Here is a 57,197-nt window from a genome sequence, read left to right on the forward strand (position 1 = left end):
CCACCCCGAACGGGCTGCGCCGGCAACAACGGTGCCAGCACAGCCCACTCGTGGTTCGTGAGATCACCTCGCGCCATACCAGGCTTAACGAGCGACACTCATGATCCGCAAGACAGAACCTAGCCGGGTGCGACCTCGCGCTCGGCCGCCTCCAGCCAGCGCCGGTACCAGCGGGCGAAGCCCAGCGGCGTCCCGTCGTCGTCGTACAGCGGCCGGAACCCGCCGCCCTCGGCGATGTCGTCCGCCCACATCTGCCCCCGGGCGGGACCGCTGACGACGAGTGCCTCCCGCAACGCGCAGCCGAGGTGGCACAGGTAGAGCAGGCCGACCGAGTTCTCCGGCGTGTAGACGACCTGCTCGTACCGCTCCCAGTGGGCGTCCTGCGCGGCGGTGAACGCCTCCGGCGAGTCGTAGTCGTCCTCCTCGGGTTCGGCGGGCAGGCCGTCGGCCGGGTTGAACGCCTCGACGTGGGCGAAGGGACGCCCGAGCGCCGCCAGTGTGGTGAGGTCCGCGCCGTCGCCCTCCCACTGCCACCGTCCGTCGCGCCGGCGCATCGGGAACAGCCCGTAGGCCGGCCCCGCGCCGCCCCGACCCGCCTCCCGCAGGAACGACAGGTACTCGGCGGGCAGCTCCACCCGCAACTGCTCCCCCACCTCGGCCAACTCCTCGGCGGTCAGTGGTGGTTCGAGCTCCCACCCGTGGTCGCCGGCACCGAACACCGCACCGGAGTCCGGCGTCGCGGCCAACCGGGCGAGCCGTCGACGGATGTCTGACCAGTCGGAGCGCGTCACGCCCGGGACGATACAAGCACGCGGGGAGGCGGCCACCCGACGGACCGGAGCCCGGCACGAGGTCCGCGCCCACAGGTACGCACCGCCACGCCGCCCGGACCGGGACACCCGGCCGCCCCGTCGCCGGTCAGAGCAGGCGGCCGGAGCGGTCGCGGGCGACGATGCCGTCGAGTCGTACGCCGGGGGTGAGGTCGACCGGATCGAACCAGAAGATCACCAGTTCCGGGTCGGTGCTCCACCGGGCCAGCCGGGCGTCGACCTGCCGGCCCCCGGCGGTGCCGACGATCCGGCTCGCCGGTCCGACGAAGTAGCCGAACGTCGGCACCGGCGGGCGGTCGTCCGAGGGGGTCGCGTCGTCGTACCCGATCTCGTGGAAGCCCGGTCGCCGGTCGCTGCCCCGCACGTCGTTGAGGACGATGTCGTCGGTCAGTTCGCCGGCGGGGGTGCGGCGGCCGGCCATCAACCCGATCCGCACCCGGGGCGTCTCGGGCACGTCGACCGCCACCAGGTAGTACACCCGCTGCTCGACGCCGTACCGGATGCCGGTGTCGACCACCTCGCCGATCGGCTTCCGGGGCGGCTCCCACCGGGTGGGTCCGGGGGTCGGCGACGCGGTCGCCGGGGGCGTCGCGTCGGGCACGGTGGCGGCGTGGGCGGGTGGGCGGTCCGGAGCCGGCGGCCCGGCCCACCGCACGCCGAGTCCGACGCCGCCGGCCACCAGCACGGTGGCCAGCGCCGTCGCGCCCGCGCCGACGAGCCGGCGGCGTCGGCGCAGCCGCCGGCCGTCCCGCATGATCACGGTCAGGTCGAGATCCTCGGGGTACGGTCGTTCGGTCGCCCGCATCGCCCGGCGCAACTGCTCCAGCTCGGTCATCGGCCGGTCCCCTGGGCCGCCGGGATCCCGGTGGCGCGCAGCTTCTGCAACGCCCGGGAACCGGTGCTCTTCACCGTGCCGAGCGATACGCCCAGTTCGCGGGCCACCTGCGCCTCCGGTAGGTCGAAGTAGTAGCGGAGCACCACGATGGCCCGCTCGCGGGCGCTGAGCGCGCCGAGGATGTCGAGCAGCCAGCGGCGGGTGGCCACGTCGTCGGCGACGTCGCCCCGCCGCTGCTCGGGCAGGTCGTCGGTGGGGTACTCCCGGATCGGCCGCCGCCACCCGTCGACGAGGTGGTTGACCAGCACCGTGCGGGCGTACCCGTAGGCGTCCTGGTCGCGGATCCGCGACCAGGACGCGTACGTGCGGACCAGGGCGGTCTGCGCGGCGTCCTCGGCCTGGTGGTGGTTGCCGGTCATCAGGAACGCGGCGTGTCTGAGCCGCCCGGAGGCGGACCGGGCGAACTCGACGAACTCGGCGTCACCCCGGGCCATGCCCGCTCTTCCCCATTGCCACGCCGGACAGGACGGACGGGGGCACCGAAAGGTTGAGTCCCGACGGGATCAACTGTTCCGGCGGGCCGCCCGTCCTTCCCGCTGCCCGACGCCGCCCGGCGGCGGGCGGAGGAGGCACCATGGCGACGAAGGGTAGCGCCCGGCGCGGACGGCCGGTGACGGCGCTGCTGATGGCGGCCTGGCTGAGCGGCTGCGGGATACCGGCGGCGGCACCGCCCTCCCCGGCCGGGTCGACGGCGACACCCGCCCCGGCGGGGTCCGACCGGGCGGACGGGTCCGCCCAACCGGTCGGACCGGTCGCCGGGACGCCCGCCCGGTCCGGGCCCGCCCCGGTCGGCTACCCGGCGGACGGGACCAACCGCTGGCAGGTCGCGGCCGGCGAACCGGCGGCACCCCGGGGCACCGGCCGGTTGCTGCGGTACCGGGTGGCGGTGGAGCGCGACATCCGGGGGCTGCCGGTGGCGGAGTTCGCGGCCGAGGTCAGCGCGACGTTGACCGCCCCGCAGGGGTGGACCACGGGCGGGGCGCTGCGGCTGTGGCGGGTCGGCCCCGGCGGGCCGGCCGACTTCACCGTCCACCTGGCCACCCCGGGCACCCGCGACGAGCTGTGCGGGGACGCGGCGGACGGGTACACCTCGTGCCGCAACGGCGACCGGGTGGTGATCAACGTGGCCCGCTGGGTGAAGGGGGTTCCGGGGTACGGCGCGGACCTGGCCGTCTACCGGCGGTACGTGGTCAACCACGAGGTCGGGCACCGGCTCGGCCACGGCCACGAGCGGTGCCCGGGGCGGGGCCGGCCGGCCCCGGTGATGCAGCAGCAGACGCTGGGCCTGCACGGGTGCACCGCCAACGCCTCGCCGTACCGGGACGGCAGGCGCTACTCCGGGCCGCCCGGCGCGTACGCCGACCGGGTCCCCCCACCCGAGCCGGGCCGCCGGGCCTGACGGCCGCCGGGCCGGGCCGGACCCCGCGGCTGTGCCAGGGCTGCGACGGACCCCGGGAGGCGTCGGAGCGAGGGCGCAGCGGCCGGACCGGCCGGGGGCGGCGGGGGCTGCGTACCATGCGGGACCGGGCATCCCCTCGTCCGGTGGAGGTAGCGACGGATGGCAGGCCAGCAGGACGGATACGCCCTCGGCGTCGACCTGGGCACGTCCAACACGGTGGCCGTGCTGCGCTGGCCGGACGGGCGGACCCGACCGCTGCTGGTCGACGGGCAGCCGATCCTCCCCTCCGGGGTCTACGCCGACACCGAGGGCCGGTTGCACGTCGGCCGGGACGCCCAGCGGCTGGCCCAGGCGGACCCGACCCGGTACGAGCCGAACCCGAAACGTCGGGTGGACGAGCCGACGGTCCTCCTCGGCGACCGGTCGTACGCCCCGGCGGAGCTGCTTGCCGCGACCCTGTGGACGGTCGCCGAACAGGCGGTGGCGACGGTGGGGTTCCTGCCCCCGGCGGTGCTCACCTATCCTGCCGCCTGGGAAGCTCCCCGACGGCAGGTGCTGCACGACGCGTTGGCGCTGGCCGGTTGGCCGTCGGCCGCCGAGCACACCATGTCCGGTCCGGTGCCGGTGGGCACCCGGCTGCTGCGGGAACCGGTGGCGGCGGCCCGCTACTACACGGAGGTGCTGCGGCGGCCGGTGCCGGTGGGCGAGTCGGTGGCGGTGTTCGACTTCGGCGGCGGCACCCTGGACGTGGCGGTCGTCCGTAACGAGGGCGCCGACCCGTGGGGCGACTCGGGTTTCACGGTGATCGCCACCGGCGGGATGGCCGACCTCGGCGGGCTGGACCTCGACGCGGCCCTGCTCGCCCGGGTCGGTGAGCTGGTCGGTGACGGGCAGGCGGCGCTCTGGGCCCGGCTGACCCGACCGGAGACGACCGGGCAGTGGCGGGACCGGCAGCAGCTCTGGGACAACGTGCGCGGCGCGAAGGAGATGCTGTCCCGGGTCGCCGTGGCCCCGGTCGCGGTGCCCGGCCTGGAGACCGCCGTCCCGCTCGGCCGGGCCGAGCTGGAGCAGCTCGCCACTCCCCTGCTGACCCGGGCGGTCGCCCGGACCCGGGAGGTGGTCGCCGAGGCGGGCCTCACCCCGGACCGGCTGGCCGGGTTGTTCCTCGTCGGCGGCTCGTCCCGGGTGCCGCTGGTGGCCCGGCTGCTGCACGCCGAGCTGGGGGTCGCGCCGACCGTGCTGGAGCAACCCGAGCTGCCGGTGGCCGAGGGGGCGCTCACCGACCTGCCGCTGCCCCGGCCGGGCCGGCGTCCCGGGTCGGCCGGCGCGGCCGGGCCCGCCCCGGCACAGCCGTCGCCCGCCCCGGCACAGGCGTCGGCCGAACTGGCACAGGCGTCGACCGCCCCGGCGCAGGCGTCGGCCACTGCGGCACAGGTGTCGGCCGCTGCGACGCACTACGCCGCGCCGGGGGCACCCGACGCCGCGTCCGCCCCGGTCGGTCCGGGTGACGGCCGAGCTGCCAACGCGGCCGCCACCCTGCCGGGGGGCGCAGCGCCCGCCGGCCCGGGCCACACCCTCCCGCAGGAACCGAACGCGACCCTGCCGGCGGGACCCGGCGCGACCCTGGTGGCCGGGGCGGGCACTGCGTTCGGTGGGACACCGGTGGTCGGATCAGGCGCGACGCCGGTGCCGACCCCGGGTGGGATGCCGCCGGACGGGACCGTGCCGGGCGGCGTACCGGCCCAGGGCGGGTATCCGACGGGCTGGCCGGGCGTACCACCGGGGGCGGTGCCACCACCGGGGACCGGTGCCGGCCCCTCGACGCCGGTGCGGCGCGGGCGTCGCCGGCTGTGGATCGGGCTCGGTGCGGGGCTGGCGCTGCTCGGCGTGCTCGGCGCGGCGGCCCTCTGGTTCACCCGGGACCGCTACCCGGCGTTGGAGTTCCACACGCTCGCCGAGGTGGCCCGGCCCGCCGCCGGTGGGGACCGGCCGACGGCGATGTTCACCGCCGTGCTCGGTGACCGCGCCTACCTGGCCTACGAGCTTTCCGACGACCGGTTGACCGTGGTGGCGGTCGACGCCGGCACCGGGAAGCAGGCATGGCGGAACACGATCACAGCGGGTAGTGAGCAGTGGAAGGGGGTCCGGGCGGTGCCGGGGGCGGTGCTGGTCGTCGCGGACGCGGCCGGCGACAGCACCCCCCGCGACGTGGTGGTGCTCGACGCCGGCGACGGCAGGGAACGGTGGCGGTTGCCGGTGCAGGGCGACGATGCGGTGCACGTCACCCCGGAGCGGCTGGTCTGGGTGGACCGCGCCGGCAGCCGCCTGGTCGGGCTGCGGCTGCGCGACGGCCGGCAGGAGTGGACCCTGGACAACCCCCGCAGCGAGTACGGCGACACCCGCACCACGGTGCTGCGGGTGGGCACCGCGCAGAGCGTGGTCGGTCCCGCCGGGTTCGACGGCACGTCCGACACCCCCTGGCTCGGCGACGCCGACCGGCTGGTGCAGGTGGGTGCCGACCGGTCGGTGCGGGTGCTCGACATGGACAGCGGCGAGGTGGTGCGTCGTCGCGACGGGGTCGCCGACGTCAGCGACCGGATGGTCGCGTCCGGCGACCGGTTGTACGTGGTGGCGGAGGACCGGGGATACAAGCTGCTCGGTTACGACCTGGGCAGCTTCGCCGAGCCGACGGTGCTCTACAGCGCCGGTGAGCAGCGGCGGGTCACCGCGCTGGTGGCCTGCGGCGAGCACCGGGCCTGCCTGCTGGAGGTGCCGGAGGGCGACGCCGACCGCACGGAGGTGGTCGCGGCCACCGAGGGCAAGGGCAGTCGCCGCTGGGCGGCGCCCGGCGGACAGGGCCTGGTGCCGGTGGGTGAGCACCTGCTCGTACGGCGGGAGCTGCCGAAGACCTCGGTGAGCCTGTTCGACCCGGCCGGGAAGGCGGTGCTGACCGACCGCAAGGGCGTCGCGGCCCGGGTCGACGCCGGCAACCTGCTGGTCTTCGCCGAGACGCCGAGCAGCGTCGAGGACGACCGGAGCCTGGCCGGGGTGTCGAAGTCCGGCGGGCTGACCGAGATGGGGCAGCTGCAGGGCGTCCGCAGCGAGTCGTGCGCGTGGAACACGTCGGTGATCGTCTGCGGGGCGGAGCGGGACTTCGTGCTGTACCGGTTCGCCGGGGACGGCTGAGGGCCGGGGACGGCTGAACGGCCGGACACCACTGCGCCACCGGCTGCCACGGGGGCGGTCGGTGGCGCAGCGGCCCGGGGGGCGGTCGGTGGGTCAGCCGCCGAGGCTGGCGGCGGCCGAGGCGATCGATGCGGCGAACGTGCTGACCTGGGTGTAGACGCCGGGGGCGTTGGGCCGGGCGCAGCCGTCGCCCCAGCTGACGATGCCGACCTGGATCCAGGCGTTGGCGGCGTCGCGGCGGAACATCGGGCCGCCGGAGTCACCCTGGCAGGTGTCGGTGCCACCGCTGGCGTAGCCGGCGCAGATCTCCTCGGCGGGGATCAGCTCGCCGGGGTAGGAGGACGAGCAGCTGGCGTCGCTGACGAACGGCACGGTGGCCTTGAGCAGGTACCGCTGCTGCGCGCCACCCTCCCGGGCGGCACCCCAGCCGGCGACGGTGAAGGTGCCGTTGTCGTACGCGGTGGTGGTGGCGATGGGCAGGGTGGCCTGCGAGGTGACGGGGGTGGCGAGCCGGATGAGCGCCCAGTCCTTGCCGCTGCCGTTGTAGCCGGGGGCCCGGTAGACGTAGTTGGACTTGACCTGGATACGGCTGCTCGACTGGAGGTCGACCGCGCCGAGGGTCGCGGTGATGCTGGTGTTCGTGCCGGTGCGGTTCACGCAGTGGGCGGCGGTGAGCACCAGCCGGGGGCTGTAGAGCGCCCCGCCGCAGCCCATGGAGAGCCGGACCATGAACGGGAACTCGCCCTGCGCGGCCCGGGTGCCGCCGACGACGGACGGGGCTGCGTCGGGGGTGGGCGCGGCGGTGGCCGGGGCGGTCAGGACGAGCGACCCGGCGGTGATCGCCACGATCGTGGCGGCCATCCGGCCGGTGAGACTGCGCCAACGGTTCACGGGGGCCTCCAACCCTCGGCGGCGCGCCTCGTGGGGGCGCCGGTTCGATGGCGGGAGCCTAGAGCGGCGAATTCACGTGCATCAACATCCTGTTGGGGTCATACGATCGCGGCCCGGCGGTGCGGCGCGGCGCGCGGGATCACCCGGCCGGGCGGGGATGAAGCCGGGGCGGCGGGGTATGCCAGCGCCCGGCCTGGAGGAGTCGACCGGTGTCGCGGGCAACCCCGCGACCGGACGCGGGCGGACCGGGTCACCACCCGGCCCGCCCGCCGTACCGGAGGTCGGGTGGCTCAGTTGCCGGTGACGAAGTTCCAGGCGTCCATCACCCACTGGGTCTGCTGGAGGTAGGCGATGCCCACCCCGGCCAGGAAGATCCCGGTCACCAGGTGCGCGCCCCGGGCGCTGCGGCGGACCCGGCCGAGCTGGCGTTCCAGGATGACCCGGCCGAGTAGCCGGGACAGCGCGAACAGGCCGGCCGCCACCAGCAGGCTGAGCAGGAAGGTCAGCAGCGGAGCGCCGAGGTCGCCCCGGCCGGAGATGGCCCAGATGCCCCAGCAGACGAAGGCGAAGAGGGCGCCGGCCGCGCTCCACTCGCCACCCCGGCGCAACTGCTCCACGTGCCAGCTCATCGGCCGGCGCGGCGCGGCGGGCTCGGACCAGCCGGACTGGTCGTGCTCGTGCCCGACCACCGGGAACGGCTCGGTGCGCGGAGCCCGGGGCTGCCCCACCGAGGCCACGCCCCGACGGAACGGTTCCCGCTGCGGTGGCACCCCGACACCGGGCTGGGGTGGCACCTCGACGGTCCGCTCGGCCCACGGCTGTGTCTGGTCTGCCATCTTGTTTCCTCCCCATGACCGGTGCCGGCCGTCGACCGGTCCACCGTCTTCGAGGGTAGCGAGCGGACAAACTGCCGCGCCCGGCCCGGCCCGGCGGAGGCCACCGGACGGTACGGTCGGGACATGGTGGATGCGGAGCGGCGGCGACGCCGGCTACGGCACCAGCCGGAGCCCACGACCGGCGGCGGTGAGCCGCCGACGGCGGCGACGGCCGAGGTGCACGACGGGGCCCCACCGCCACGGGCCCGCCGGGCCCCGGGCGGCGAGGACGGCGAGCGGGGGCTACGCGGGCTGGTCGGTTCCGGCTCGTCGCAGGTCAGCGTCCGGGCGGCGCTACGGGCCCGGGACGCGGCCCGCCCCACCGAGCAGGACCTGGCCGAGGCCGAGGAACGCCTGGTGATCATCCGGCGGAACTGGGTGCCCCGGGAGGACCTGCCCCGTTCGGGTCGGTGACCGGGCCGGCCGGTGACCGGCCCGGTCGACGGATCGCCGGCAGCAGCCCGGCGCGGGCGGCGGTCAGGACAGGTCGGCGGGGGCGGGCAGCTCGGGCAGCTCGCGGGTGCGCTCGTACTCGGCCACCTGGGCGATCCGCCGGGCGTGCCGCTCGTTGCCCGAGAACGGGGTGGTGAGGAACGCCTCGACGATGGCGGCGGCCTCGTCGAGGGTGTGCTGGCGGGCACCGACGGCCACCACGTTGGCGTCGTTGTGCTGCCGGCCGAGCTGGGCGGTCTCGATGCTCCAGGCCAGCGCCGCCCGGACGCCGGCGACCTTGTTGGCGGCGATCTGCTCGCCGTTGCCGGAGCCGCCGATGACCACGCCCAGGCTGCCCGGGTCGGCCACCACCCGGTCGCCGGTGTGCAGGCAGAAGGTCGGGTAGTCGTCGTCGGGGTCGAAGGCGTGCGGGCCGACGTCGACCAGCTCGTAGCCCTGCTTGGCCAGGTGATTGGCCAGGTGCACCTTCAACTCGAAACCGGCGTGATCGGATCCCAGGTAGACGCGCATACCGGGCAGTCTGTCAGGGCCGCGCCCCGGCCCGCCGTGGGGGCGGCGTGCCGGGGCGGATTCGTCACAGGAACTAGCGGGGCAGCTCGGCGACGACCAGGCCGCCGCGTGCCTTCGGGGTGAACCAGGTGCTCTTGCGGGGCATCTTTTCCCGGGCCAGGTTCACCGCGACGAAGTCGTCCACCGTCACCGGGGCGATCAGGACGGCGAGCTCCGCCCGGCCGGCGTCGACCTCGCCGGTGAGCCAGCTCGCCGGGTAGTCGCCGCCGACGTAGGTGATCCGCTTGTCGCCCGGGTCGAGGCCGAGCGCGTCGCGCAGCAGCAGCCGCTCCACCAGGGCGTGGTCGAGGTTCTCCAGGCGGGCGGCGTCCGCGTCGTGCGGCAGGGTCACCGCGTACCCCTGGCCGGCGAGCCGCAGGTGCACGGTGCCGCCGGCCGCCGGGACCTCGACCGGGCCCTCGACCGGGCTGATCCGCGCGCCGGCGGCGCGCAGCCGGTCGAGCAGCTCGTCGGGGGTGCAGGGCAGCTCGCTGACCAGCCGGTTGTAGGGCTGGATGGCGACCGACGCGGGGGTGGTGACCACCGCGAGGAAGCGCGGGAAACCGCCGGTCTGCGCGGCCAGGCTGCGGTGGTTGCCGTCGGCCACCACCAGTTCGCCGCCGCCGGCCAACGCGGTCAGCGCGTCCTGCTCGGGGCCGGGGCCGAGCAACCAGATGGCGTGCGTGCGGCCGGCCTGGTCGGTGTCGGTGGCGGCCGGCGCGCCCGCCGTGTCGGTCGCCGTCGCGAGCGCGGCGTGCAGCTCGTCACCGCGCCCGGTCTGGAGCAGGAGTACGGGGGAGAGCAGGTGCCCCAGCGCCTCGGCCAGGGCGACCCGCTCCCGCACCTTGGCGATGAAGACGTCCTCGTTGCGGATCACCAGGCCGGGCTCGTCGGCGCTGGTGGAGATCTGGTCGGTGTCGACCATGGCGAACAGCCCGTACGCCGGTTCCTCCCCCGGCGCGCTGATCCGGTAGAGGACCACCACCTGCTCGGCGGGGGTGTAGCTGCCGTCGGCCTTGGCCTCGGCGAGCCGGGCCACCGCGTCGCCGAGCGCGTCGGAGAAGGACTTCCCCAGGCTCTCCGGCGCCCGGTGGGGCATCTCGATGCCGAGGGCACTGTGCGGGTTCGCCTCGATGATCGCGGTGATCTCCGCGTCGTCGGCGAACTCGTCGTAGTTCTGCGCGCCGGTGCCGCCAGTGGTGATCCAGGCCCGGGCGATCGGATGCACGACCGTCATGGGGGTTGACGCTACCGGCGACGACGGCCCGCGCGACGCCGACCCCGCGCCGGGTCCACCAGATGAACCGTCCCCGGCGGGGCCCGATCGGGCCGGACCCCACCGGGGTGGCGGTCAGTCGAAGATCGGGCCCAACTCGCGGGACCGCTTCAGCTCGTAGAAGCCGGGGGTGCCGGCGACCAGCAGGACGCCGTCCCAGAGCCGGCCGGCGGCCTCACCCTTGGGCGACGGGGTGATGACCGGGCCGAAGAAGGCGATCTTCCCGCCGTCCGGGCCGGGGGCGTGCACCACGGGGGTGCCGACGTCGGTGCCGACCGGGCGCATCCCGGCCTCGTGGCTGGCCCGCAGCGCCTCGTCGTACTCGGTGGAGTCGGCGGCGTCGGCGAACGACGGGTCCAGCCCGACGTCGGCCAGCGCCGCGGTGATCATCTCCCGACCCAGCGGCTCCTTGCCGAGGTGGATGCGGGTGCCCATGGCGGTGTAGAGCTTCGCCAGCGTCGCGCCGCCGTGCGCCTGCTCCACGGCGATGCAGACCCGCACCGGCCCCCAGCCCAGCTTCATCATCTCCTGGTACTGCTCGGGCAGCTCCCGGCCCTCGTTGAGGACGGAGAGACTCATCACGTGGTAACTGATGTCCACATCCCGGACCTGCTCGACCTCCAGGAGCCAACGGGAGGTGATCCAGGCCCACGGGCACAGCGGGTCGAACCACATGTCGACGGCGACACGTTCGGTCACGGTGGAGTCCCTTCGTGACGTCAGACACGCCGGCGGACCCGGCGCGGTTTCCCTCGATCCTCACCCCCCACGGCATCGATCGGTAGCGGAATGAGAGCGTGACGTCGACCACCGCAGGGTCGGTGCATGGAAGACTCGGCTCGGGTCGCCGCCACGAGCGGCCGGCAGGGGCTGGCGCAGCCGGAAGGCGGCGAGAGTGGGATGGAGACGAAAGTGCCAGGAGTGCGCAACCTGACCCAGGTCGAGGCCACCGAGCGGGCCCGCCTGCTGGAGGTCACCGGGTACGACATCAACCTCGACCTGTCAACGGCGGTGCAGGCCGAGGGCCGCACGTTCCGGTCGGTGACCGAGGTCAGGTTCCGCTGTGCCGAACCCGGTGCCGGCACCTTCATCGAGACGGCCGCCGAGTCGGTGCGCGCGGCCACGCTCAACGGCGAGCCGGTGGACCTCGCCGGCTGGTCGGCCGAGAAGGGCCTGGCGCTGACCGGGCTGGCCGCCGAGAACGTGCTCGTGGTGGACGCCGACTTCGGCTACTCCAACAGCGGTCAGGGCCTGCACCGCACCGTCGACCCGGTCGACGGCGAGACGTACCTCTACAGCCAGTTCGAGACGGCCGACGCGCAGAAGGTCTTCGCCTGCTTCGACCAGCCCGACCTGAAGAGCGTCTACACCTGGCACGCCACCGTCCCGGCGCACTGGCGGGTGGTGTCCAACATGCCCGTCGAGCGGGAGGAACCGGCCGGCGAGGGGCTCAAGACCGTCCACTTCGCCACCTCGGCACGGATGAGCACCTACATCACCGCGCTGTGCGCCGGGCCGTACCACGAGGTGCGGGACAGTCACGACGGCATCGACCTGGGCGTCTTCTGCCGGGCCTCGATGGCCCCCCACCTGGACGCCGACGACCTGTTCCTGATCACCAAGCAGGGCTTCGACTTCTTCCACGAGCAGTTCGGGGTGCGGTACCCGCTGCCGAAGTACGACCAGCTCTGGGTGCCCGACTTCAACGCCGGCGCGATGGAGAACTTCGGCTGCGTCACCCACGCCGAGTCGCACTACCTGTTCCGCTCGCAGGTCACCGACTTCGAGTACGAGCAGCGGGCCAACACGATCCTGCACGAGCTGGCCCACATGTGGTTCGGCGACCTGGTCACCATGCGCTGGTGGAACGACCTGTGGCTCAACGAGTCGTTCGCCGAGTGGGCGAGCCACTGGTGCAACACCCACGCCACCCGGTTCTCCGAGGCGTGGACGACGTTCCTGTCGATCCGCAAGAACTGGGGCTACCGGCAGGACCAGCTCTCCTCCACCCACCCGGTCTACTGCGAGATGCCGGACCTGGAGGCGGTCGAGGTCAACTTCGACGGCATCACGTACGCCAAGGGCGCCAGCGTGCTCAAGCAGCTCGTGGCGTACGTCGGTGAGGAGCCGTTCCTGGCCGGGCTGCGGGCGTACTTCGGCAAGCACGCGTGGGGCAACGCCACCTTCGACGACCTGCTGTCGGAGCTGGAGACGGCCTCCGGCCGGGAACTGCGCAAGTTCGCCGCCCAGTGGCTGGAGACCGCGCAGGTCAACACCCTGCGCCCCGAGGTGACCATCGGTGCCGACGGCGGCTACGAGCGGGTGCTGGTCCGGCAGGAGGCCCCGGCCGGTCACCCGACGCTGCGCACCCACCGCATCGGCGTCGGCCTGTACGACCTGACCGACGGCCGGCTGGTCCGCCGCGAACGCGTCGAGGTGGACGTCACCGGCGAGGTGACCGAACTGTCGGTGCTGCACGGACGGCCAGCCGCCGACGTGCTGCTGCTCAACGACGACGACCTGACCTACACCAAGCTGCGGCTCGACGAGCGGTCCATGGCGACCGTGGTGCAGCACATCGCCGGCTTCGACTCGTCGCTGGCCCGCGCGCTGTGCTGGACGGCCGCCTGGGACATGGTCCGCGACGCGGAACTGTCCACCCGCGACTACGTCGCGCTGGTACTGGCCGGGCTGCCCGCCGAGACCGACATCAACCTGGTCACCGCCACCCTGCGGCAGGCCAGCACCGCGCTGATCTTCTACGCCGACCCGGCCTGGGCGCCGACCGGCTGGGCCGAACTGTCCCGCACCGCCCGGGACACGCTGGCGGCGGCCGAGCCGGGCAGCGGCTTCCAGCTCGCCTGGGCCCGCGCGTACGCCTCGGCGGCCCGCGCCGACGAGGACCTGGCGACGCTGCGCGGGTGGCTGGCCGGCACCGACGTGCCGGCGGGCCTCACCATCGACACCGAGCTGCGGTGGACGGTGCTGCAGTCGCTGGTGGCCAAGGGTGCGGCCGGCACCGCCGAGATCGAGGCGGAGCTGGCCGGCGACCGGACGGCCTCCGGCGAGCGGGAGGCCGCCTACGCGCACGCGCTGGTGCCGACCGCGGAGAACAAGGCGACGGTGTGGTCCCTGCTGACCGGCCCGGACGCGCTGCCGAACTGGCGTAACCGGGCGCTGTTGCAGGGTCTCACCCACCCGACGCAGGTCGCGCTGACCGCGCCGTACCGGGAGCGGTACTTCGCCACGGTGGCGCAGGTGTGGGCGCAGCGTGACAGCGAGCCGGCGCAGGAGTTCGTACAGCTGGCGTACCCGGCGTACCTGGTCGAGGAGGAGACGGTGGCGGCGACCGACGCGTGGCTGGCCGGCGACGGCCACCCGGCGCCGCTGCGCCGGCTGGTGGCCGAGGGACGCGACGGGGTGGTCCGGGCGCTGAAGGCCCGCGCGCGGGACGCCCGCAGGAGCTGACGTCGAGGTGGCACGGCCCGGGGCCGGCGCGGGTGCGAGCCCACGCCGGCCCCGGGCCGTTATCGTGGGGCGAGGAGGTGAGCGATGGCACAGCCGACGTACGAATGGCGGCCGCCCGAGCGGGACTGGCGCGAACAGGACCTGGTTGAGCTGCCCGAGGACGGGAACCGCTACGAGATCATCGACGGGAGTCTGCACGTGACCCCTCCGGCCGGCCCGTACCATCACGAGCTCGCGGACGACATCCGGATGGCGCTACGGCAGAACGCGCCGGCCGACTGGCGGGTGATCCGCGAGATCGGGGTCCGGGTGCTGGCCGGCAACCTCATCCCGGACGTCACCGTGCTGCGGCCGGGCGCGCCCCGGGACCGGATGTGGGCCGACCCGTCGGACGTCGCTCTGGTCGTCGAGGTGGAATCGCCCAACAGCCGCCGTCACGACCGCCTGACCAAACCGGCGCTCTACGCGGAGTCCGGCATTCCCGCCTACTGGCGGGTGGAGCGGAGCGACTTCGGTCCCGTCGTCTACCGGTACAGCCTGGTCAAGGGGGTGCACTACAACCTCGTCGGCACCGTCGGTCCGGACGAGCCGGTGCCGGTCGACGAGCCGTGGCCGATGCGACTCGATCCCCGCGACTGGCCCCGCTGACCGGCAGCCGGCCGGTTCGGCACCAACGGACGCGACGGAGCCCGGTCCGCGTGGTGCGGGCCGGGCTCCGGACTGTTCGGGACGTGCGGGTGGGGCTCAGGCCCGACCGGCGTGGCTGGCGAGCTGGTCGAGGCCCTGGATGATGCCGCCGGCCAGGTCCCCGCCGCCGAAGGACGCCACCATGGACAGCGCGGCCAGCTTGACGTACGTGTCGGGGATGCGCTTGCGGGCGTACCGGCCGGTGACGACCTCCAGCTGGCGCTGGTTGGGCGACACGGCGATCAGCACCGACCTGTCCGGCTCGGCGAGCTGGCGGTGCAGCCGCTCGGCGTGTTCCCGGACCGGCTCGTCGAGGCCGCCGACGTAGACCGAGAAGACCAGGCCGCTGCCCTGGTCGGCCAGGCGCAGCGCCTCGTCGATGCGCAGCAGTTGCCGGGTCGAGAACGGCCCGTCCAGCACCTCGGGCGGGGTGCCCGTGCCGGCCTGGTCGACCTGCTCACCAACGGTCACTTGCGCCTCCGGTTCCACCGGCCGGCGCCTCGATGCCGGCCTGCTGCTGCTTGTGGCTGGTCAGCGCCGGCGCCTGGGCACCGGCGGCCAGGGCGGTGCCGGCCGAGTCGGCCAACTGCTCCGGGCGGCCCAGGAACCAGACCGGCGTGAAGTCGAAGCGTCGGCCCGGCCGGTAGCGCTTGGCGCCGCCGCCGCTGCCGTGGTTGGCGGCGAAGACCAGCCCGACGATCACCAGCACCACCGCCGCCGGGATGCCGACGAAGATCAGCAACGTGTCAGTGACAGACAATCCCAACGCCCCCAGGCGGTAAGAGAGACCAGAGCTTCCGGGTCGGGTGGACGATCGTGACACCGGCTCCCGACTCCGCTGCCATTCACGTTAGCGGAGCCGACGCCCCGCGAGCCTGCGGGGTGCCGATCCCACCTGTCACTCAAGTGTTCCAGCGGCCCCACGGCGGCGACGAGTCGGGTCACCCGGTCCCATCCTGCCGGTTCGGTACCCGATCGCGCCGGGACGACACGACCGGCACGGGTGTGGCGTCCGCCCCATATTCCGCTGACATGACCCGGCCGGGATTGCCGGTCTCGACGCCGGGACCCGGAGGATGGCCCGTACCGATCGGACGTTCTCGATCGATTCCGGTCCACCCACCCGCAGGGAGCCCCCGTGCAACCCGTGCCCGCCCTCCACCCCCACCCCACCCGGTCCCGCCGGCCCTGGCCCCGGCTGGTCAGCCGTCCGCTGCTCGCGCTCGCCCTGGTCGGCGGCAGCGCGCTCGCCGCACCCTCGGCGAGCGCCGCGCCCGTCGACGGCCGGACGGTCGCGGCGGTCGCCGCCAACCCGTACGAGCGGGGCCCCGCCCCGACGACCGCCGGCATCGAGGCCACCCGGGGGCCGTTCGCCATCGCCCAGAGCACCGTCGCGGCGTCCGCCGTCAGCGGGTTCCGGGGTGGCACGATCTACTACCCGACCAGCACCGCCGAGGGCACCTTCGGCGCGGTGGCGATCTCCCCCGGGTACACCGCCAGCCAGTCCAGCGTCGCCTGGCTCGGCCCCCGGCTGGCCTCGCAGGGCTTCGTGGTCATCACCATCGACACCCTCTCCGTGTACGACCAGCCGGCCTCCCGGGGCACCCAACTGCTGGCCGCGTTGGACTACCTGACCGGCAGCAGCGCGGTGCGGAGCCGGATCGACCGCACCCGGCTCGCGGTGATGGGGCACTCGATGGGCGGCGGTGGCAGCCTGTCGGCGGCGAACACCCGGCCCGCGTTGCAGGCCGCCATCCCGCTGACCGGCTGGCACACCGTCAAGAACTGGTCGTCGGTACGGGTTCCCACGCTGGTGATCGGCGCGGAGAACGACTCGACCGCCCCGGTGGCGTCGCACTCGGAGCCGTTCTACACCAGCCTGCCGGCGAGCCTGGACAAGGCGTACCTGGAGTTGAACGCGGCCGGCCACTCCGCGCCGACCTCGCCGAACGTCACCGTGGCGAAGTACAGCATCTCCTGGCTGAAGCGGTTCGTCGACGACGACACCCGCTACGAGCAGTTCCTCTGCCCGGCACCCCGGGGCAGCGCCATCGAGGAGTACCGGGACACCTGCCCGCACTCCTGACCGCGTACCGGTCGGTCCCGTCGCTCCGCCCGGCGGCGGGGCCGGTCCGTGGGCCGGGGCGTCACCCACCGCAGGCGCTCACCGCCGGGGTCACATCGCGGTGCGGGCCGACCACAGTTCGGGGAAGACCACCCGGGACATGCTGCGCTGCAACCAGGCCAGCCCGGCCGAGCCGCCGCTGCCCACCTTGGCGCCCATGGTGCGCTGCACGGCCTTGACGTGGTTCCAGCGCCAGTCGCCGAACTGCTCGGCCACGTCGGCCAGCGCGTCGCCGAGCTGCCGCAGGTGGTTGTCCGGCCCGTCGTCGTCGTAGACCGCCACCCAGGCCGCCTCGACCCGGGGGTGCGGCAGGTGCTCGTCGGCGACGTCCCGGTCCCGCAGCTCGGCGGGCAGTTCGTGCCCGTGCCGGCCGAGCAGGGCGACCACGTCGTCCCAGAGGCTCGGCGTGGCCAGCGCGGCGCGCAGGTCGTCGTACACCCCGGGTTGGCGGCGGAACGGGCGGATCAGCGCCGGGTCGCGCAGCCCGAGCAGGAACTCCAGTTGGCGGTACATCGCGGACTGGAAGCCGGAGCCCTCGCCGAGCAGGTTGCGGAAGCGGTTGAAGTCGGCCGGGGTCATCCAGCGCAGCCCGCGCCAGGCGGCGTTGAGCCCCTCCAGGTGCAGGGCGGCCCGGCGCAGCGGGGCGAGCGCCGCCCACACCCGGTCGGCCCGCAGGTCACGCTGGGCCTGGCGCAGCTCGTGGCAGGTCAGCCCGAAGTACAGCTCCATGATCTGGCTGACCATCAGGAAGGACATCTCACCCGGGTCGCTGCTCAGCGGCTGCTGGAGGGTGTGCAGGGTGCTGGCGTGCACGTACGCGTCGTAGGGCGTCCGGTCGGCGAACTCCAGGGTGGGCTCACCGCCGTTGCGGGCGGCGCGGGCCCGACGCTGCTGCGGGGTGGACGGGCGCACCACCGGGTTCGGGGCGTGCGTCCGCAGGTCCGTCTGTTCCACCGTCTCGCCTCCTCCGGTTCGGCTGTCCGAACATGATCTCCCGTCACGTACCCGTGGCGGAATGCCGCTTCGATGGAGCTGAGCGGCTCTCACTTGACGAACGAAAGGCACTTCGGCCGATCGGCCTGCCGAAGATAAGGTCGGTACGTGGACGAGATGGACTGGGCCCTGCTGCGCGAGTTGCAGGCCGACGCGCGGCTGTCGTACAGCGAGCTGTCCCGGCGGGTGCACCTGTCCCCGCCGGCGGTCGCCGAACGGGTCCGCCGGCTGGAGGAGTCCGGGGTGATCACCGGCTACCACGCGCACGTCGACCTGGCCCGCGCCGGCCGTGGAGTGGTGGCGCTGATCCGGATGTCCTGTTACGGCCCACGGTGCATCCTGCACGACCCGAACGTCGTCGACTGGCCGGAGATCCAGGAGATCCACCGGATCACCGGGGACGCGTGCAGCATGCTCAAGGTCGCCGCCGGCTCGATCGGGCAGTTCGAGGCGGTGATCGACCGGCTCGCCCCGTACGGGCAGCCGTCCAGCACGATGGTGCTCTCCAGCCCGTTGCAGTGGCATCCGGTCACCCCGCTGCCACCCGCCTGACCCCGGGCGGGCCCGAGTCCGGGTTTGCCCCCGGGCCAGCGGGAATGCAGCCCCGCACACCCGTCGCAGGATTCCGGCGAACCGTCGCCGGGAGGGGGGAATCATGCGGGGGCTCACTCTGCACCGTCGTGCCGTCCACGCCGTACTGGCGATGCTCACCCTGGTCGGGGTGTTCGTCCTGGCCGCGGCCACCCCGGCGCGCGCCGGGGAGAACACCTTCGTCGAGGTCACGCCGAACACCGCGCAGGCCGGCACCCGGGTCAACGTCCGGGCGAGTTGCGACAACGCCAACAACCAGCAGGCCACCGTGCACTCGGACGCCTTCGGGCGGGTCGTGCTGCGGCCCGACAACGGCTTCCTCACCGGTGCGGTCACCGTCCCCGGCAACAAGCAGCCCGGGGACTACCCGGTCGACCTGCGGTGCGCCAACGGCAACACCGCCTCGACCATGCTGACCGTGCTGAACATGGCCCAGCCGAGCAAGGGCCCGGCGACCGGCGGCGGCGGGACGGCGGGTGACCGGGGCAGCGGTTCGCTGCTGCTGGTCGGTGGCCTGGCCGTGGTGGCCGTGGCGGCCGGGCTCGGCGTCTTCGGCGGCAACCGCCGACGGCCCCGGCCCGGTGCCTGACCGCCTGTCGCCATGGCCCGTACCCGTTCGCGGCCGGCCGGCCACCGGCTGCGGGCGGCGGCCCGGCGTACCGTCCGGGTCGCCGCCGGCAGCCGGCGCGCCGCCCACCGGATCGCCGCCCGTACCCGCCGCGCCGCCCGGCGTTTCCGCCGGGTCGCCGGCCAGGCCTTCTCCGCCAGCGTGACCACCGCCGACCCGGTCACCCAGGCCCGTCCGGTACGCCCGGTGCCCCGGGTGCCGGCGTTCGGCGGCCGGTTCGCCGGGTCCGGGCCGGGCCTGCCGGTGCTGGCGATCGCCGCGGTGATGCTGCTGATCGTGGCGATGCTCGGGGTGGAGCGGGTCACCGGGCTCAGCGTCCTGCCGGACCGGTTCGTCGCCGGCCTGCGCCCGCCACCGAAGCGGTTCCCGGTGCTGGCGGGCAGCCCGCCGACCCAGATCGCCATCTCCCGGATCGACGTGCGGGCCCCGGTGCACCAGGTCGGCATCGCCCCGGACGGCAGCATCGACGTCCCGGCCGCCGCCCGCGCCCAGGAGGCCGGCTGGTACGACCAGGGCCCCACTCCCGGCCAGTACGGCCCGGCGGTGATCGTCGGGCACGTGGACACCACCACCGGCCCGGCGGTCTTCCACGGGCTGCGGGAACTGCGCGACGGCGACGAGATCGAGGTGACCCGGGCCGATCACCGGGTGGCCGTCTTCGAGGTCGACCAGGTGCAGCGGTACGGCAAGGAACGGTTGCCGGTCGACGAGATCTTCGGCGACTTCAGCCGCCCCAACCTGCGGTTGATCACCTGCGGCGGGCGCTGGGTCGGCGGCGGGACCGGCTACGCCGACAACGTCGTCGTGTACGCCACCCTGGTCCGGGCCCGCTGACCCGCGCGGTCGTTCCGACCGCCCCGGGAGCACCCGACGGCGACGCGGCGGTCAGGCGGGCGCAGCGGTCGGGCGGCTCAGCCCCGCCCGGCGGTCAGGCGGCTCAGCTCCACCCGGCGGTCAGGCGGCTTCGGCCTCGCGCAGCGGCTCCCGCAGGTCGAGCCAGTCCGCCCAGCGTGGGTCGGGCGCGCGGTGGCCGAGCACCCGCCAGGCGTTGCCCTTCGGGGCCGCCGGCAGGCAGTGCAGCCGCCAGCCCAGCTCGGCCGGGGTCTTGTCGCCCTTGGTGTGGTTGCACCGGGCGCACGCCGCGACCACGTTCTCCCAGGCGTGCCGGCCGCCACGGCTGCGCGGGAAGACGTGGTCGATGGTCTCGGCCGGCCCCCGGCAGTAGGCGCAGCGGTTGCCGTCGCGGGCGAAGATCGCCCGGCGGGAGAGCCCGACGTGGGTGCGGTAGGGCACCCGGACGAACCGGGTCAGCCGCACGACCGAGGGGACGGGGAGCGCGTCGTGGGCGCTGTGCAGGATGCCGTCGCCGTCGGCGACGCAGACGGCCTTGGCGGAGAGCACCAGGATCGCGGCGCGACGCACGGACACGACACACAGCGGCTCGTAGGTGGCGTTGAGGACCAGCGCGCCGGAGCCCACCGTGGGTCGTATGTCAGGCATCGTGCTCACCCTCCCGGTCCAGCCGCTCCCACCGCTGGCAGCGCCGGCCGAGCCCCGGGCAGCCGAGGGCCACGACCGACTCCGGCGGGATCACCGTCGTCCGTTGACGCCAATCGTCCCTGATCGGACCGCGTAATGCACGTACTAATCCGGGGTACCCGCGGAACCCTCCGCACGATGTAGGAAGATGTCCGGTTCGGCGCCGTACGATCATGGGCCGGGACTCTCCGGTGGGCCGGCCGACGGCCCCCGCGTCCGCTGCGGTACTAAGACAGGGTGAGCGCCCTCAGCCTGTCGACCGTCGTCCTGTCCGCCGCACCGAGCCCGGCCCCGAGTGGCAGCCCGGGTGCCGGGGACGGCTCGGGTGCCGACTGTCTGGGCAGCACCTCCTGCGAGTACCTCTACCGGGTGACCGGGTCGGCCTGGTTCGCCGAGGGCAGCTACTGGATCCTGCTCAAGCCGCTGCGGGTGGTGCTGATCCTGCTGTTGGCGTTCGTGGCCCGCTGGGCGCTGCACCGGACGATCAACCGGCTGGTCCGGACCACCACCGACGGGGCGGTGCCCACCCTGCTGCGTCCGCTGCGCGAGCGGGTGCCCACCGCCACGCTCGACCCGACCGAGTTCGTCCCCGAGCGGCGTCGCCAGCGTGCCGAGGCGATCGGCTCGGTGCTGCGCAGCATGGTCACCGCGTTCGTCTTCGGCATCGCGCTGCTGATGATCCTGCGCGAGTTCAGCTTCGACCTGGCCCCGCTGCTGGCCAGCGCCGGCATCGCCGGGGTGGCGCTCGGCTTCGGCGCGCAGAGTCTGGTGAAGGATCTGATCGCCGGGCTGTTCATGCTGATCGAGGACCAGTACGGCGTCGGCGACACGGTCGACCTGGGCGAGGCGACCGGGGTGGTCGAGTCGGTGGGGCTGCGGGTCACCACGGTCCGCGACGGTCGCGGGGTGCTCTGGTACATCCGCAACGGCGAGATCATCCGGGTTGGCAACAAGAGCCAGGGCTGGGCGTTGGTCGTGGTCGACCTGCCGATCGGGTTCGCCGGCACCGAGGAGGCCAACGCGGTGCTGCGCACGGCCGCCGCCTCGGTGGCGGTGGACCCGGAGCTGTCCTCCGACATCGTCGAGCCGCCCGAGGTGCTCGGGGTGGAGCAGATGACCGTCGACGGCGCGGTGATCCGGACGGTGGTGAAGACCACGGCGGACGGCCAGTTCGCGGTCGGCCGGGAGCTGCGTCGCCGGCTCGCCGAGGCGTTGGAGAACTCCGGCATCACCGCTCGGATCGCGGCGGCCCGGCTCTATCCGGGGCTGCCGCCGGTCGGCATGGCCACCGGCACCGCCGCCCCGACTGCCGCCGCCGGCCTGTCGGGTCCGACCGCCCCGTCGGCCGCCGGCACCTCCGCCGCCTCCGGCCCGGCGGCTACGACGGGTCCGGCCACCCCGACGGGCACGGACGATTCGGCGGGCACGAACGGTCCGACGGCACCGGGGACCCCGGCGGGCACCGGCGGCACGGGTGCCGGGCGGGCCGGGGGTAGCTGAAACCGCAGCTCACCCCCTGTCCGATGTGGTCCGATGGTCGGGGCTCGCGCGCCGGGCGGCCCCTCCGGTATCGTCCGTTCGTTCAGTCGGGGATGCGACGATCAATCCGTTCGCCCTAGTCAGTTGTCAGACGATCGGGCAGAATCCGGTGCACGCGTTCCCGGGAGCGTGATCACGTCATCGCTGATCCGCGAATCTGACGACGGGGCCCCGCCGGGCCATCACAAGTGGCCGGTGCCGGGGCACGATGGAGGCGACGGTGTCCGACCAGCGACCCGCCCCGGACCGGCCGGCCACCTTCGGCGAGGTGTTCGGGCAGGGGGAGTTCCGGGCGGTCTTCGCCGCCAGTGTCCTGTCCTGGGTCGGTGACTACGTCGCCAAGGCCGCCGTCACCGTGCTGGTCTACCAGGAGAGCCGCTCCGTCGCCCTGTCCGCCGCCGCGTTCGCGGTGAGCTACCTGCCGTGGCTGGTCGGCGGCCCGCTGCTCGCCGCGCTCGCCGAGCGGTACCGGCACCGGCGGGTGATGGTGACCTGCGACGTCATCCGGATGCTGCTGACCGTCCTGATCGTGCTGCCCGGCCTGCCGGTCTGGGCGATCCTCGCGTTGCTCTTCGCCGCCACCCTGGCCAACCCGCCGAGCCAGGCGGCCCGCTCGGCGTTGCTGCCGGCGATCCTCACCGGCGACCGGCTGGTGCTCGGGCTGTCGCTCAACGCCAGCGCCAGCCAGGCCGCGCAGGTGGTCGGCTACCTGGCCGGCGCGGCGGTCGCGGCGGTCAGCCCGACGGCGGCACTGCTGCTCAACGCGGCCACCTTCGGGCTGTCCGCCCTGTTCGTCCAGCTCGGCGTGCACGACCGGGAGCCGACGTTGAGCGCGGCGCACCGGACCCACCTGCTGCGGGAGACCGGCGAGGGCTTCCGGATCGTCTTCGGCACCCCCGTGCTGCGGGCGATCAGCCTGCTGGTGTTCAGCGCCATGCTCTTCTCGATCGTCCCGGAGGGACTGGCCGCCGCGTGGGCCGGTGAACGCTCCGGCAACGGCCTGGACTCGGGTGCCGCCCAGGCCGTCATCATGGCGGCCAACCCGGTCGGGTACATCGTCGGCGGCCTGCTGGTAGGCCGGCTGGTGTCGCCCGCCGGCCGGCTCACCCTGATGCGACCGCTGGCGGTGCTCGCCCCGCTGGCCCTGGTGCCGGCGCTGCTGAACCCGCCTCCCCTGGTGGTCGCCCTGCTCGCGGCGGCCTGCGGCTTCGCGGTCGCCGGTCTGATCCCGACGGCGAACGGTCTGTTCGTCCGGGCCCTGCCCAACGGCTACCGGGCCCGTGCCTTCGGCGTGATGGCCACCGGCATCCAGGTGATCCAGGGCGGTGCGGTGCTGGTCACCGGCATGCTCGCCGACCGTTTCTCGGTGCCGGTGGTGGTCGGGGTGTGGAGCGCCGCCGGGGTGCTGCTGATGCTGGCCACCGCGCTGCGCTGGCCGGACCGGGCCACCGTGGACGCCGCCGTGAAGGCCGCCGACCTGGCCAACGCCGGGTCACCGGCGGGCGACCGGCCCGGTTCGACGCCGCCCCGGCCCGGACGGCGGACCCCTCGGCGGCACGCTGTGATGTGATCGGCCGCTGGGCGGCGGTCGTGGCGTCGCGGTACCTGGCAGGATGGAACGGTGGATTCCGCAGGCGACCTCCGGCCCGTTCCGTCGACGACCTTCTTCGACGCGGTCGGTGGTGAGCCCACCTTCCGGCGGCTCGTCGACCGGTTCTACGCCGGCATCGCCGACGATCCACTGCTGCGCCCGATGTACCCGGAGGACGACCTCGGGCCGGCCACCGAGCGGATGACGCTGTTCCTGATGCAGTACTGGGGCGGCCCGAACACCTATTCGGCCCAGCGGGGGCATCCCCGGCTGCGGATGCGGCACGCGCCGTTCCGGATCGGCGCGGCCGAGCGGGACGCCTGGCTGCGCCACATGCGCCGGGCGGTGGACGACCTGGACCTGCCGCCGGAGCTGGCGGCCACTCTCTGGGACTACCTGGAGCGGTCGGCCTACTTCATGGTCAACGTGATGGAGGACCCGGCCGCCGGCTGACCCGGCCGCCGCGACGGCGCGGGCGGGGCGTCGGGCCGCTCAGAGCAGGGCACCCTCGTCGTGCAGCCAGTCGACGAAGGTGGTCGCCACGGCCGCGCCGCAGTCGAGCATCTCCACCAGCAGCGCGTCGTGCGCCCCGGCGCCGAGCGGCACCTGCAACTCGGCGTAGATGGGCAACTGGCCGCGCTCGGTCGGGTCGCCGATGTACGCCTTGCAGAACCGGCGGGTGTGGTTCCACTCGTTGACCACCCGGTAGGCCCGGTCGGCCCAGTCCGGCGGGACGGTGGCGTGCGGGCGGGCCCGCATGACCAGGATCTCGTCCTCGGGGCCTTCGAGGGTCACCAGCACCGCGTGCCGTTCCCACATGGCCAGCAGGTTGCCGTCACCGTCGGCCAGGTAACGCACGTCGAGCAGGTCGAGCGCGTCGCACACCCGGGCCAGGGTGACCGGTGCCACGGAGGCCGGCCGGTCGGTCACGACGGGCCGATCGGTGCCGGGGCAGTCCTCCGCCGGCTGCCGGGGCGGCGGTGGCCCCACCCGGATGCTGTCCACCGAGACTCCGCTTCGAGTTTCCGGTTCGCCGCCAGCGGCGGGACCAGGGCGCCATGACCACCACGGCATCGCTCGCGCACCTCACTCCCCAGCGGATCCAATCGCCTACGGTGCGTTGGATCCGAGGATGGACGGTACCCGGACAGCCGGGTTGAGACACCCCCCCAACGGCAGCCCCAGCCCGGAAGAATGAGCCGGGGTCATACTTTCGGCTGATCCCGCGCCGGACGAATTGCGAGATCGGAAACTTTCCGCGACCAGGCGGCTCCGTATGGTCCCACCAGACCGACCCACCGGCCGGCCACCCGGACCTGGACCTCGCCCGCCGTGGTGACCTCGGCCGGGCCGAGGAACCCCATCCGGACGAGCCCCTGCACCAGCCGTTGGGTGATCTCCACCGGGTCGGCCGGATCGGCGTCGGGAGTGACGGTCACCGCCACGTGGTCGAGCAGCGCCTCCCGCAGCATCCGCTGCCCCACCGCGCGCCCGCGTACCCCCTCGGTGGCGGCGGCGCGCAGGGTGCCCGCCGCGGCCTCGGCGATGCGCCGCAGCTCGGCGGCGGGCAGCACCTCGACCGGGCGGCTCACCACCGGGGGCAGCGGCCACCGCCACCGCTCGTCGCGGCCGGGCGGCAGCGCGGTGTCGGCGTCGGCCAACCGGGACAGCAACTTGGCCGCGTCCACGGTGACGTCGGCCGGGGCGGCCCCGGCCACCGTCCGGACCACCAGCACGTCCCACGGCAGCCGGGCCCAGAGCGCGGTACGGCCGACGCCGGGCAGCGGGCGTAGCCGGACCACCGTGGCCGGGTCGAGGCGGACCAGCCGGGCCAGGAAGGCCCCCGCGTCGTCCGCCCCCACCAACCCGTGCTCCCGCCGGACGGTGGCGCCGCCGTTCACGCCGCCCCGCCGGTCGGTGCCCACGACTCCAGGAAGGCCCGTTCGTCGTCGCTGATCCGCCGGGGTCGCTTCTCCACCAGATCGAACGGGACCAGCACCGAGCGGGCGGTGCTGGCCAGCACCTCACCGTCGTACAGCTCGTAGGCGACGGTGAACGAGGCGGCCCGGATGCGCTCCACCCACAGTTCGATCCGGACGGTCGGCGCGGCCTCGGCGGTGGCCCGGCCGAGCGCGTAGTCGACCGGGCGCAGGTAGTCGACCTCGTGCCGGCGGATGACGACCCCGTCGGCGAACGAGCCGACCCCCCACGCCTTGCCACCCGCGAACATCAACGCCACCCGCGCCTCCTCGTACAGGGTGAGGAAGCGCGAGTTGTTGACGTGGCCGTACGCGTCCAGGTCGGACCAGCGCAGGGTGCAGTGGTAGACGAAACGGTCCGCCATGCTCAGTCGCGGGTCAGCTTGCGGTAGGTCACCCGGTGCGGCCGGGCCGCCTCCGCCCCGAGCCGGTCGATCTTGTTCTTCTCGTACGCGTCGAAGTTGCCCTCGAACCAGAACCACTTCGCCGGGTTCTCGTCGTCGCCCTCCCAGGCCAGAATGTGGGTGGCGACCCGGTCGAGGAACATCCGGTCGTGGGAGATGACCACGGCGCAGCCGGGGAACTCCAGCAGGGCGTTCTCCAGGCTGGACAGCGTCTCGACGTCCAGGTCGTTGGTCGGCTCGTCGAGCAGGATGACGTTACCGCCGATCTTGAGGGTCAGCGCCAGGTTGAGCCGGTTGCGCTCGCCACCGGAGAGCACCTTGGTCGGCTTCTGCTGGTCCGGCCCCTTGAAGCCGAACGCCGCGATGTACGCCCGGGACGGCATCTCGACCTTGCCCACCATCAGGTAGTCGAGACCGTCCGAGACGACCTCCCAGACGGTCTTGTCGCCGTTGAGGCCCTCCCGGTTCTGGTCGACGTACGACAGCGAGACGGTGGGGCCGACCCGGACCTCGCCGCCGGTCGGCTGCTCCAACCCGACGATGGTCTTGAACAGGGTGGTCTTGCCGACGCCGTTCGGGCCGATGATGCCGACGATGCCGTTGCGCGGCAGCGAGAACGACAGGTCGTCGATGAGCAGCCGGTCACCGAAGCCCTTGCTGAGGTGGTTGGCCTCGATGACCGTGCTGCCCAGGCGCGGGCCCGGCGGGATCTGGATCTCCTCGAAGTCCAGCTTGCGGGTCTTCTCCGCCTCGGCGGCCATCTCGTCGTAGCGGTCGAGCCGGGCCTTGGACTTGGTCTGCCGGGCCTTGGCGTTGGAGCGGACCCACTCCAGCTCCTCGGTGAGCCGCTTCTTCATCTTGGCGTCGCGGCGACCCTCGACGGCGAGCCGGGCGGCCTTCTTCTCCAGGTAGGTGGAGTAGTTGCCCTCGTACGGGTACGTCCGGCCGCGGTCCAGCTCCAGGATCCAGTTGGCCACGTTGTCGAGGAAGTACCGGTCGTGGGTGATCGCCATGACGGTGCCCGCGTACTTGGCCAGGTGCTGCTCCAGCCAGGACACGCTCTCCGCGTCGAGGTGGTTGGTGGGCTCGTCGAGCAGCAGCAGGTCGGGCGCCTCCAGCAGCAGCTTGCACAGGGCCACCCGGCGCCGCTCCCCACCGGAGAGCTGGGTGACGTCGGCGTCCGGCGGCGGGCAGCGCAGCGCGTCCATGGCCAGTTCGAGCTTGGAGTCGATGTCCCAGGCGTCGAGGTGGTCCAGCTCCTCCTGGAGCTTGCCCATCTCCTCCATCAGCTCGTCGGAGTAGTCGGTGGCCATCTGTTCGGCGATGGCGTTGAACCGGTCCAGCTTGGCCTTGGTCTCGGCGACCGCCTCCTCGACGTTGCCGAGCACGGTCTTGCTGTCGTTGAGCGGGGGCTCCTGGGCGAGCATCCCGACGGTGTAGCCGGGCATCAGCCGGGCCTCGCCGTTGCTCGGCTTGTCCAGCCCGGCCATGATCTTCAGCAGGCTGGACTTACCGGCGCCGTTCGGGCCGACCACACCGATCTTGGCCCCCGGCAGGAAGTTCAGCGTCACGTTGTCGAGCACGACCTTGTCGCCGTGCGCCTTGCGCGCCTTTTCCAGGACGTAGATGAACTGGGCCACGGTGCGGGCTACCTCCGTCGGTTGCTGTCGCCTTGGACGGCGGCGCGGCACGGGCTGCGACCTTCGCCCGCCGCCGCCGGCCGGGGGCCGGCCACGCGCACGCCACCGTCAATCCTGACAGGTACGGCCCGCCACGCCCACATCACCCCGCCCGGTCGGCTCCACGTCACTTCCGCCACCGCTGAGCTGGTGATGTTGACAAGATCACGGTACGGGTGAAGCGGCCGTGGGACGGGTAGGTAAGTCCGGCACGGGGTCCCAGACGCCGCAGCTACGCTCAGTACGCTCATCGCGGTGGACCCGTCAGCACCCGGAGGTGGCCGATCGTGACCGTCCGTAGCTCCTTTGTCGTTGTGGCCAACCGACTGCCTGTCGACGAGGTGAGCACACCCGAGGGACGACAGTGGCGGCGCAGCCCCGGCGGGCTGGTCACCGCGCTGCACCCCGTCCTCGCCGAGCACCGGGGCACCTGGGTCGGCTGGGCCGGTGGCACCGGCGCCGCCCCGGAGCCGTTCGACCTGGAGGGCATCCGGCTGCACCCGGTGCCGTTGAGCGCCGAGGAGTTGGAACGCTACTACGAGGGCCAGTCCAACGCGACCATCTGGCCGCTCTACCACGACGCGGTCGAGACCCCCGCCTACAAGCGCCGCTGGCGGGAGGCGTACCGGCTGGTCAACGCCCGGTTCGCGGAGGCGGCGGCGGACGTCGCGGCCGAGGGCGCGACGGTCTGGGTGCAGGATTACCAGCTCCAGCTCGTCCCGGCGATGCTGCGCGAGCTGCGGCCGGATCTGAAGATCGGCTTCTTCCTGCACATCCCGTTCCCGCCGATCGAGCTGTTCATGCAGATGCCGTTCCGCACCGAGATCCTGCGCGGCCTGCTCGGCAGCGACCTGGTCGGCTTCCAGCAGCGGCTGGCCGCGCAGAACTTCGTCCGGCTGGCCCGGCACCTGCTCGGGCTGCGCTACGAGGGGCAGATGATCCAGGTCGACGGGCGGCAGGTGAAGGCCGGCGCGTTCCCGATCTCCATCGAGACCAAGGAGATGGAGCGGCTGGCCGAGGACCCGGCGATCCAGGCCCGGGCCAAGCAGATCCGCGAGGAGCTGGGCAACCCGAAGACGATCATCCTGGGCGTCGACCGGCTGGACTACACGAAGGGCATCGAACTTCGACTCAAGGCCTTCCGGGAACTCCTTGCTGACGGAAAGTTGACAGTTCCGGACGCGGTTATGGTGCAGGTGGCCACCCCCAGCCGGGAGCGCGTGGAGCACTACCAGGCACTTCGGGTCAAGGTGGAACGCGAGGTTGGTCGGATTAACGGCGAATTCGGCAGGGTCGGCGTGCCGGCGGTGCATTATCTGCATCAGTCGTACAGTCGCAGCGAACTGGCCGCGATGTACGTCGCGGCCGACGTGATGATGGTGACCCCGCTGCGAGACGGAATGAACCTGGTGGCCAAGGAGTACGTCGCATCGCGCGCCGACCAGGGCGGTGCGCTCGTGCTCAGCGAATTCGCCGGCGCGGCCACCGAGCTGCGCCAGGCGTTCCTGTGCAATCCGCACGACCCCGACGCCGTCAAGGACGCCCTCCTGCGGGCTGTACACGTAGAGAAGCCGGAGGCCCGTCGACGCATGCGGATCATGCAACGTCATCTGCGCACCCACGATGTGGGGCACTGGGCGAAGTCCTTTCTGACCGAGTTGGGCGCACCGGGGACGGAGGCCGAGTGAACGCCCCCACCGCCGAGATCATCACCCCCGCCGCCGGGACGATGGACCCGGAACTGCTCGCCGCGATCGGACGCATCGCCCGCGTACCACAGCTCCTGGTCGCCTGCGACTACGACGGCACCCTCGCGCCGATCGTGGCGGACCCGAGCAAGGCCGTGCCGCTGCCCGAGTCGGTCGCCGCCGTCCGGGCGCTGGCCTCGCTGCCGCAGACCACCGTCGCGGTGGTCTCCGGACGGGCGCTGCGCGACCTGGCCGCGTTGTCCCGGCTGCCCAACGAGATCCACCTCGTCGGCAGCCACGGCTCCGAGTTCGACATCGGCTTCGTCGAGCGGCTCTCCCCCGAGCTGGTCGCCGTGCGCACCCGGCTGCGCGACGCGCTACGCGAGATCGCCCAGGCCCACCCGGGGGTACGGCTGGAACGCAAGCCGGCCAGCGTCGCGGTGCACACCCGCGGGGTCGACCCGCAGGTCGCCGCCGCCGCCGTCGAGGCCGTCCGCAACGGACCGGCGAAGTGGGACGACGTCACCGTCACCCAGGGCAAGGAGGTCATCGAGCTGTCGGTGGTCGCCACCCACAAGGGCACCGCGGTCGACCAGCTCCGCACCCAGCTCTCGGCCAGCGCGGTGCTCTTCATCGGCGACGACGTCACCGACGAGAACGCCTTCGGCACCCTGCGCGGCCCCGACCTGGGCATCAAGATCGGCCCCGGGGACACCCAGGCGCACTACCGGGTGGCCGAGCCGATCGAGGCGGCCCGCGCGCTGGGCCTGCTGCTGGAGACCCGCCGGCACTGGCTCTTCGGCGAGCGGGCGGTGCCGATCGAACGGCACTCGATGCTCGCCAACGGGCGTACCGTCGCGCTGCTCACCCCCGAGGCCAAGGTGAGCTGGCTCTGCCACCCCAAGCCCGACTCGGCGGCGATCTTCGCCGACCTGGTCGGCGGCAGCCCGGCCGGGCACTTCACCGTCGGGCCGGAGCGCGGCGGCATCCCGCTGGGCCAGCGCTACCGCAACGGCACGATGACCGTAGAGACCCGCTGGTCGGGGCTCACCGTCACCGACTGGCTGGACCTGCCGGCCCGGGAGACCACCCCGGACGGCCCGGCCGTCATCACCGGCGACTCCACGCTGGTCCGGGTGCTCACCGGCTCCGGCCGGGCCCGGATCGAGTTCGCCCCGCGCCCCGAGTTCGGTCAGGTCGCCACGCAGCTCCAGCCGATGGACAACGGCCTGCTGGTGCTCGGCTCCAACGAGCCCGTCGCGCTCTACTCCCCAGGGGTGACCTGGCAGGTCCGCAACGACGGCGGGTACGAGACCGCGCACGCCGTGGTCGACCTCTCCGCCACCGGCGGCCAGGTGGTGCTGGAGCTGCGCTTCGGCACGCACAGCCTGGAGGACCACGCGGTCGCCATCCACGACCGGCAGGCCAGCGCCGAGCAGCCCTGGAAGGAGTGGGTGGCCTCGCTGCGGCTGCCCGCCACCGCCCGGGACCTGGTCGCCCGCAGCGCGCTCACCCTGCGTGGGCTCTGCCACGAGGCGACCGGCTCGATCCTGGCGGCGGCGACCACCTCGCTGCCGGAGGAGCTGGGCGGCGTCCGCAACTGGGACTACCGGTACTGCTGGCTGCGGGACGCGGCGATGACCGCGCGGGCCCTGGTCGACCTCGGCTCGATCGAGGAGGCCGAGGCGCTGCTGCGCTGGGTGGACGGCTGCATCGAGCGCACCGGCGGGCACCCCGAGCGGCTGCACCCGCTCTATACGGTCGACGGCTACGAGCTGGGTGCCGAGGCGGTCATCGACACCCTGCCCGGGTACGCCGGCTCCCGGCCGGTCCGGGTCGGCAACCTCGCCAACCACCAGCTCCAACTGGACGTCTTCGGCCCGATCGCCGACCTGATCGCGGCCGTCGCCGACGCCCGGGGTTCGGTCCGCGACGACGAGTGGCGGGTGCTGGACAACATGGTCGAGGCGGTCCGCCGCCGCTGGCACGAGCCCGACCACGGCATCTGGGAGGCCCGCCTCCCACCCCGGCACCACATCTTCTCCAAGGTGATGTGCTGGATGACCGTCGACCGGGCCCTGCACGTGGTGCGTCAGCACGACGGCGAGGACCGGCCGGAGTGGGTGGAGCTGCGCGACCGGATCGGTGCCAACGTGCTGGAGAACGGCTGGCACGAGGAGGTCGAGGCGTACAGCGTCGCGTACGGCGACGAGGACATGGACGCCTCCTCGCTCTGGATCGGGCTGTCCGGCCTGCTCCCGGGCGACGACCCGCGCTTCCTCTCCACCGTGCTCAAGATCGAGGCGGATCTGCGCAGCGGCCCGGTCGTCTACCGCTACCACTGGGACGACGGTCTGCCGGGTCGGGAGGGTGGCTTCCACATCTGCACGGCGTGGCTGATCGAGGCGTACCTGCGCACCGGTCGGCGTACCGACGCCGAGGAGCTGTTCGCCCAGATGGTCGACACCGCCGGCCCGACCGGGCTGCTGCCCGAGCAGTACGACCCGCTGGCCGAGCGCGGGCTGGGCAACCACCCGCAGGCGTACAGCCACCTCGGCCTGATCCGCTGTGCCCTGCTGCTGGACAACATGCTCAAGCAGTAGCGCCCCACACGATCGACTCCAGTTGGGCCGATGTAGCGGTATCCGCGACACGGGATACCGCTACATCGGCCCACAAGGGTGGATCAAGACGCGTCAGGGCGTCAGGGCGTCGACCACGTCGCCGATCACCACGATGGCCGGGGGCCGCAGCCCCGCCGCGACCACGTCGGCCGCCACCGCGCCGAGCGTCGACCGCAGGCTGCGCTGACCACCCGTGGTGCCCTCCTGGATCACCGCGACCGGGGTGGCCGCGTCCCGGCCGTGCCGGGTCAGGGTGTCGGCGATGGCGGCCAGGTTCTTGAGCCCCATCAGCACCACCAGGGTGCCCCGCAGGCCGGCCAGGGCCTCCCAGCGCACCAGGGAGACCGGCGAGTCCGGGGCGACGTGGCCGGAGACCACGGTGAACTCGTGGGCCACCGCCCGGTGGGTGACCGGGACACCGGCCGCCGCCGGCACGGCCACGGCGCTGGTCACCCCGGGCACCACGGTCACCGGTACGCCGGCCGCCGCGCAGGCCAGCAACTCCTCCCCGCCACGCCCGAAGACGTACGGGTCGCCACCCTTGAGGCGTACCACGACCTTTCCGGCGAGCGCCCGGTCGACCAGGATCCGGTTGATCTCCTCCTGGGCGCGGGACGGCCCGTAGGGGATCTTCGCGGCGTCGACCAGCTCGACGTCGGGGCGCAACTCGTCCAGGAGCAACCCGGGCACCAGCCGGTCGGCGACCACCACCTCCGCCTCGGTGAGCAGCCGCCACCCCTTCACCGTGATCAGCTCCGGGTCACCCGGCCCCGCACCGACCAGCGACACCCGACCGACCGGGCCACCCGCACGGGTCGCGGCGTCGCCGGCCCCGGCCGGCGTCGGCTCCGGCGGGCCCGCGAGGGGCGCGTCCGCCACCGGTTCGCCCGGGTCGACCTCCCCCGGGTCGACGAGCGGGCCCGTCCGGGCGGCGAGCAGCTCCCGGACAGCGTCCCGGACACCCATCGCCCGTTTCGGGTCTCCCCCGCCCAGCACGGCCACGGTCACCGGCCCGTGCCGGGTCACCGCCGGAGTCCACGCGGTGGCCGCCGTCCGGTCGTCGGCCCGGACGCAGAAGATCCGCCGTTCGGCGGCGACGGCGCTGACCGAGGCGGCGGCGAGCGGATCGTCCACCGCGACCTGGACCAGCCACGCCCCGTCGAGGTCGTCGGGGGCGAACCGGCGGGGCCGCCAGTGCAGCCGCCCGGCGTCGACGTGCGCGCGTAACGCGGGGGTCACCTCGGGGGCGACCAGCAGCACGTCGGCACCGGCGTCCAGCAGGGCGGGCACCCGCCGGCTGGCCACGGCACCGCCGCCCACCACGACCACCCGCCGCCCGGCGAGCCGCAGTCCGAGAGGGTAGGGGCTGGTGCTCACTTCTCGGAGACCCCCGCCGCGTCGAAGGTGGCCACCTCGTGCAACACCCGGACCGCGCCGACGACCACCGGCAGGGCCAGCAGCGCCCCGGTACCCTCGCCGAGGCGCAGGCCGAGGTCGACGAGCGGGTCGAGGCCGAGGTGCCGCAGCGCCACGGTGGCGCCCGGCTCGGCGGAGCGGTGCCCGGCGACCATCGCACCGACCGCGTCGGGGGCGAGGGCGGCGGCGGCCAGCGCCGCGCTGACCGCGATCACCCCGTCGAGCAGCACCGGCACCCGGCGGGCCGCCGCGCCGAGGATCAGGCCGGCCAGCGCCGCGTGCTCCAGGCCACCGACGGCGGCCAGCACCCCCAGCGGATCGGCCGGGTCGGGGCGGTGCCGGTCCAGCGCCGTGCGCACCACGTCGACCTTGCGCCGGTACGTCTCGTCGTCCACCCCGGTACCCCGGCCGGTGGCCGCCTCCGCGTCGACCCCGGTGAACGCGGCGACCAGCGCGGCGGCCGGCGTGGTGTTGGCGATCCCCATGTCGCCGGTGAGCAGCACACCCGCCCCGGCGTCGATCAGCTCGCCGGCGACCCGGATGCCGGTCTCGACCGCCGCCCGCGCCTCGTCCCGGGTGAGTGCGGCGGTGACCGTCATGTCCCGGGTGCCGCGCCGCACGTTCGCGTCGAGCAGGCGCGGCGGTGCCAGGGTGGTGCCGGTCGGGGCGGGCACGGCGTCGCCGGACGGGGCTTCGGCGGACAGGGCGTCGGTGGACGCGGTGGTGGGCGCGGCGTCGGCGGGCGGGAACGGCAGCGGCGCGGCCACGCCGACGTCGACCACGGTGACCGAGGCGCCGGCCTGCCGGGCGAACGCGTTGACGACCGCCCCGCCGGCCAGGAAGTTCCCGATCATCTGGGCGGTGACCTCCTGCGGCCACGGGGTGACCCGCTGGGTGTGCACGCCGTGGTCACCGGCGAAGATCGCCACCGCCGCCGGTTCGGGCAGCGGCGGCGGGCAGACCCCGGCCAGGCCGGCCAGGCGTACGGACAGCTCCTCCAGCGCGCCGAGCGAGCCGGCCGGCTTGGTCAGCCGGGCCTGGAGGTCCCGGGCGGCCGTCATCGCCACCGGGTCGGGCGGACCGATCTCCGCGATCGTCGTCTCCAGCATCATGCCTCCAGGATCTCCGCCATTACCTCGATGAACGCGTCCGTGGTGGCCGGGTCGCGGACGGCGATCCGCAGCCAGTCCGGCCCGAGCCCGGGGAAGGTGTCGCCACGTCGTACGGCCCAGCCCCGGTCGCGCAACGCCTGGCGTACCCGGTCGGCCCCGGGCCGGTGGACCAGGACGAAGGCGCTGGCCGGGCGGCCCGCGACGCGTACCCCGGGTAGGGCCGACAGGCGGCGCACCAGGTGGTCGCGGTCGGCGGCGAGCCGGGCGGCGATGGCGCGCTCGGCGGCGACACCGGTCGGGGACGCGACGGCGGTGGCGGCGGCCAGCGCCGGGGTGGACACGGCCCACAGCGGCTGGGCGGCGGCCAGCCGCTCCAGGAGGGCGGCCTCGCCGAGCAGGTAGCCGATCCGCAGCCCGGCCAGTCCCCAGGTCTTGGTGAGGCTGCGCACCACCACCAGGCCGGGCAGGTCCCGGCGGGCGGCGAGCGACTCGGGCTCGCCGTCGACGCCGGGGACGCCTGTGGTGTCGGCGAACGCCTCGTCGACGACGAGCACCCGGCCGGGCCGGGCCAGGGTGGCCAGGTCGGCGGCGGGGTGCAGCACCGAGGTCGGGTTGGTCGGGTTGCCGATCATGACCAGGTCGGCGTCGGCCGGCACCCGCGCGGGGTCGAGCCGGAAGTCGTCGTCCGGGTCGAGCAGGAGTCGTTCGACCCGGTGGCCGGCGGCCCGCAGCGCGGCCTCCGGTTCGGTGAACTGCGGGTGCACCACCACCGGGCGGCGTACCCCGACCAGGGCGCGGGCGAGCAGCACGAAGCCCTCGGCGGCACCGGCGGTGAGCAGCACCTCCGCCTCCGGGCGGCCGTGCCGGGCGGCGACGGCGGCGCGGGCCGGCCGGGGGTCGGGGTAGCCGGCCAGGTCGGCGAGGGCGGCGGTGAGCGGGTCGGCCAGCCAGTCCGGCATCGGGTCGCGACGGACGTTGACGGCCAGGTCGACCAGGCCGGGGGTGGCCTCGGCGTCCCCGTGGTGGGCGAGATCCGGTTCGGCGTCGACGGTCGCCCCGGCTGCGGTCGCCGGCGCGGCGGCGGCTCCCGGGCCGGTCGACGGCTCGACGCCGGTCAGTTGCCCATGCATGTCCGCGATCCTGCCGGGAAGCCGGCGCAGAGGACAGTCGATCCCGAGGTGGTCCACATCACGGCACACCGGACGCTTCACCCACGGCCGCCGGTCCCGGCCGGGGAACGCCCGAGCGTTCATGAATTCTTCTCATGGACGAATCGGAAATGTCATAACTTGACCACGTGAGCAATCGACCCCTTGCTGCCGCTGGTCGTTCCGTTCCTCTCCTGCGTGCCGGGCTGATCGCCGGCATCGTGCTCGCCGCCGTGGCGTACCCGCTGGCCGCCGTGACCGGCCTGGGCGCCAAAGCCACCGCGCACGCCGTGGAGCACAAGACGAACATCCTGCGCACCGCCCTGCCCGCCGAGACGTCCTACCTCTACGCGCCAGACGGCACGACGATCCTGACGATGTTCTACGAGGAGTACCGGCAGTACACCAAGTTGTCGGACATGTCGCCGAACATCCAGCAGGCCATCGTCGCCGCCGAAGACAACCGCTTCTACCAGCACCGGGGCGTCGACCCGAAGGGCGTCGCCCGCGCCTTCGTGGCCAACACCCGTTCCAGCGGCGTCTCCCAGGGCGCCTCCACCCTGACCATGCAGTACGTCCGGATGGCGCTGCGGGACAGCGCGCAGACGCCGCAGGAGGTCCAGGAGGCCATCCAGCAGACCAGCCTGCGCAAGGTCAAGGAGATGCGGATGGCGCTGGACATCGAGAAGGAGCTGACCAAGGACCAGATCCTGGAGCGCTACCTCAACTCGGCGTACTTCGGTCACCGGGCGTACGGCATCTACGCCGCGGCGCAGATCTTCTTCTCCAAGACCCCGGCCACGCTCACCCCGGTCGAGGCGGCCACCCTCGCCGGCCTGGTCAAGTCCCCCTCCGAGTACGACCCGCTCAGCTCGGACCAGAAGGAGGCCACCGGCCGGCGCAACTACGTGCTCGACAAGATGACCCAACTCGGCTACCTGTCCCCGGACGCCGCCGCGGTGGCCAAGAGCGAACCCATCCGGACCCGGCCCACCACCCCTGCCAACGACTGCGCCGCGATCCCCAACAAGTACAACACCTGGGGCTTCGCCTGCGACTACGTGAAGAACTGGTGGAGCGCGCAGCCCGCGTTCGGGGAGAACCGGCTGGAGCGGATGGACAAGCTGCGCCGGGGCGGCTACCGGATCGTGCTGAGCCTCGACCCCAAGGTGCAGGCCGCCGCCGAGAAGAACGTCGGTGCGAAGGACCGCGTCGACAGTCCCTTCGCCAACGGGATCGTGGTCGCCGAACCGGGCACCGGACGGATCAAGGCGATGGCGGTGAACCGGACGTACTCCCTGGACGTCAGCGAGAACGGACCCAGCTCGAACCCCGAGGCCGACCCGAAGATGAAGGCGAACTACCCGAACACGGTCGCCCCGCTGCTCGGCGGCGGCACCCTCCCGGGCTACCAGGCCGGCTCGACGTTCAAGATGTTCCCGATGCTGGCCGCCCTGGACGCCGGGATGCCGCTGTCCACCGCGTTCGACTCGCCGTACCGGTACAAGTCGGCCGTCTACGACGGGTGGGCGCCGTCCAACGCCAGCGGGGCGATGACCGGCCGGCAGACCATGTGGTCCGGGTTCGGCAAGTCGGTGAACACCTACTTCGTCCAACTGGAGGAGAAGATCGGCGCGGACCGGGGGGTGCACCTCGCGGAGCAGTTGGGCCTGCGCTGGCGTACCGACGTCGACAAGGAACAGGCGTCACCCGCGAAGGCGAAGAAGTGGGGCGCGTTCACCCTGGGCGTCTCCGACGCCACCCCGCTGGAGATGGCCAACGCGTACGCCGCGATCGCCGCCGACGGGCGGTACTGCGAGGCGATGCCGGTCAACTCGATCACCAACCGGGACGGCACCCCGGCCACCTACCGGACCGCCGGTGGCATCGAACGGGAGGTCGCCAAGCCCCGCTGCCGGCAGGTGGTCAACGCCGACGCCGCCCGTGCCGCCACCGACGCCGCCCGCTGCCCCACCGGCGACACCCCGGCCAAGGGCAGCTGCGGCGGCTGGTCGACGGCGGACAGCGTCCGGGGCACGGTGGGCCGCCCGGTGGCCGGCAAGACCGGCACCACGGACAGCACCCGGTCGGCCTGGTTCGTCGGCTACACCCCGGAACTGGCGGCGGCGAGCTTCATCGCCGACCCGGACAACCCGTTCAACGCCGTCGGTGACGGGCAGTCCCAGGTCCCGGTCAACGCGGTCGCCCAGACCCTGCGCGACGGCCTCAAGGGCACCCCGACCCGCCAGTTCACCCCACCGTCGGACGCCATCGTCGGCTGACGTGGGGCCGGTCACCCGGGGCCGGTCAGGCCGGCGCGGCGACGCCCTCGACCGGCGAGGGCAGCGCCGCCGCCGTCACCAGCCGGGTCGCGATCTCCGGGTACGCCGCCCAGTGCAGGCCGAGCTGGGAGGCGTGCACGCCCCGCCAGACGAAGCCCTCGGGCGTGCCGCCCTCCCAACCCCAGGCGGCCCGCTGCCCGGCCCGGGGGGTGAGCACCGCGCCGTGCTGCTTGTAGCCCACCACCGTCGCACCGGTACGGGCGACCGCGCTGTCGGACAGGGCGGTCGCCTCCCGGTAACCGACCACCAGACCGTCCCGGCTCACGCCGATCGCGTCCAGCACCCCGCACATCGGCAGCCCGTCCAGCTCCCGGGCCAGCCACAGCAGGCCGGTGCCCTCGGCGATCACCGGACGGCCGGTGCGGGCCAGCTCGGCCACCGCGATGCAGAGCCGCCGGTTGGCCGACAGGTCCCGCGCGTACGACTCGGGCAGCGCGCCCCCGACGACCAGCGCGCGGGTGCCGGCGGGCAGCGCCTCGTCGCGCAGCGGGTCGACGGTGACCACCTGGGCCCCGGCGGCCCGCAGCAGCTCGGCGGTCTCCGGGTGGCTGTAGCTGCCGCCGGGGCCACCGGCGAGCGCCACCACCGGCGCGTCCACCACCGGGGCGTCGGACACCGGCGACCAAGCCGGGACGGACAGCGCCGGGGCGGAACGGGCCAACCCGAGCAGGCGTTCCAGGTCGACCGTCCCGGCGACCGCCTCGCCGAGCCGGCGCACCGCCCGGGACGCCTCGGCGTCGCGGCCGAGGACCGGTGCCACGCCGTGCCGGCGGGCGGGCAGCACCGGGGGCAGTTCGTGCCGGCGCAACGCCCCGTAGACGGGCATCCCGACGTCGTCGAGCGCCTCCCGGAGCATGGCCTCGTGCCGGCCGGAGGCGACCTGGGTGAGGATCACCCCACCCAACCAGAGCTGCTCGTCGTACGAGCGGAAGCCGTGCACCAGGGCGGCCACCGACTGGCCCATCGCCGCCACGTCGATCACCAGCACGACGGGGCTGCGCAGCGCGGTCGCCACGGCGGCCGTGGACTCCGCCTCGGGGCGGCCCCCGACCGAGTCGTACAGCCCCATGGTGCCCTGGACCAGGGCCAACGCGGCACCCTGCGCGCCGTACGCGAAGAGGGGCCCGAGCCGGTCGCCACCGATCAGCCGGGGGTCGAGGGTACGGCCGGGGCGGCCGGCGGCCAGGCCGAGGTAGGCGGCGTCGACGTGGTCCGGACCGACCTTGAACCCGGCGACGTCGAGCCCCCGTTCGGCGAGCGCGGCGAGCAGACCGACGGACAGCGCGTTGGTGCCGTGACCGGAGGACGGCGCGCTGAACACGAGGCGCGGCACGGCGGTCATCATCGACTCCTCGGTGGCGACGGGCGGTGGCTCGCGGACGGCCGGGAGGAACACCGGCGGCGATCCGCAGGCGTGACCATACCCGCCCCTGGCGACAGGTGGAGACCGCCGATCCGCACACCGTACGGGCCGGTGCCGGGCCGTCGCGCAGGGTGGCGTCGGTCATACGGGTAGCCTCGTGCTGTGTACCGGTTCCTGCTGACCCCACGCTGGCTGGGCATCCTCGCGCTGACCCTGGTCGCCGCCGCCGTCATGGTGCTGCTCGGCAACTGGCAGCTGGACCGCTACCGGGAACGTACCGCCGTCAACGAGCGGATCGACGCCGGCACCGCCGGCACCCCCGCGCCGCTGCGGTCGACGCTGCCGGCCCCCACCGGCGGCGCGGGCACCGTCGGCGCGGCCCCCGCCGCGCAGGCCGAGTGGAGCCGGGTCACCGCCACCGGCCGGTACGACGCCACGAACGTCATCCTGGTCCGGGGCCGGACGGTGGAGAGCAGGGTCGGCTTCGAGGTCCTCGTCCCACTGGTGCTCGACGACGGCACGGCCGTGCTGGTCGACCGGGGCTGGGTCCCCCCGGCACCCGGCGGCGCGCTGGCCATGCCCGAGGTGCCGGCGCTGCCTACCGGTCAGGTGACCGTCGTCGGCCGGGTGCACCCCACCGAGAGCGGCGGCAACGGCGTGGACCGGCGCGACGGCCGGTTGGAGACCCGTCGGGTGACCGTGGACAAGCTGGCCCGGGAACTGCCGTACCCGCTGCACGGGGCGTACCTGCTGCTCGACGAGCAGACCCCGGCGAACGACCCGGCGTTCCGGGCGGTGCCGATCGGGCACACGAACAACTGGCAGAACTTCGGCTACGTCGTCCAGTGGTGGTTGTTCGCCGCGATGACGCTCTTCGGCTACGGCTGGGTGGCCCGGCGGGAGGCCCGACGGGCCGCCGGCCTGGACGCGCCGAAGCCTCCCGTGGACCGGGCCGCCGAACCGGCCGCCTCCGCCTGACCGCCCGGCCCAGCTGGCCCGTGCGCGCCGCCCTGGCACCCCCGGGCGGCGAGCGGGTGCGGGCGGGTACGTGCTGCGGGCCGGTGCCGCGCCGGAACGCGGGGCGACGCCGGACGCTGTATGGTCCGCAGGATGTCCAACGCGCGTGAGGTGTCGTGGTGACCTCCGACCCCGCCCCGTCGTACCCGTCCGACCCGCCCACCCCGTCCGGTCCGCCCACCCCGTCCGGTCCGCCCACGCAGGCGAGCCCCGCCTACGATCCCTGGGCCCCGTCGCCGGACGTGCCACCGGCGTCGACGGCGTTCCCCGCGCCCCCGGCGGTACCGGTCGGCCCCTCCACCCCGTCGACCGCCGAGCCGTACCCGGGACCGCCGGCCCAGTTCTCCGCACCACCTGCGCAGTTCTCGGCACCACCGGCGCAGTTCTCCGCACCGCCCGCGAACTTCTCGGCACCGCCCGCGCAGTTCTCCGCACCACCGGCGCAGTTCTCGACGCCGCCGGCGGGGTTCCCGGCACCGGCCGGGGTCGACCCGTACGCCGCGCCGATGGGCCAGCCGGGGCCGTACCCGCCGCAGTTCACCCCGCCGCCGGGGATGGCGGGTGGTCAGCAGGCGGCGGCGGTGCAGATCGGCGAGATCATGGTGAGTCCGCCGGTGATCCACACCCCGGCGGGCGCGATGCCCCTGGCCGGTGCCACCTGGTACGTCACCGACCACTGGCAGCGGGAGGAGAAGATCGCCAGTTGGGCGATCGTCTGCGCCATCCTCGGCTTCTTCTGCCTCACCATCTTCAGCCTGCTCTTCCTGCTGATCAAGGAGACCCGGTACCACGGCATGGTGCAGGTGACGGTGACCAGCGGCGGCCACCAGTACGTGGCCCGTATCCCGGTGGTCGACCAGGGACAGGTGCAGCAGATCAACAACCAGGTCAACTACGCCCGTTCGCTGTCCACGCTCTGAACGATCGTCCCGCCGGGGTGGCTCAGTCGGTCGGTCGCCCGGCGTGCAGCGCCCGGACCGTGTCGATGGTGTCCGCCTCGGCGGCCGACTTGTCGTCGCGGTAGCGCAGCACCCGGGCGAACCGGAGCGCCACCCCGCCCGGATAGCGGGTGCTCGCGAGCACCCCGTCGAAGGCGATCTCGACCACCTGCTCGGGGCGGACCCGCACCACCCAGTCCCCGCGCTCCACGGCCAGCCCGAGGAAGCGTTCGGTCTGCCAGCGCAGCAGGTCGTCGGTGAGGCCCTTGAAGGTCTTGCCGAGCATCACGAACTCGCCGGTACGCGGGTCCCGGGCACCGAGGTGGAGGTTGGACAGCCACCCCTCCCGCCGTCCGCTGCCCCACTCGACCGCCAGCACGACCAGGTCGAGGGTGTGCCGGGGCTTGACCTTGACCCAGGCGGTGCCCCGTCGACCGGCGTCGTAGTGCGCGTCCGGCGACTTGATCACCACCCCCTCCTGACCGGCGTCGAGCGCGGCGGCGAACACCGCACCGGCCTGCTCGGGGTCGGCCACCTCGGCCCGACCGACCAGCAACGACCCGTCGACCACATCAGCGAGCCGGGCCCACCGCTGCCGGCCCGGCAGGTCGATCAGGTCGTCGCCGTCGAGGTGCAGCAGGTCGAAGAAGTACGGCGTGAGCGCGGTCGCCTCGGCCAGCGGGGCCACGTCGGCCGCGCCGGTCGCACCGCTGGCGGAGGTGACCCCGGTGGCGGCGGTGGTGGCCCGCCGGGCCGCCCGGCTGGAGGTCTGCGGGAACGGCAGCGGGCGGCCGGCGGTGTCCAACCCGATCGCCTCGCCGTCGAGCACCACGTCGCGGACCGGCAGGGCGCGTACGGCGGCGACCACCCTGGGCAGCCGGGCGGTGATCTCGTCGAGGCTGCGGGTGAAGACCGCGACGTCGTCGCCGGAGCGGTGCACCTGGATGCGGATGCCGTCGAGTTTGACGTCGACCACGGCCGGCACCCCGGTCGCCTGGAGCGCGGCGTCGACCGAGGGGGCGCTCTGGGCCAGCATCGGCGCGAGCGGGCGGCCCACCTGGAGCCCGAACCCGGCCAGCGCGGCGGCCCCACCGGTGCGGGCGGCCAGCGCGACGGCCCGCAGGTCACCGGCGAGCAGCAGGGCGCGACGGACCGCCGTCACGGGGACCTCGGCGGCCTTGGCGATGGCGTCGGCGAGCAGGCCCGCCTGGGCGCCCTGACGCAGCTCGCCACGGAAGAGTGCGACCAGCAGCCGCTGCTCGTCGACGGTGGCGGCACCGAGGAGGGCGGCGAGCAGGTGCCGGCGACGGGCCTGGGAACCCGGTCCGTGCACGGCGGCGATCTCGTCGATCGCCGCGTCGACGGCGGTCACCGTCAGGGTCGGCTCGGCGGCCGGCGGCGGCAGGTCGCGCAGACTGGCCCAGCCCACACCGGTCTGCCGCTGACGCAGCTCACCGGCGAGGTAGCCGGAGCCGACCGACACCTCGGACAGGTCGAGCGCCCGCAGCGCGCCGGCCAGCAGCTCCACCTTGGCCCGCCGGCCGGTGGTGGCCGCGACGGCCGCGGAGGTGGCTGCCAGGTCGAGGAACCGCACGCACCTCATCCTGCCAGCCACCCCCGACATCGCCCGGGTATTGCCGTACCCGGGCCGTCCCGATCCGGCCGTCCTCCCCAGTGGCACCGGGTGTGACCACCTGGTGCCACGGCTCAGACCGAGACGGGTTCCTCTATGCGCAGCCCACGGGCGCGGACGCCGTCGGCGACCCGGGACAGCACGCCGTCCAGGGCGACCAGCACGGCCGAGAGCTCGCCGAGCTGTTCCTTGAGCGTGTCCTCGGGCCACGCGGAGACGTCGACGTCCCCCAGAGCGCTCACGGCGGCTTCCAGCCGCGTCATCACGTCGTTCGTACGCATGTTCGAAAGGCTATACCAGGTGCGCGAACGACACGCCGCAAACCGCGACATCGACCCCGACGTTATGGTTCCGCGACCTAACCGGCCCGTCGCCCCTGTCCGGCCACGTTCGCCAGCAGCAACGCCTCGGCCAGGCAGACCCGGGCGAACTCGCCGAGGTGCAGGCTCTCGTTGGGGCCGTGCGCCCGCGCGTGCGGGTCCTCCACCCCGGTCACCAGGATCGCCGCCTGCGGGAACATCTCCTGGAAGGTGGCGATGAACGGGATCGAACCCCCGACGCCGATGTCCACCGGCTCGGTGCCGTCCCAGGCGGCCCGGAAGGCGGCGCGGGCGGCGTCGAACATCGGCCCCGACGCGTCGATGACACACGGGTCGCCGTCGTGCTCCAGGGTCACCGTCACCCGGGCACCCCACGGCGCGTGCCGTTCCAGGTGGGTACGCACCGCGTCGTACGCCCGCTTGGGGTCGTCGCCCGGCGCCAGCCGTACGCTCAGCTTGGCCTTCGCCGCCGGGACCAGCGCGTTGGGCGCCTCGCCGGTGGCCGGCGCGTCGATGCCGAGCACCGCCACCGCCGGTCGGGTCCAGAGCCGCTCGGTGATCCGGCCGGTGCCGATCAGCGCGACCCCCTCGACCAGCCCGGCCTCGGCCCGGAACCGGTCCTCCGGGTAGTCGACGGCGGCCCCCGCCCGGCCGGTCAGGCCCTCGACGGCCACGTCCCCGGCGTCGTCGTGCAGGGTCGCCAGCAGGCGGACCAGCGCGGTCAACGCGTCCGGCACGGCCCCACCGAACATGCCGCTGTGCACCGCGTGGTCCAGGGTGCGCAGCTCGACGAACAGGTTGACCACGCCGCGCAGCGAGGTGGTCAGCGCCGGCACGCCCACGTCCCAGTTGGTGGAGTCGGCGATCACGATGACGTCCGAGGCGATCTCCTCGCGGTGCTCGGCGAGCAGCCGCTCCAGCGAGTCCGAGCCGTACTCCTCCTCGCCCTCGATGAACAGCACCACGCCGACCGGGAGCTGGTCGCCGAAGGCGCGCAGGGCGGCGACGTGCGCCATGATGCCGGCCTTGTCGTCGGCCGCGCCGCGCCCGTAGAGACGGCCGTCCCGCTCGACCGGCTCGAACGGCTCGGACTCCCACAGCGACAGGTCGCCGACGGGCTGCACGTCGTGGTGGGCGTACATGAGCACGGTGGGTGCGCCGGGCGGGGCGGCCTTCGTCCCGATCACGGCGGGCTGACCGCCCGACCGCACGATCCGCACGTCGAGACCGCAGCCGCGCAGCAAGTCGGCGACCGCCTCGGCGGAGCGCTCGACGTGCGAGTGGTCAAACCCCTCGAACGCGATGCCGGGGATGCGGACGAGACGTTCCAGGTCGGCACGGACCCCGGGCAGTTCCCGCGCGACGGCGGCCCGTACCTCGGACTCGGACATGATCGGTGAGGTCATGACCGGCATCGTATGCCGGCCTTACCGCGAGCCACCCGGCGAGCCGGAGCCCGCAGTCGGGCCGGGCCGGCGACCGACCGCAGCCGCCGGCCCGACGGCCGGGCCGGGCGCACCGGCGGGAGTCGGGCGGCGGACGTAGTAGTGGTCCGGGTCGTGCGGCAGGGTCGGCGCGCCGTCGACCACCAGGTCGACCGCGTCGGCGGTCCGGTCGACGGCGAAGTGGGCCTCCTCCCCCGCGTGCCAGCGCCGCAGCTCCGCCAGCAGGTGCGCGCCGTCGCGGTCCAGCGCGCGCCGCAACCGCACCGGACCCGGCGCGGTGACCTGCACCGACAGGGTCAGCTCCGGGCGGATCGCCGCCCGCGCGGCGCTCACCCCCTCCAGCAGCAGCACCGGCGCGACCGGCACCGGCACCTCGCGGGGCAGGAACGCCCGGCGCACCCAGCTGTACCGCCGGTAGGAACCCGGTCGCCTTTCCCGCAGCGGGGTGAGCACCCGTTCCTCCAGCCGGGTCCAGAAGGTGAACTGGTCGTCCCAGCCGTCGAGCAGGTCGTCGGTGTGCACCACCGGTGGCCGTCCGCCGTCGGGCAGGCCGGCCAGGGCGTCCGCGAGGCGCGCGGTGAAGACGCTCTTGCCCGCGCCGCTGGGTCCGTCGACGGCCACCAGTCGGGTACGCCCCAACCGCGCTGGCCCGGCGAGCACCCGCCGGGCCAGCGTCGCGTACGCCTCGACCAGCGCCACCGTCACACAGGTGACGCTAGTGGGTGTCCCCCGTGAGCCTGGTTCCGCCGTGGGGAGTGAGGTTCGTCGGGCGGCGCGGTGGGCGCCGGGGCATGATCTGGACGTGCTCAATGACGTGATGAGTCCCGGCGTGGACGCTCTGCTGGAACAGGCCCGGGCCGGGCTACGCCGGTTGAGTCCTCACCAGACGGTCGAGGCGGTACGGGCGGGTGCGCTGCTGGTCGACACGCGTACCGAGGGGCAACGCCGGGAGCAGGGGGACCTGCCCGGCGCGATCGTCATCGACCGGACGGTGCTGGAGTGGCGGCTGGACCCGGCCAGCGAGTGGCGTATCCCCGAGGCGACCGGCTACGACCGGGAGATCGTGGTGGCCTGCCGGCACGGTTACAGCTCCAGCCTGGCGGCGGCGAGCCTGCAGGCGTTGGGCCTGCGCAACGCCACCGACATGACCGGCGGCGTGCAGGGGTGGCTGGAGGCCGGGTTGCCGCTGTCCGACCAGCCCGCCGACGTGCGCCGCTGACGACCGGCCCCGGTACGACGACGGCCCGACCGGCCTGCCTGGCCCCGGACCGGCTGCCCGGCCGATGCGGGCACGGGGCCGCGGCCCAACCGCTGCGGGCACTGACCGGGTTTCCGGCCGGTGCGGGCGGGATGGTCAGGTCGTGGGTGGTGCGCCGGGTGGGATGAACGGCAGGTCGGCGGGAGCGCCGCTCTCGATGAGCCGCCACAGCGCGGCGGTGTCGAGGTGTTCCTCGACCAGGTCGCCGAGCAGGTCGAGGGAGCGTTCGCGGGCGGCGTCGAAACTGGTGCCCGGTGCGACGGTGAAGCCGTGCCGGCCGGCCGACCGGGCCACCTCGGTCAGGAACCGACGGCGGAACTCGTCGGACTCGAACGCGCCGTGCCAGTGGGTGCCGTGCACCGCGCCGAGCCGCGCGCCCTCGGGCCGGCCGTCGGCGTGGTGCAGCAGCGGCGGTAGGTCCGCGTCGGCGGTGGAGACGTACCCGTGGTGGATCTCGTAGCCGCGTACCGGGACGTCCGGCGCGGCGGTGCCGACGGCGGGGCGGACGGTCTTGACCGGGTCGAAGGTGATCTCGATGGGGAGCAGGCCCAGCCCGGGGACGCTGCCCCGGCGGCTCTCCACCGGATCGTGGATGGCGGTGGCCAGCATCTGGAAGCCGCCGCAGATGCCCAGCAGTGGCCGGCCGGCGGCGGCGTGCGCGGTGACCGCCTCGGCGAGCCCGGTCTCCCGCAGCCAGGCCAGGTCGGCGACGGTGGACTTCGAGCCGGGCAGGACGACCAGGTCGGCGGCGGCCAGCTCGGCGGGCTCGACGGTGAGCCGGACCCGGACGCCCGGTTCGGTGGCGAGGGCCTCCACGTCGGTGGCGTTGCTGATCCGGGGCAGTCGGACCACGGCGATGTCGAGCCAGTCGGTGCCGTGCGGGGCGGCGGGCCGGCCGAGCACCCGACCGTAGGCGAGCGAGTCCTCCGCGTCGAGCCACAGGTCGAGGTGCCAGGGCAGCACCCCGTAGGTGGGCCGGCCGGTCACCCGGTGCAGCATGTCGAGCCCGGGTCGGAGCAGGCCGAGATCACCCCGGAACTTGTTGATCACGAAGCCGGCGATCAGCGCCTGGTCGGCGGGGTCGAGCAGGGCCACCGTGCCGAACATCGAGGCGAACACGCCGCCCCGGTCGATGTCGCCGACCACGATCGTGGGGAGACCGGCGTGCCGGGCGAGCCCCATGTTGACGTAGTCGCCGGCCCGCAGGTTGATCTCGGCGGGGCTGCCCGCGCCCTCGCAGATCACCACGTCGTAGGTCGTCCGCAGCTCGGCCAGGGCCGCGTACGCCGTCTCGGCGAGTTTCGGACGCAGGGCCCGGAAGTTGCCGGCGGTGACCGTGTCGACGGCCTCGCCGAGCAGCACCACCTGACTGGCCAGGTCACTGCCGGGCTTGAGCAGCACCGGGTTGAACCGCAGGTCGGGAACGAGCCCGCAGGCGGCGGCCTGCATCGCCTGGGCCCGCCCGATCTCGCCGCCCCGCCCGTCCGGGCCGACCACCACGGCGGAGTTGTTGGACATGTTCTGCGCCTTGAAGGGGGCCACGGCGACGCCGGCCCGGTGCAGCCACCTGCAGATGCCGGCGGTGAGCACGCTCTTGCCCGCGTCGGAGGTGGTGCCCGCGACGAGCAGCCCGCCGCTCACCGCCCACGCCCCCGGTGATCGACCCCGGCCACGGCCGGTACGCCGACGGCCCCGGACGCCCCGGAGGCCCACGCGGGCCGCCGCACCCCGGCGGCCCGACCACGTCCGGCCGCCGCTGCCGACCATCCGGTGAGCCGACGCAGTGGGCGACCCCACAGCGCGCCACCGGCGGCGGCGACCAGCCGGCCCCCGGTCGTCGGCCAGGCCGCCGCCAGCGCGAGGGCGGCCAGCCCGACCGTGCCGGAGAGCCGGGCGGCCCGCTTCAGGTGCCGGGCCTCGGGGCGTGGGCCGTCGCCGAGGAACGGGCGTACCTCGGACCGCCCGAAGTAGACGTTCCGGCCGCCGAGCCGGACGCCCAGCGCACCGGCCATGGCCGCCTCGCACTGCCCGGCGTTGGGGCTGGGGTGGTCGTTGCGGTCCCGACGCCAGACCTGCCAGGCCCGCTCCCGGTCGCCGTGCACGGTGGACGCGGCGGCCACGGTGAGCAGCCCGGTCAGTCGGGCCGGCACCAGGTTGAGCAGGTCGTCGAGCCGGGCGGCCGGGGTGCCGAACCGGGCGTAGCGCGGTGACCGGTGCCCGACCATCGCGTCGAGGGTGTTGGCCGCCCGGTAGCCGAGCAGGCCGGGCAGCCCGGCCAGGGCACCCCAGACCAGCGGCGCGACGACGGCGTCGGAGGTGTTCTCGGCCACCGACTCGACGGTGGCGCGGGCCAGCTCGCCCTCGTCGAGCCGGGACGGGTCCCGACCGCAGAGGTGCCCGAGCCGGTGCCGGGCCGCCGGCAGGTCACCGGCGCGCAGGGCCGTGCCCATCACGGTCGCCTCGTGGCGCAGGGTCCGCCCGCCGAGCACCGTCCAGGTGCCGGCGGCCACGGCCAGGGCGCGGGCCACCGGGTGTCGCCGGGTGGCCCGGCTGACCGCCGCCCCGAGCAGCACCGGCCCGCCCACCGCGACGGCGGTGAAGAGCACCCCCGCCCGCCGGTCGGCGCGGTAGACCCGCCGTTCCAGGGCACCGGCGGCCCGACCGAAGCCGGCCACCGGATGCCAACGCCGTGGATCGCCGAGCAGGCTGTCCAGCGCGTACCCGGCCACCAGCCCGACCGTGTCCGCCGTCGCCGTGCGTCGCCCCACCCGTCACCACCTCCGGCCGGCCAGCCTAGTCGTACGGCGGGGTGACCACGTCGCCGTCGCCACCCCGCCCCCCGTTCCGTACGAACCGGAACCCGTGCCCCTTCCCCGGCACGGGTTCCGGGGCGCGCCCACACCCGGTGCGGGCACCCGTGGGGTGTTTCTCAGGCCGGAACCGGCACCCGCCCCCGGCCACGCCGGCCCCGGCCCGCCGGACCGAGGGCCACCTCGCCCGGGGTCGGGACGACCGTGCCCTGCGCACCGGCCGGCCCCTCGTCGCCGGGGCCGTTCTCCCCCTCCGGCCGGTTCCCGCCGCCCGGACCGTCCTCACCGCCCGGACCGCCCTCGTCGCCCTCGTCGCCCGGCCGGTCCCCGCCGCCGGACCGCATCGCCGGTTCGTCGTCGGGCAGCGGGGCCAGGTCGTCGTCGGGTTCGTCGTCGAACGGGTCGGCCGGCGGGACGTACCCGCCGCCCGGCAGGTCGTGGCCGGCGCGCGGGAGACCGAATCCGGACAGGTCGAAGTCGTCGTCGAGGGGGCGGTCGTCCGGCGCGGCGGGCACCTGGTCGGCCGGCACCGGCTCGGTCGGCTCGCCGTGCACCCGCTGGGCGGCCGCCGCGTCCTCCACCGTGCTGGTGGCCATGCTCGGCCGGTTGCGCAGGAAGCGGGACCGGCCCCGGGACAGGTCGTGCCCGACCGCGACCGCCTCCAGCTCGTAGAGCACCCGGTGGTTGCCGGCGTCGTCGGTCCAGTCGCGGGTGTAGAGCCGTCCCGCGACCACCACCGGGTCGCCGACCATGACCGAGGCGGCCACCCCCTCGGCCAGCTTGCGCCAGCAGTTGACCCGGACGCGCAGACTGTTGCCGTCCACCCACCGGCCGCTGTCGCGGTTGAGGCGGCGGGCGGTCGAGGCCACCTTGAAGTTGGCGACCAGGGTGTTGCTCTGCGCCGTACGACGCCATTCCGGCGCGGTCAGCACGTTGCCGACGACCGTGACGTAGGTATCGAACATCGTCCCCTCCCAGGGGCCTGTGGATGCAATGGCGAGTCGACTCGGGACCGAGCCTGGCCGGTACGGCACGGCGACGCGAGGCCCCGACCCGGTCCTGTGGACAACCGGAGCGCCTGTGGACGACCACCTGATCAAGGTCCCGGTGTGCTAGGCCATCAGACCCTGGGGTGGCCCGACCGGCCGGGGCGAGGATCAGAGAGCGGAGCCGATCCCACCCCTCGGGTCACGACGACACGGGGAAGGTGGCGTCACCCGGAGTGAGGTCGACCCCGGCTGGGTAAAGAGTTGATCACCCAGGCACCACCAGGCACGACGTCCGACGAGAAAGGCAACGCTGATGATTCGGACCCCGTTGCGTACGACCGGCTCCGTCCGCACCGAGCGGGAGGTGCGGCGATGAGCGCGGTGGCGAACCCGGCAACCGTGGCCGAGTGCCTGCGGATGGGCGCGGGCTTCTCCCAGGGCGACCGGAACTGGATCGTCGAGCAGTTCGGCACCCTGGACGCCCGGCTGGCCGCCTTCCACGCCGACGCCACCGAGCTGGAGGTGTCGGTCAAGGACCGGGAGGCGCGCGGGCAGAAGGTCACCCTGGAGTGCTGGATCGCCGGCCGGCAGAAGATCGTCACCACGTCGAGCGAGGAGGACCTGCGGGCCGCCCTCAACGACGCCCGGGACGACCTGCGCCGCAAGCTCAACGACGCCAAGACCAGGCAGGAGCCCCGGCACAACAAGCACATCCGGGAGATGGCCCAGCCCACCCCCGCGCCGGATCTCGACGCCGACGGGAACCTCGACCGGGTGGACGCCGAGACCGCCTGACCGGACACCGGGCCGTTCCCCTCCCCCGCCGGAGGGGAACGGCCCGGCGCGGCACCGCCCACCACCGGGCGGTCCGCGTCGCCGCCGTCCACCACGACGTCCGACCCGGGGCTACCGCCGGGTAGCCTGCGGGCGTAGCGTCGCGGTCGTGGAACAGGACGTGCTGGGGCCGCCGTACGAGCGGCAGACGATCGACCTGGGCACCGACGACGAGGGTCCGGTGGTCGCGACCCTGGTCCGGCGGCGCGCCGACCGCCCGACCGGCCGGGCGGTGCTCTACGTGCACGGCTTCGTCGACTACTTCTTCCAGACCCACCTGGCCGACTTCTACGCCGAGCGCGGCTGGGACTTCTACGCCCTTGACCTGCGCAAGTACGGCCGTAGTCTGCTACCCCACCAGACCCCGAACTTCTGCCGCGACCTGAGCGACTACTTCCCCGAGCTGGACGCCGCCGCGAAGATCATCCGCGACGAGGACGGGCACGACACCCTGCTCGCCATGGGCCACTCCACCGGCGGCCTGATCATCTCGCTGTGGGCACACGCCCGCCGCGACGCCGCAGCGGTCGACGGGCTCGTCCTGAACAGCCCCTTCTTCGACCTCAACGCCCCCTGGCTGGTCCGTCGACCCCTCGCGGCCGCCGTCTCCCGGCTGGGCCGTCGCGCGCCGCACCGCATCCTCCCCTTCGGCCTGGGCACCGTGTACGGCGAGAGCCTGCACGCCGACCATCGCGGCGAGTGGACGTACGACCTGGCCTGGAAGCCGCTCGCCGGGTTCCCCGTCCGGGCCGGCTGGCTGACCGCCATCCGCGCCGCCCAGCGGCAGCTCCGCGCCGGGCTGGACATTCCCGTCCCCGTGCTGGTGGCCTGCTCGACCCGGAGCTTCCGGGGCACCCGCTGGCACGACTCGGCGGCCCTGGCCGACGCGGTGCTGGACGTGGAGCACATGGTCCGCTGGGCGCCCCGGCTCGGCCGGCACGTGACAGTGGCCCGCTTCGACGGCGGCAAGCACGACCTGGTCCTCTCCGGCCCCGCCGTACGCGAACGGGTCTTCGCCGAGGTCGGCCGGTGGGCCGAAGCGTTCCTCGGTGCCGGCCCCACCCTGCCGGACGCCGATCCGCCCCCGGCCGCGCCCGCTGCCTCCTCCGGACCTGAGCCCGGGGCCTCCAGGTCGATGATCGACTCATCTGAGCCGATGCAGCGGTAACCGGCAGGCGGGATAGCACCACATCGGCCCACTTGAGTCGATCAAGCCGCCTGGACAGGCAGGGCGGCGGTGGTCGGGAGGCGGAGGGGCGGTCAGGAGGCGGGCAGGGCGGCGAGCACGCGGTCGAGCGTCGCCACCGGGTGGCCACCTCCGGGCACTTCGTCGCTGGACGCTTCGCGGCTGGGCGCTTCGCCGTTGGGCGCGTCGTCGGCGGGCGCTTCGTCGGCGGGTAGGAGCACGCCGAGGCAGCGCAGGCCGACCTCCCCGGCGGCGTCGGAACGTACCCCGAAGACGGGAGCGCCGACGTAGCCGGCGGGGAGCGCGGCGGTGATCCGCAGCCGGCCGCCGTCGCGGACGGCCCGCTCGACGGCGACCTCCAACGGTCGGCTGCCGTCGCCGCCGACGCCGAGGGCCAGCACGATCGCGGTGACCGGCCCGGCACCGAACGCGTCGAGATCGTCCGTCGTGACGGCGACGGCGGCGGGCACCGGCTGCACCCGCCATCGCCAGCCCTGCCCGGCGGCGTACCCGTGCAGCTCGCCGGTGGGCAGGGCCGCCACGCCGAGCCGCACGTCCCGGCTCCAACCCACCGGCAGATCCGCCAGCGGCAGCGACACCCCCGCCACGCCGGCCGGCTCGGTGACACTGGACCGCAGGCCGAGCCGCTGCGCCTGCCCGGCGACCACGTCGGCGGTGAGCAGGAACTCGCCGGCCGGATGGCCGAGGAAGAAGGCGGTGCCCGGGTCGCCGGCCGTGTCGACCGGCAGGATGGCCCGGCCCAGGAGCTGGCACAGCTCGTAGGCGACCTCGTCTTCGGCGTCGGGTTCCAGCAGCACGGACCCGAGGGTACGGCCCGCCGCGCCGGGCGGAAGAGGGGTGCCCGGATCGGGGGTGCCGTGCGACGCTGATCACGCGTGTCCGGATGCGACCCGTTCCGCCGTACGGCGGGGGGTCGGCGGTACCCTCTTGGCGCGACACGTACGCCGCGCGCCCGTAGCTCAGCGGATAGAGCAGGGGACTTCTAATCCCAAGGCCGCAGGTTCGAATCCTGCCGGGCGCACCCACGCCGACCTCCACACCAACCCACCCCACCGCAGGTGACGGGTCGATCACTACAGGTTACTCGTCGCAGGGCAAGCGTTTATCCAGGTCCTGGGAGAGACCTTCTTCACCATCCATCAACATTGATGAATGTCACGCAGATCGTTTGGATGGATACGCACCGTCAACCGACGGTGTCCACCACCAACCGAGGAGCATCCTTGCCCCGGTCCCCGTTCCGGACCCGACGACCGCGCACCCTGACCGCCGTCGCCGCCGCCACCCTGGCCACCGCTCTCGCGGTGCTCTCCGCCCCGACCGCCGCCCTGGCCTGGGGGCCCGGCACCGAGCCGGCCCAGCCGTACGCGCAGCCGAGCATGCCCACGGTGCCCAAGCGCGGCTGCCAGTCCACCGTCGCCAACCCGGCCGCACCGACCGGCGCGACCCCCGCCGTCCAGGTGATCTACGCCTGGCACGACGGCGTCGGCAACAACTACGAGGCCAACGTCGAGTACATCGCCAAGGTGGTGGACCGGATCGACTGGGCGCTCGACGAGTCGACCAACTACGACCAGCACTACAACTTCAGCTGCCGTACGGGCTACGACACCAGCACGTACGCCGGCTACGCCCGGTCCCTGGTCGTGCCGGAGAAGATCGACGCCGGGGCGAACCCGAACACCCCCGCCAGCACGGTCCGCAGTGACCTGATCTCCGCCGGATACCAGGACAGCAACCGGATCTACCTGGTGTTCACCGATTTCGCGTCGAACTCCGACGCCTACCAGTGCCCGTCCGGCGGGAACTCCAGCGGCGTGCACTGCTCGGCGGTGACCGAGTCGTGGACGACCGGTGTGGCCGGGCACGAGTTGCTGCACGTGCTCGGCGCGGGGCACGCCTGGATGGCCGAGACGGGGGCCTCCTACGTGCCGGACATCATGTACGGCTGGTGGGACAACTGGAACACCGATCCGGGGTTCCGCAGCTACTACGACCCGAGTGAGCTGTCGGCCAGCTTCTACATCGACCCGAGCCCGTCGACGGCGAAGGTGAACGTCGCGAACCACCCGATGCTGACCGCCCCGGTCTGCTGCGACGTGGGCGCGAACAACGACCTGCTCACCGCCGAGCAGCGTACGGTCGAGGCGGCCACCCCGGGCAGCAGCACGTCGACGTTCACCACGTCGGGCGGTTGGCACCAGGTGACGCCCGCCTGCGGCATCTCGACGAACTCCTGCACCTACTTCGACGGCCGTCGGTCGGTCCAGCTCAACACCTACACCGGGCCGTCCAACACGTCGTCGATCTCGCTGACGAACCGGGCCACGGTCACCGCCGGCCGGACGTACAAGCTGTTCACCCGGCTGCGCAGCGGCACGGCGGTGAACACCCAGCTCCAGCTCGCCTGGTACAACTCGGGTGGCACCCTGCTGTCGACCAGCACCGGAGCGACCGACACGCTCGCCAGTAACTGGCTGGAGTACCGGACGACCGCCACCGCCCCGGCGAACGCCGCAAGCGTGCGGATCACCGTGAACGTGCCGCCGCAGTCCACCACCGGCAACCAGGCCATCAACCTGGACAGCCTCCAGCTCAACGACTGCACGGCGAACACCGGCGGCACCTGCCGCTACGACACCTGAGCCATCGGCGTGGTGCGGACGGACGAGTTCCGCCCGCACCACGCTGCTGCTACTCAGCAGCAGACGGCCCGGGGTGCATCTCTCGTCCCCGGTAGAGCGCCAGATGACCTGTCCGGCAAGCGCCGTGGCGGTGTGCCCCGGTTCACCGTGTGCCCTCATCGCAAGCCGGGTGCAGCCCGGCGACGTTCCCGCGCCGAGCAGCGCACCCGCGCCCGGATTGCCCTAGAACGATCGACCGCTCTGCGATCAGACGCGTGATCCCTGGATACCAGGACTCATACCTGACGTAATGTTGCTGCAACACCGGACTGGAGGAAAAAATCTCGACGATGTACGCCCTCCATCCCTCCTCGGCCTTCGCATTCAGCTTCTTTCGCCGATACCAGATCCACTCGAATGCGTCTATGACTAATTCCGCCACAGCCTGGACCCTGTGACGGTTCGGATCATCGTCAGCCAGAGGTTTTCCGTCATAGATGTACGGCCGAATATCAGGGTGCTCCACAAAAGTCTTGTCCAGTTCCCGAAAGAGACCGATAGCGCCGTAGTAGGTAGAGACCTGGTGGGCCTGCCGGGACAGGCGATAGCCGTAGAACGCAGACAGCAGCGAGACCACTATCGCCACCAACGCCAACACGTCTGACGATTGCATACAAGGCTCCGAGGCTTCCGATCAGCACGAGGGGGGTTCATCGAACGAGATGACGCCAGCTTCCGGCCACTATTCGGCATGTCGCGACCAGCCTGGACCATCGACCGGGGGGATGTCGCCGGCAACGGCTAACCAGTAGCAGGGCCAGGGACGGTCGGACACCCACCGCCGCTCTGGAGATGTCCACCGACTCCCGTTTCACACTTTGACTGTTCACCCATGCCAACATGGTCCTGGATTGATGCAAGCCGACTCCTCGACTACCGCCGTCAATCCGTCCCTCAGCAGCAATGGCGCTCCGACCTGCCATGAAACGGCCACTCTGATCGAATATCGGCTGCGCCAGTCACGCCACGGCGACGGGTCGCTGCTCACTCCCCAGCCGGTAGGGGTCGTCCACGCGATGGGACGAGCGGCGGTAGCGGGCGGCCGTCACTCACCGCGCCGGTCGGCGCAGTCCGGCGAGGACGAGGGTGATCACCCCGTCCGCGTCGGGCCGGTAGGCCGGGTGGCCGTACGCGGCGCAGATGCCCTGGATCGCCATCATGACCGCGCCGGCTCCCACGTCGTCGCGGATCTTTCCGGCCCGCACGGCGGCGGCCAGCAGGTCGGTGACGGCCCGGCCGAGGGCCTCGGCGCCCTCGGCCAGCGCGCCGGAGCGGGCGGCCATCAGTGTGGACAGGGTGCGGGCGAGGCCCTCGTGGTCGTGCAGGTGGGCCACGAATCCCCGCAGGAACGACTCCAGCGCCTCGTCGGCGGGCAGGATGGTCTGCGCCTCGCGGGCCCGGTCGCACATGGCGGCGAGTTCTTCCCGGTAGACCGCCTCGGCCAGGGCTTCCCGGGTGGGGAAGTGCCGGTAGAGCGTGCCGACGCCGACCCCGGCCAGCTTGGCGAAGTCGTCGAAGCGCAGGTCGTAGCGACCCTCGGCGAACAGTTCGCGGGCCTTGGCGAGCAGGGCGTCGCGGTTGCGGCGGGCGTCGGCGCGCAGCGGCTTGACGTCGGTCATGTGGGGGCCTCGCGTTGACAAGTGGAGACTGTCTCCATATTTTGGAAGTGGAGATGGTCTCCAATTATAGCTCCTGAGGTGCGCGTGAAGATCTTGATGTTCGGCCGGGGCGTGATCAGCGCGACCTACGGATGGGCCCTGGAACGGGCGGGCCACCACGTGGAGTTCTACGTCCGCCCGGGGCGGGCGGCGGCGTACGGGGAGGCGATCGACCTCGACCTGCTCGACGCCCGGCGGCGGCCCTGGGGTCGGCGGGTCGTCGAGACGTGGCCGGTGCGCTACCGCGAGACGCTGGAGCCCGACCACGACTTCGACCTGATCGTGCTGAGCGTGCAGCACTACAACTTCGCCGAGGCGGCGGCCTTCCTCGGACCCCGGGTCGGCGGAGCCACGGTGCTCGTGTTCAACAACCTGTGGGCGGAGCCGCTGACCGCGACCGCCGACCTCCCCGCCGACCAGGTGGCCTGGGGCTTCCCCGGGGCCGGCGGCGGCTTCGGCGACGACGGCGTGCTGCGCGCGTCCCTGCTGCCCGTGGTCTTCCTCGGCACGCTCGACCGGCCGCCGACCGAGCGCGAGCAGGCCGTGCGCCAGGTGTTCCGGACGGCCGGGTTCCGGGTCCGGGAGAACGCCGACTTCCGTGGCTGGCTGTCGGTCCACTTCGTCCAGAACGCCGGCCTGCACACCCAGAGCCTGCGGCGGGGCACCCTGTCCGGGCTGACCACCCGGGACCTCCGCGAGGCGATCCTCGCCACCCGCGAGCTACTGCCGCTGATCGAGGCACGGGGGGTCGACCTGCGGCGGCACCGCGCCGAGCTACTCCCCTTCACCGCGCCCACCTGGCTGGCGGCACCGGCGATGTCTCTGCTGATCAACCGCTTCCCGCCGATGCGCCGGGTGACAGCAGCGCACGCCAACCCCGAGGAACTGCGCGCGGTCTGCCGCGACACCCTGGCGGAGGCCCGCCGGCTGGGCGTGCGGGTGCCCCGGCTGGAGGCCGCCGAGCCCTACTTCGCCGCCACGACGACGCCCTGACTCCCGTCACCCGGCACCGGCCGCACCCCGTCCGCCCGCCGGCCGGCGCTCGGGCCACGCACCCGCCGCACCCCGCTCACCGCCCGCCGGACGGCGGGCGGGCGACGCACCGGCCGCCGGCGGAATCCCCGCCGGGCGGGG

The 57,197-nt window shown here is 73.7% G+C and carries 49 protein-coding genes, 1 tRNA gene and 3 pseudogenes; 23 read left to right on the forward strand and 30 right to left on the reverse strand.

Annotated features, from left to right (window positions below; genetic code table 11):
* Positions 1 to 119: 119 nt before the first annotated feature.
* The 3 genes from JQX11_RS28520 to JQX11_RS28530 all read right to left on the reverse strand — a co-directional run bounded on the left by JQX11_RS28520 (position 120) and on the right by JQX11_RS28530 (position 2,159).
* A complete protein-coding gene (locus tag JQX11_RS28520; RefSeq protein WP_204928030.1) occupies positions 120 to 791 on the reverse strand; it encodes an SMI1/KNR4 family protein in 672 nt (223 codons plus the stop codon).
* Positions 792 to 918: 127 nt separating this feature from the next.
* Entirely contained in the window at positions 919 to 1,665 is a 747-nt protein-coding gene (locus JQX11_RS28525; RefSeq protein ID WP_204928031.1) for a hypothetical protein, read from the reverse strand.
* Positions 1,662 to 2,159, reverse strand: coding sequence for a SigE family RNA polymerase sigma factor (locus tag JQX11_RS28530; protein WP_204928032.1), 498 nt, complete (start codon positions 2,157 to 2,159; stop codon positions 1,662 to 1,664). Before JQX11_RS28530 ends, JQX11_RS28525 begins: the two co-directional genes overlap by 4 nt.
* Before the next feature lie 140 nt (positions 2,160 to 2,299).
* Between JQX11_RS28530 and JQX11_RS28535 the strand changes: the two genes are divergently transcribed.
* A complete protein-coding gene (locus JQX11_RS28535) occupies positions 2,300 to 3,124 on the forward strand; it encodes a DUF3152 domain-containing protein (RefSeq protein ID WP_204928033.1) in 825 nt (274 codons plus the stop codon).
* Positions 3,125 to 3,283: 159 nt separating this feature from the next.
* Entirely contained in the window at positions 3,284 to 6,310 is a 3,027-nt protein-coding gene (locus tag JQX11_RS28540) for an Hsp70 family protein (protein WP_204928034.1), read from the forward strand.
* A gap of 93 nt (positions 6,311 to 6,403) precedes the next feature.
* Here JQX11_RS28540 and JQX11_RS28545 read toward each other — a convergent pair whose 3' ends face one another.
* Both JQX11_RS28545 and JQX11_RS28550 read right to left on the reverse strand, forming a co-directional pair.
* Entirely contained in the window at positions 6,404 to 7,201 is a 798-nt protein-coding gene (locus tag JQX11_RS28545; protein ID WP_204928035.1) for a serine protease, read from the reverse strand.
* A 290-nt stretch (positions 7,202 to 7,491) separates the two neighbouring features.
* Entirely contained in the window at positions 7,492 to 8,037 is a 546-nt protein-coding gene (locus JQX11_RS28550; protein WP_204928036.1) for a hypothetical protein, read from the reverse strand.
* Positions 8,038 to 8,160: 123 nt separating this feature from the next.
* Between JQX11_RS28550 and JQX11_RS28555 the strand changes: the two genes are divergently transcribed.
* Positions 8,161 to 8,490, forward strand: coding sequence for a hypothetical protein (locus JQX11_RS28555; protein WP_204928037.1), 330 nt, complete (start codon positions 8,161 to 8,163; stop codon positions 8,488 to 8,490).
* Between the two features lie 63 nt (positions 8,491 to 8,553).
* Here the strand turns inward: JQX11_RS28555 and JQX11_RS28560 are convergent, their stop codons facing one another.
* The 3 genes from JQX11_RS28560 to JQX11_RS28570 form a co-directional block, all read right to left on the reverse strand.
* Positions 8,554 to 9,039, reverse strand: a complete 486-nt coding sequence (locus JQX11_RS28560) for a ribose-5-phosphate isomerase (protein ID WP_088647123.1) — start codon at positions 9,037 to 9,039, stop codon at positions 8,554 to 8,556.
* A 73-nt stretch (positions 9,040 to 9,112) separates the two neighbouring features.
* On the reverse strand, positions 9,113 to 10,315 hold the full coding sequence (locus JQX11_RS28565) for a DUF1015 family protein (protein ID WP_204928038.1): 1,203 nt from the start codon (positions 10,313 to 10,315) through the stop codon (positions 9,113 to 9,115).
* A gap of 114 nt (positions 10,316 to 10,429) precedes the next feature.
* Positions 10,430 to 11,053, reverse strand: coding sequence for a mycothiol-dependent nitroreductase Rv2466c family protein (locus JQX11_RS28570; RefSeq protein WP_204928039.1), 624 nt, complete (start codon positions 11,051 to 11,053; stop codon positions 10,430 to 10,432).
* A gap of 222 nt (positions 11,054 to 11,275) precedes the next feature.
* Between JQX11_RS28570 and pepN the strand changes: the two genes are divergently transcribed.
* Positions 11,276 to 13,822: an aminopeptidase N gene (gene pepN, locus JQX11_RS28575; RefSeq protein WP_204928135.1), complete on the forward strand. Its 2,547-nt coding sequence runs from the start codon at positions 11,276 to 11,278 to the stop codon at positions 13,820 to 13,822.
* Between the two features lie 84 nt (positions 13,823 to 13,906).
* On the forward strand, positions 13,907 to 14,470 hold the full coding sequence (locus tag JQX11_RS28580) for a Uma2 family endonuclease (RefSeq protein ID WP_204928040.1): 564 nt from the start codon (positions 13,907 to 13,909) through the stop codon (positions 14,468 to 14,470).
* 96 nt (positions 14,471 to 14,566) lie between these two features.
* Here the strand turns inward: JQX11_RS28580 and JQX11_RS28585 are convergent, their stop codons facing one another.
* On the reverse strand, positions 14,567 to 14,980 hold the full coding sequence (locus tag JQX11_RS28585; RefSeq protein ID WP_145921345.1) for a DUF5130 family protein: 414 nt from the start codon (positions 14,978 to 14,980) through the stop codon (positions 14,567 to 14,569).
* Positions 14,967 to 15,269 (reverse strand): aa3-type cytochrome oxidase subunit CtaJ, encoded by a 303-nt coding sequence (gene ctaJ / locus JQX11_RS28590; protein ID WP_431886645.1) that lies wholly within the window; start codon positions 15,267 to 15,269, stop codon positions 14,967 to 14,969. The genes JQX11_RS28585 and ctaJ overlap by 14 nt, the downstream gene beginning before the upstream one ends.
* 378 nt (positions 15,270 to 15,647) lie before the next feature.
* Here ctaJ and JQX11_RS28595 point away from each other — a divergent pair, with 378 nt between their 5' ends.
* Positions 15,648 to 16,595, forward strand: coding sequence for a poly(ethylene terephthalate) hydrolase family protein (locus JQX11_RS28595; RefSeq protein WP_307826398.1), 948 nt, complete (start codon positions 15,648 to 15,650; stop codon positions 16,593 to 16,595).
* Positions 16,596 to 16,685: 90 nt separating this feature from the next.
* On the opposite strand, the gene JQX11_RS28600 is transcribed toward JQX11_RS28595, so the two are convergent.
* A complete protein-coding gene (locus JQX11_RS28600) occupies positions 16,686 to 17,588 on the reverse strand; it encodes a tryptophan 2,3-dioxygenase (protein ID WP_204928041.1) in 903 nt (300 codons plus the stop codon).
* Positions 17,589 to 17,735: 147 nt separating this feature from the next.
* Here JQX11_RS28600 and JQX11_RS28605 point away from each other — a divergent pair, with 147 nt between their 5' ends.
* The 3 genes from JQX11_RS28605 to JQX11_RS28615 all read left to right on the forward strand — a co-directional run bounded on the left by JQX11_RS28605 (position 17,736) and on the right by JQX11_RS28615 (position 19,680).
* Positions 17,736 to 18,179, forward strand: coding sequence for an Lrp/AsnC family transcriptional regulator (locus JQX11_RS28605; RefSeq protein ID WP_204928042.1), 444 nt, complete (start codon positions 17,736 to 17,738; stop codon positions 18,177 to 18,179).
* 103 nt (positions 18,180 to 18,282) lie between these two features.
* Positions 18,283 to 18,807 carry a hypothetical protein gene (locus JQX11_RS28610; protein ID WP_232378786.1) on the forward strand — a complete coding sequence of 175 codons (525 nt, stop codon included), beginning with the start codon at positions 18,283 to 18,285 and terminating at the stop codon, positions 18,805 to 18,807.
* A gap of 12 nt (positions 18,808 to 18,819) precedes the next feature.
* Positions 18,820 to 19,680, forward strand: coding sequence for a class F sortase (locus tag JQX11_RS28615; protein ID WP_204928043.1), 861 nt, complete (start codon positions 18,820 to 18,822; stop codon positions 19,678 to 19,680).
* Positions 19,681 to 19,800: 120 nt separating this feature from the next.
* On the opposite strand, the gene JQX11_RS28620 is transcribed toward JQX11_RS28615, so the two are convergent.
* Positions 19,801 to 20,346, reverse strand: a complete 546-nt coding sequence (locus JQX11_RS28620) for an HNH endonuclease (RefSeq protein WP_204928044.1) — start codon at positions 20,344 to 20,346, stop codon at positions 19,801 to 19,803.
* Between the two features lie 306 nt (positions 20,347 to 20,652).
* Here JQX11_RS28620 and JQX11_RS28625 point away from each other — a divergent pair.
* The 3 genes and pseudogenes from JQX11_RS28625 to JQX11_RS28635 all read left to right on the forward strand — a co-directional run.
* Positions 20,653 to 21,684: pseudogene (locus tag JQX11_RS28625) on the forward strand (mechanosensitive ion channel family protein); the annotation flags it as partial.
* A gap of 448 nt (positions 21,685 to 22,132) precedes the next feature.
* Positions 22,133 to 23,494: an MFS transporter gene (locus JQX11_RS28630; RefSeq protein WP_204928045.1), complete on the forward strand. Its 1,362-nt coding sequence runs from the start codon at positions 22,133 to 22,135 to the stop codon at positions 23,492 to 23,494.
* 51 nt (positions 23,495 to 23,545) lie between these two features.
* The gene (locus JQX11_RS28635; RefSeq protein WP_204928046.1) at positions 23,546 to 23,968 is read left to right on the forward strand and encodes a globin; all 423 of its coding nucleotides are present in this window, start codon (positions 23,546 to 23,548) and stop codon (positions 23,966 to 23,968) included.
* 39 nt (positions 23,969 to 24,007) lie between these two features.
* Here JQX11_RS28635 and JQX11_RS28640 read toward each other — a convergent pair whose 3' ends face one another.
* The 4 genes from JQX11_RS28640 to ettA all read right to left on the reverse strand — a co-directional run bounded on the left by JQX11_RS28640 (position 24,008) and on the right by ettA (position 27,538).
* Positions 24,008 to 24,589, reverse strand: coding sequence for a type III secretion system chaperone family protein (locus JQX11_RS28640; protein WP_204928047.1), 582 nt, complete (start codon positions 24,587 to 24,589; stop codon positions 24,008 to 24,010).
* A 131-nt stretch (positions 24,590 to 24,720) separates the two neighbouring features.
* Positions 24,721 to 25,440, reverse strand: a complete 720-nt coding sequence (locus JQX11_RS28645; protein ID WP_307826399.1) for a DUF8185 domain-containing protein — start codon at positions 25,438 to 25,440, stop codon at positions 24,721 to 24,723.
* Positions 25,413 to 25,859, reverse strand: coding sequence for an acyl-CoA thioesterase (locus JQX11_RS28650; RefSeq protein WP_204928048.1), 447 nt, complete (start codon positions 25,857 to 25,859; stop codon positions 25,413 to 25,415). Before JQX11_RS28650 ends, JQX11_RS28645 begins: the two co-directional genes overlap by 28 nt.
* Positions 25,860 to 25,861: 2 nt before the next feature.
* Positions 25,862 to 27,538 (reverse strand): energy-dependent translational throttle protein EttA, encoded by a 1,677-nt coding sequence (gene ettA / locus JQX11_RS28655; protein ID WP_204928049.1) that lies wholly within the window; start codon positions 27,536 to 27,538, stop codon positions 25,862 to 25,864.
* Between the two features lie 326 nt (positions 27,539 to 27,864).
* Between ettA and JQX11_RS28660 the strand changes: the two genes are divergently transcribed.
* Together JQX11_RS28660 and otsB are read left to right on the forward strand one after the other, a co-directional pair.
* Complete coding sequence (locus JQX11_RS28660) at positions 27,865 to 29,265, forward strand: alpha,alpha-trehalose-phosphate synthase (UDP-forming) (RefSeq protein ID WP_088646585.1); 1,401 nt, start codon at positions 27,865 to 27,867, stop codon at positions 29,263 to 29,265.
* Between the two features lie 41 nt (positions 29,266 to 29,306).
* On the forward strand, positions 29,307 to 31,868 hold the full coding sequence (gene otsB / locus JQX11_RS28665; protein ID WP_204928139.1) for a trehalose-phosphatase: 2,562 nt from the start codon (positions 29,307 to 29,309) through the stop codon (positions 31,866 to 31,868).
* A gap of 93 nt (positions 31,869 to 31,961) precedes the next feature.
* Here otsB and cobA read toward each other — a convergent pair whose 3' ends face one another.
* The 3 genes from cobA to cobC are packed head-to-tail and all read right to left on the reverse strand — an operon-like array spanning position 31,962 to position 35,547.
* Positions 31,962 to 33,266, reverse strand: a complete 1,305-nt coding sequence (gene cobA / locus JQX11_RS28670) for a uroporphyrinogen-III C-methyltransferase (protein ID WP_204928050.1) — start codon at positions 33,264 to 33,266, stop codon at positions 31,962 to 31,964.
* The gene (locus JQX11_RS28675) at positions 33,263 to 34,414 is read right to left on the reverse strand and encodes a nicotinate-nucleotide--dimethylbenzimidazole phosphoribosyltransferase (RefSeq protein ID WP_204928140.1); all 1,152 of its coding nucleotides are present in this window, start codon (positions 34,412 to 34,414) and stop codon (positions 33,263 to 33,265) included. The genes cobA and JQX11_RS28675 overlap by 4 nt, the downstream gene beginning before the upstream one ends.
* Positions 34,414 to 35,547: an Rv2231c family histidinol phosphate aminotransferase CobC gene (gene cobC, locus JQX11_RS28680; RefSeq protein WP_204928051.1), complete on the reverse strand. Its 1,134-nt coding sequence runs from the start codon at positions 35,545 to 35,547 to the stop codon at positions 34,414 to 34,416. Before cobC ends, JQX11_RS28675 begins: the two co-directional genes overlap by 1 nt.
* Positions 35,548 to 35,714: 167 nt before the next feature.
* Between cobC and JQX11_RS28685 the strand changes: the two genes are divergently transcribed.
* Complete coding sequence (locus JQX11_RS28685; RefSeq protein ID WP_204928052.1) at positions 35,715 to 37,847, forward strand: transglycosylase domain-containing protein; 2,133 nt, start codon at positions 35,715 to 35,717, stop codon at positions 37,845 to 37,847.
* Positions 37,848 to 37,872: 25 nt separating this feature from the next.
* Here the strand turns inward: JQX11_RS28685 and JQX11_RS28690 are convergent, their stop codons facing one another.
* A complete protein-coding gene (locus JQX11_RS28690; protein ID WP_372444648.1) occupies positions 37,873 to 39,303 on the reverse strand; it encodes a cobyrinic acid a,c-diamide synthase CobB in 1,431 nt (476 codons plus the stop codon).
* 129 nt (positions 39,304 to 39,432) lie between these two features.
* On the opposite strand from JQX11_RS28690, the gene JQX11_RS28695 reads away from it, so the two are divergent.
* The gene (locus JQX11_RS28695) at positions 39,433 to 40,248 is read left to right on the forward strand and encodes an SURF1 family cytochrome oxidase biogenesis protein (protein ID WP_307826400.1); all 816 of its coding nucleotides are present in this window, start codon (positions 39,433 to 39,435) and stop codon (positions 40,246 to 40,248) included.
* A gap of 158 nt (positions 40,249 to 40,406) precedes the next feature.
* The gene (locus JQX11_RS28700; RefSeq protein WP_232378787.1) at positions 40,407 to 41,207 is read left to right on the forward strand and encodes a hypothetical protein; all 801 of its coding nucleotides are present in this window, start codon (positions 40,407 to 40,409) and stop codon (positions 41,205 to 41,207) included.
* A 22-nt stretch (positions 41,208 to 41,229) separates the two neighbouring features.
* Here the strand turns inward: JQX11_RS28700 and JQX11_RS28705 are convergent, their stop codons facing one another.
* The 4 genes and pseudogenes from JQX11_RS28705 to JQX11_RS28720 all read right to left on the reverse strand — a co-directional run.
* Positions 41,230 to 42,828 carry an ATP-dependent DNA ligase gene (locus tag JQX11_RS28705; RefSeq protein ID WP_232378788.1) on the reverse strand — a complete coding sequence of 533 codons (1,599 nt, stop codon included), beginning with the start codon at positions 42,826 to 42,828 and terminating at the stop codon, positions 41,230 to 41,232.
* Between the two features lie 104 nt (positions 42,829 to 42,932).
* Positions 42,933 to 43,139: a hypothetical protein gene (locus tag JQX11_RS28710; protein WP_088646578.1), complete on the reverse strand. Its 207-nt coding sequence runs from the start codon at positions 43,137 to 43,139 to the stop codon at positions 42,933 to 42,935.
* A 77-nt stretch (positions 43,140 to 43,216) separates the two neighbouring features.
* Positions 43,217 to 44,569 carry a dipeptidase gene (locus JQX11_RS28715; protein WP_204928143.1) on the reverse strand — a complete coding sequence of 451 codons (1,353 nt, stop codon included), beginning with the start codon at positions 44,567 to 44,569 and terminating at the stop codon, positions 43,217 to 43,219.
* A 129-nt stretch (positions 44,570 to 44,698) separates the two neighbouring features.
* Positions 44,699 to 45,473 (reverse strand): annotated as a pseudogene (locus tag JQX11_RS28720) (uridine kinase family protein); the annotation flags it as partial.
* On the opposite strand from JQX11_RS28720, the gene JQX11_RS28725 reads away from it, so the two are divergent.
* A complete protein-coding gene (locus JQX11_RS28725) occupies positions 45,441 to 45,842 on the forward strand; it encodes a rhodanese-like domain-containing protein (protein ID WP_204928144.1) in 402 nt (133 codons plus the stop codon). The pseudogene JQX11_RS28720 and the gene JQX11_RS28725 overlap by 33 nt on opposite strands.
* A 135-nt stretch (positions 45,843 to 45,977) precedes the next feature.
* Here JQX11_RS28725 and JQX11_RS28730 read toward each other — a convergent pair whose 3' ends face one another.
* From JQX11_RS28730 to JQX11_RS28740, 3 genes and pseudogenes are all read right to left on the reverse strand, one after another.
* Positions 45,978 to 47,522 (reverse strand): cobyric acid synthase, encoded by a 1,545-nt coding sequence (locus JQX11_RS28730; RefSeq protein WP_204928054.1) that lies wholly within the window; start codon positions 47,520 to 47,522, stop codon positions 45,978 to 45,980.
* Between the two features lie 149 nt (positions 47,523 to 47,671).
* Positions 47,672 to 48,649 (reverse strand): annotated as a pseudogene (locus JQX11_RS28735) (cobalamin biosynthesis protein); the annotation flags it as partial.
* 161 nt (positions 48,650 to 48,810) lie between these two features.
* The gene (locus JQX11_RS28740) at positions 48,811 to 49,656 is read right to left on the reverse strand and encodes a single-stranded DNA-binding protein (protein WP_204928056.1); all 846 of its coding nucleotides are present in this window, start codon (positions 49,654 to 49,656) and stop codon (positions 48,811 to 48,813) included.
* Positions 49,657 to 50,052: 396 nt separating this feature from the next.
* Here JQX11_RS28740 and JQX11_RS28745 point away from each other — a divergent pair, with 396 nt between their 5' ends.
* Positions 50,053 to 50,475 (forward strand): HPF/RaiA family ribosome-associated protein, encoded by a 423-nt coding sequence (locus JQX11_RS28745; protein ID WP_204928057.1) that lies wholly within the window; start codon positions 50,053 to 50,055, stop codon positions 50,473 to 50,475.
* A 148-nt stretch (positions 50,476 to 50,623) separates the two neighbouring features.
* Positions 50,624 to 51,682, forward strand: coding sequence for an alpha/beta hydrolase (locus JQX11_RS28750; RefSeq protein ID WP_204928058.1), 1,059 nt, complete (start codon positions 50,624 to 50,626; stop codon positions 51,680 to 51,682).
* Positions 51,683 to 51,774: 92 nt separating this feature from the next.
* On the opposite strand, the gene JQX11_RS28755 is transcribed toward JQX11_RS28750, so the two are convergent.
* Positions 51,775 to 52,518 (reverse strand): hypothetical protein, encoded by a 744-nt coding sequence (locus JQX11_RS28755; protein WP_204928059.1) that lies wholly within the window; start codon positions 52,516 to 52,518, stop codon positions 51,775 to 51,777.
* 151 nt (positions 52,519 to 52,669) lie between these two features.
* On the opposite strand from JQX11_RS28755, the gene JQX11_RS28760 reads away from it, so the two are divergent.
* Both JQX11_RS28760 and JQX11_RS28765 read left to right on the forward strand, forming a co-directional pair.
* A tRNA-Arg gene (locus tag JQX11_RS28760) sits at positions 52,670 to 52,742 on the forward strand.
* A 202-nt stretch (positions 52,743 to 52,944) separates the two neighbouring features.
* Positions 52,945 to 54,366: a hypothetical protein gene (locus JQX11_RS28765; protein WP_204928060.1), complete on the forward strand. Its 1,422-nt coding sequence runs from the start codon at positions 52,945 to 52,947 to the stop codon at positions 54,364 to 54,366.
* A 142-nt stretch (positions 54,367 to 54,508) separates the two neighbouring features.
* On the opposite strand, the gene JQX11_RS28770 is transcribed toward JQX11_RS28765, so the two are convergent.
* Positions 54,509 to 55,003 (reverse strand): hypothetical protein, encoded by a 495-nt coding sequence (locus JQX11_RS28770; protein ID WP_204928061.1) that lies wholly within the window; start codon positions 55,001 to 55,003, stop codon positions 54,509 to 54,511.
* A 451-nt stretch (positions 55,004 to 55,454) separates the two neighbouring features.
* Positions 55,455 to 56,024, reverse strand: a complete 570-nt coding sequence (locus tag JQX11_RS28775; RefSeq protein WP_204928062.1) for a TetR/AcrR family transcriptional regulator — start codon at positions 56,022 to 56,024, stop codon at positions 55,455 to 55,457.
* A gap of 78 nt (positions 56,025 to 56,102) precedes the next feature.
* On the opposite strand from JQX11_RS28775, the gene JQX11_RS28780 reads away from it, so the two are divergent.
* Entirely contained in the window at positions 56,103 to 57,056 is a 954-nt protein-coding gene (locus JQX11_RS28780) for a ketopantoate reductase family protein (RefSeq protein WP_307826403.1), read from the forward strand.
* The last annotated feature ends 141 nt before the right edge of the window (positions 57,057 to 57,197 follow it).

The organism is Micromonospora humida (assembly GCF_016901255.1).
Lineage (GTDB): Bacteria > Actinomycetota > Actinomycetes > Mycobacteriales > Micromonosporaceae > Micromonospora > Micromonospora wenchangensis.

Bases quoted from the DNA above. Each gene is read 5' to 3' on its own strand.
- JQX11_RS28615 (WP_204928043.1), top strand. From the start codon at position 18,820: ATGGCCCGTACCCGTTCGCGGCCGGCCGGCCACCGGCTGCGGGCGGCG.
- JQX11_RS28725 (WP_204928144.1), top strand. From the start codon at position 45,441: ATGAGTCCCGGCGTGGACGCTCTGCTGGAACAGGCCCGGGCCGGGCTA.
- JQX11_RS28555 (WP_204928037.1), top strand. From the start codon at position 8,161: ATGGTGGATGCGGAGCGGCGGCGACGCCGGCTACGGCACCAGCCGGAG.
- JQX11_RS28630 (WP_204928045.1), top strand. From the start codon at position 22,133: ATGGAGGCGACGGTGTCCGACCAGCGACCCGCCCCGGACCGGCCGGCC.
- JQX11_RS28540 (WP_204928034.1), top strand. From the start codon at position 3,284: ATGGCAGGCCAGCAGGACGGATACGCCCTCGGCGTCGACCTGGGCACG.
- JQX11_RS28550 (WP_204928036.1), bottom strand. From the start codon at position 8,037: ATGGCAGACCAGACACAGCCGTGGGCCGAGCGGACCGTCGAGGTGCCA.
- JQX11_RS28705 (WP_232378788.1), bottom strand. From the start codon at position 42,828: ATGAGGTGCGTGCGGTTCCTCGACCTGGCAGCCACCTCCGCGGCCGTC.
- JQX11_RS28580 (WP_204928040.1), top strand. From the start codon at position 13,907: ATGGCACAGCCGACGTACGAATGGCGGCCGCCCGAGCGGGACTGGCGC.
- JQX11_RS28530 (WP_204928032.1), bottom strand. From the start codon at position 2,159: ATGGCCCGGGGTGACGCCGAGTTCGTCGAGTTCGCCCGGTCCGCCTCC.
- JQX11_RS28565 (WP_204928038.1), bottom strand. From the start codon at position 10,315: ATGACGGTCGTGCATCCGATCGCCCGGGCCTGGATCACCACTGGCGGC.
- JQX11_RS28650 (WP_204928048.1), bottom strand. From the start codon at position 25,859: ATGGCGGACCGTTTCGTCTACCACTGCACCCTGCGCTGGTCCGACCTG.
- cobC (WP_204928051.1), bottom strand. From the start codon at position 35,547: ATGCATGGGCAACTGACCGGCGTCGAGCCGTCGACCGGCCCGGGAGCC.
- JQX11_RS28535 (WP_204928033.1), top strand. From the start codon at position 2,300: ATGGCGACGAAGGGTAGCGCCCGGCGCGGACGGCCGGTGACGGCGCTG.
- JQX11_RS28710 (WP_088646578.1), bottom strand. From the start codon at position 43,139: ATGCGTACGAACGACGTGATGACGCGGCTGGAAGCCGCCGTGAGCGCT.
- JQX11_RS28610 (WP_232378786.1), top strand. From the start codon at position 18,283: ATGCGGGGGCTCACTCTGCACCGTCGTGCCGTCCACGCCGTACTGGCG.
- otsB (WP_204928139.1), top strand. From the start codon at position 29,307: ATGGACCCGGAACTGCTCGCCGCGATCGGACGCATCGCCCGCGTACCA.
- JQX11_RS28745 (WP_204928057.1), top strand. From the start codon at position 50,053: ATGAGCGCGGTGGCGAACCCGGCAACCGTGGCCGAGTGCCTGCGGATG.
- JQX11_RS28715 (WP_204928143.1), bottom strand. From the start codon at position 44,569: ATGTCCGAGTCCGAGGTACGGGCCGCCGTCGCGCGGGAACTGCCCGGG.
- JQX11_RS28675 (WP_204928140.1), bottom strand. From the start codon at position 34,414: ATGCTGGAGACGACGATCGCGGAGATCGGTCCGCCCGACCCGGTGGCG.
- JQX11_RS28640 (WP_204928047.1), bottom strand. From the start codon at position 24,589: ATGCCGTGGTGGTCATGGCGCCCTGGTCCCGCCGCTGGCGGCGAACCG.
- JQX11_RS28740 (WP_204928056.1), bottom strand. From the start codon at position 49,656: ATGTTCGATACCTACGTCACGGTCGTCGGCAACGTGCTGACCGCGCCG.
- JQX11_RS28525 (WP_204928031.1), bottom strand. From the start codon at position 1,665: ATGACCGAGCTGGAGCAGTTGCGCCGGGCGATGCGGGCGACCGAACGA.
- JQX11_RS28775 (WP_204928062.1), bottom strand. From the start codon at position 56,024: ATGACCGACGTCAAGCCGCTGCGCGCCGACGCCCGCCGCAACCGCGAC.
- JQX11_RS28620 (WP_204928044.1), bottom strand. From the start codon at position 20,346: ATGCCTGACATACGACCCACGGTGGGCTCCGGCGCGCTGGTCCTCAAC.
- JQX11_RS28560 (WP_088647123.1), bottom strand. From the start codon at position 9,039: ATGCGCGTCTACCTGGGATCCGATCACGCCGGTTTCGAGTTGAAGGTG.